Genomic DNA, 57,671 nt, shown 5'->3' on the forward strand with positions numbered 1-57,671 from the left:
GATGCCGGTCATGAAATCGGCGTGCACGGCTACAGCCATGAAAATCCTATCGCCATGACGCCGGCGCAGGAAGAGGCCATTCTGGATCGCTGTATCGATCTGGTGACGACGCTGTCGGGAAAACGGCCGACCGGTTACGTGGCGCCGTGGTGGGAGTTCAGCAACGTCACCAATGAACTGCTGCTGAAGAAGGGCATCAAGTATGACCACAGCCTGATGCACAACGACTTTCATCCCTACTATGTCCGGGTCGGCGACAGCTGGACGCGCATTGACTACAGCCAGCACCCGGACACCTGGATGAAACCGCTGGTGCGCGGCGAGGAAACCGATTTGATCGAAATCCCCGCCAACTGGTATCTCGACGATCTGCCGCCGATGATGTTCATCAAAAAATCCCCCAATAGTCATGGATTCGTCAATCCGCGCCATCTGGAAGAGATGTGGCGCGACCAGTTCGATTGGGTCTACCGCGAAAATGACTACGCCGTCTTTACCATGACCATCCACCCTGATGTGTCGGGGCGACCGCAGGTTCTGCTGATGCTGGAACGTCTGATCAAGCATATCCAGAGCCATGAGGGCGTCCGTTTTCTGACGTTCGATGAAATTGCCGACGATTTCCAGAAGCGCAAGCCGCGCGCCCTGTAATTTTCTTCCACCACTAAAAGAGTGATAGAAAAATGAGCCTGTATAAAAAAACGACGGTTAATGGCTGGCAACCCCAGCAGTTGACGAGCAAGGACGTGAAATTCGCGACCTGGATCGCTTTCTTTGCCTGGGTGTTCGCCGTCTATGATTTTATTTTGTTTGGGACGCTGCTGCCGGAAATCGGCAATCATTTTAACTGGGGTGAGGTTGAGCAGGCTGAAATTGCCACCTGGGTTGCGGTGGGCGGCGCGGTGGTGGCGCTGGCTGTCGGCCCGCTGGTGGATCGGCTTGGACGCCGGCTCGGTATTGTGATCACCGTCGGCGGCTCCGCCATCAGCTCCCTGCTGACGGCGATCGGCGGCGCATGGGGCAAAGGCGCGTTGACGGTGATCCGTTCGGTCGCCGGTCTTGGTTATGCCGAGCAGACGGTTAACGCCACCTATTTGACCGAGCTTTATGCGGCGCTGGACGATCCGAAACTGAATCGGCGTAAAGGCTTTATCTACAGTCTGGTTCAGGGCGGGTGGCCGGTAGGGGCGCTGGTGGCATCGGCCCTCACCGCGCTTTTGATGCCGCTGATCGGCTGGCAGGGCAGTTTTGTTTTCGCCGCGTTACCTTCTCTGGTGATTGCTTTTCTGGCGTTGAAACTGAAAGAAACACCGCAGTTTCAGGTTCATCAGCATATCCAGACGTTGCGCAAAGCCGGGCAGATTGATGATGCCCGTCAGGTGGCGCAGGATTATCAAATTCACTATGAGGATCATCAAAATGCCGGTCTGGCGGCGGCTTTTCGCGGCACGTCGCTGCGCGCGACGCTGGTGCTGGGCAGCGCCATCCTGCTTAACTGGTTTGCCATTCAGATCTTTAGCGTGCTCGGCACGACCGTGATTACCAAAACGCACGATGTCTCGTTCAGTAACTCGTTGCTGATTCTGGTGCTGTCGAATCTGGTCGGATACTGCGGTTATCTGGTACACGGCTGGCTGGGGGATCGCTTCGGCCGCCGCAATACCATTGCCATCGGCTGGATGCTGGGCGGCGTGGCCTTTGCCGCCATGCTCTTCTGCCCGGATGACTTCGGCACCATTGTCGCGCTCTACAGCATCGGGCTGTTTTTCCTGATTGGCCCGTATGCCGCCGCGCTGTTTTTTATCAGCGAAAGTTTCCCTACCGCCATTCGCGCCACCGCCGGATCGCTGATCGGGGCGATGGGGCCGGTGGGCGCCATTCTGGCCGGTATCGGCACCACCAGCATGTTGAGCAGCGGCGGTGACTGGCAGAGTGCGGCGCTGTGGTTTGGGGCGCTGCCATGCTTTATCTCGGGCGTGATTATTCTGCTGGCGCAGCATATCCGCGCAGACGACGTGAAATAACCCCGCGGGGAGAGCCGGCCTCTCCGCTTATTCATTGAAGGAGTTCAGCTATGGCTGAAACGTTATCTTCCGCGCCCGTGGCGATGATCAGCGGCGCCGCCAGCGGTATCGGTCTGGCGCTGGCGCAAGCCTACGCACGCAAAGGCGTGCGTGTTGTGGCGGGATATTATCCCGCCGATCCCCACGATCCCGACGCGGCGCAAGCCGCGGTGGCCGCCGCGGGGGGCGAGGCTATCTGGCTGCCGCTGGATGTGGCGTCAACCGCATCGGTGGCGGCGTTTGCCGACGCGGCCTGTCAGCACTTCGGACGGATCGACTACGTGGTGGCCAACGCGGGGGTGCTGCGCCGCTCGCCGATTGGCGAGATGAGCGACGAAAAGTGGGATGCCATGCTCAATGTTGATTTAACCGGCGTGATGCGCTGCTTTCGCGAAGCGTCCGTCCGTATGACGAGCGGCGGCAGTCTGGTGGCCATTTCCTCCATCGCCGGGGCGTTCTATGGGTGGCAGGATCACGCGCACTATGCGGCGGCGAAAGCGGGCGTGCCGGGGATTTGCCGCTCAATGGCGGTGGAACTGGCGCCGCGAGGGATTCGCTGCAATGCGGTGATCCCGGGGCTAATCGAAACGCCGCAGTCGCTGGATGCCGAGAATTCGCTGGGACCGGAGGGCTTAAAACAGGCGGCGCGCGGTATTCCGCTGGGCCGGGTAGGACGGCCGGAAGAGGTCGCCAATCTGGTCACGTTTCTGACCAGCGAAGCAAGCAGCTATATCACCGGTCAAAGTCTGATTATCGACGGCGGTTTGACCGTGCGCTGGCCTGATTAGGAGAGGAAGCATGCAATTACAAAACCGAAACGCGGTGATTACCGGCGCCGCCAGCGGCATAGGCGCTGAGATAGCGCGGCTGTTTGCCGCCAACGGCGCCCGTCTGCTGCTGGCCGACCGCGATGCCGCAGTGCTGGAGAACGTGGTGGCGGCGTGCCGCGCCCTTGGCGCCGAGTGTGAAGGCTGTGTTTGCGACGTCAGCGACGCCGCGGGAGCCAGGCAGAGCGTGGATCGCTGTCTGCGCCACTACGGCGGCATCGATATTCTGGTCAACAACGCCGGTATTCTGACCCAGGCACCCTGTGGCGAGATCTCGCTGGCGATGTGGGACGAGATGATGGCGGTGGATTTACGCAGCGTATTCCTGGCTTCACAGCGCGCCCTGCCAGCCATGGTGGCGCAGAAGTGGGGGCGGATTATCAATATCGCCTCGCAATTGGGGATCAAGGGCGGCGCGGAGCTATGCCACTACGCCGCAGCCAAAGCGGGCGTGATTGGTTTTACCAAGTCGCTGGCGCTGGAGGCGGCCCCCCACAATGTGCTGGTTAACGCCATTGCGCCGGGGCCGATTGAGACGCCGCTGGTCGATGGCATAAGCCGCGCCTGGAAACAGGCTAAAGCGGCGGAGTTGCCGCTTGGCCGCTTCGGCAGGCCGGAAGAGGTGGCGCCGGTGGCGTTACTGTTGGCAAGCGAACCGGGCGGCAACCTGTTCGTCGGTCAGACGCTGGGGCCCAATTCCGGCGATGTCATGCCCTGAGGAGAAAGCGAATGTGTGGAGTCTGTGGTTTATTGGACAGCGGCCCGCAGTGGAGCGATCCGTTGCAGCGTTCGCTTCCGCGTTATCAGCAGCGCCAGCAGCAACGGGCGGTGTTAAATCATGTGCTGGCGCCCTTTGGGATCAAACTGCATGACTTCTATAACAGTTGGACGTTGTCCGGCCCGACCGGGCAGCAGGTGATGGTCAACAGTCTCGATGAGATCTGGCAGGCGGCGGAAGGGATCATCCGGCGGCCCCTCGATCCGCTGGATGAGCATTGGCTGGCTGCGTTGGAGAGCGGGAGATAACCATGCGACGAGAAGAAAAGCTGGTGGTGCACATTCTCTGCGGTTTTCTTGGCAGCGGTAAAACCACGCTGTTACAGCACTGGCTGCGTAGTCAGGACGGGAGTGACGTGGCTGTGCTGGTCAATGAGTTCGGCGAGGTGGGCATCGATCATTTTCTGCTTCAGGCGATCGCGCCGGATACGGTATTGTTGCCCGGCGGGTGCGTATGCTGTCAGATCCGCGGCGAACTGAAGCAGGCGCTGCTGGATCTGTATGAAGGCAGAGAGCGGGGCGAGTTGCCGCCTTTCCGCCACGTGGTGATCGAAACCACCGGCCTTGCCGATCCGGCGCCTATTCTCTCCACGCTGTTGCACGACAGGCAGTTGCAGTATCACTTTGCTCAGGGCGCGGTGATCACGCTGGTGGATGCCGAGCACGCCTGGGATCAGGCGGAGCATCAGCCTGAGTGGCTGGCGCAGGTAACGGCGGCGGATACGCTGCTGCTGAGCAAATGCGATCGCGTCGACGGCGCGGCGTTGGCGCCGCTGAAGGATTATCTTGCGCGTCTCAACCCGATGGCGCAGATTGATGAGAGCGCCCGCGCGCTCCAGCATCCCGACAGATTGTTCGTCGCACGGATGACGTCGGGCGAGGACGCCTCGGCGATCAAGCATCAGGTATTTCGTTGGCTGGGGAACGCGGCGTCGGCGGCATTAATCGCCGCCCCTGCCGCCGCCCTCAAGGCTTCCCACCCGCAAACCCACACCTGTGTGATTACGCTGGAGAATGATATCAACTGGAGCGCCTTTGCCGTTTGGCTGTCGCTGTTATTGCACTGCCACGGTAAATCGGTACTGCGTATGAAAGGGATCCTGCGCGTGAATGAGAGCGCGTCGCCCATCGTGATCCACGGCGTGCAGCACAGCCTGCATCCGCCGGAGCACATGGCGGCATGGCCGGGTAAGTTGCGTGAGTCGCAACTGGTATTTATTATGCGGGGGATTGACCCGGCAACGCTCAGGCAGGCTTTTCTACGCTTTCAGCAGCCCTTTATCAGCGAAAAGGCCCCAACATAATGTCCAGCCTTTCTTCTTCGACCACCACACTGCGCGTACTCGGCACCTCGGTCACGCTGCTGGAGTTGCTGCGTAACCGGGCGGCGCAGGATCTGGGGATTAAAATCGACTATCTGGTGCATAACGTCGAAGACGCCCAGCGCATCGCGGTCATGCACCCTGAATGCTACGACCTGTACGATCAGTGGTTTCATAATATTGATTTCGTCTGGCCGGCGCGGGCGATTCAGCCGCTGGAGATCAAACGCCTGAAATACTGGGACGAAATCAATAATCTGCCCAAGTTCGGTTCGCTATTGCCCGGCGGGCACCCTGGCGACGGCAGCGTGCCGGTGGACCGGCTTTACGTCCAGCGCGATAACCACCTCAGCAGCCGCCCCGCCGATTTCATCAGCATGCTGCCGCTCACGCACAATGCCGACAGCTTTGCTTATCACGCCGACCGTCTGCCTGATTCGTTACAGGGGGAAGAGGAGAGTTGGAGTTGGCTGCTGCATCCCGCCTACGGCGGACAGGCGGCGCTGCAACACGATGCGGCGATGGGGGCGCTCGATGCGGCCTTGGCGGTGCAGGGCGCCGGTTTGGCGAACTTCGCCAGCGTGGGGAATCTGACGCTGGAAGAGATCGACACCCTGACGGATATTCTGGTCAGCCACCGCCGACACGGCCATTTTGCCGCGTTCTGGGCCACCCCGGATGAGGCCTGTGAGCTGATTGACGATCGGCAGGTGGGGATTCAGAGCCTGTGGGCGCCGACCTATTTCCGCCACCATTTTCGCCAGAACGGCTATAAGCTGGCGATGCCGCGTGAAGGTTATCGGGCCTGGTATGGCGGCCTGTCGCTGTCGCGCTGCGCGACAGGAAAGGTGAAAGATGCCGCCTATGCATACCTCAACTGGTGGCAGTCGGGCTGGCCCGGAGCGGTGATGGCCAGACAAGGATATTACATTTCCAATCCACAGCGCAGCCGGCCCTATCTGTCGGCGGCGGAGTGGGATTTCTGGTACGACGGCAAACCGGCGGCGGAGATGCTGCCCAACGCCTTCGGCGAGCCGATGATCGCCAAAGGCGAACGCCGCGACGGCGGCTGCTACGCACAGCGCATGAGCCACATAGCGGTGTGGAACTCGGTAATGGATGAACACAACTATCTGGTAAGGCGCTGGCAGGACTTTCTTCATGCCTGACGCGCCCGTTACCCCAGCGGCAGCGCCATAATGATGGCGTCCTCATGGCCTTCCGCCGTGGGGTAATAATCCCGCCGCAGCGAGACCTCGTTGAAGCCCAGACTGTTATAGAGCGCAAGCGCCCGCTGATTGGAGGCGCGAACTTCCAGCCATAGCGTCACTATGCCGCGCGTCTCCATCTCCTGAATGAGATGTTCCAGTAGTCGGCGTCCCAACCCCTGACGCTGATGATCCGGGTGGACGGCGATATTGAACAGCGTGGCTTCATCCAGCACCACCTGGGTGATGGCGTAAGCCGCCAACTGCCCGTGGCGGGTAAGCTTCAGATTGAAATAACGCTCCCCTTGATTGCTGGCAAAGGTTTGTTTCGTCCAGGGAAAAGGGTGGCTGGCTTGTTCAATCTCAAAGGCTTGCGCCAGATCGGCCGGCATCAGGGTAGATATCGTGTTCATGTTTACAGATCTGCTGCCAGAGCGCCCGTTTGGCGTCGGCGTTGTGGTAAAGCTCGGTCAGTGCCGGGCTGGTGAGTTGGACGCCTTCCAGCGCAAGCGGTTCCTCGACGCCCAAGCGCCAACTGTGGCAGCGGGCGTTTGGGGGGAGCATCACCACCTGTTGCGGCGTCAGGCTGAATGTTTGTTCGGGCGTGAGCGACAGACTGCGCAGCACATCGGCCAGCAGCGGATCGTCGCCGGCCAGCGGTTCGGCCGACACAATAACCAGACGAACCCGGGCCGGCAGAGTGACGGCGATTTCTCCCTGCAACACCGCCGGGCGCGTCAGCGTCCACTGCGTAATCCCCAGTTGTTGTAGCAGCCAGTCACGTCTTGATTCCATGCCTTATCCTGTGCGGATCGGGTTTATGCCGCTTATGCTAGCAAACCCATCGAGCATGCGCCAACATCGCTGCAACTTCAGGGATGAAGAGTATATAATCCCTGCTCAATTGTTAAGGAGCTTCAGCCTGATGTCCGCATTAACCCCAGCCAGTGAAGTCATACTGCGCCATAGCGACGAATTTATCCCCCGCCGGGTATTGTTTGCCGGTGATTTACAAGACACTTTGCCCGCGCAGTTCGACGCGGCCGATGTTCGCGTCCACGCCACGCAGTTTCACCACTGGCAACAGCTGAAACGCACGCTGGAGGATAATATTCAGTACGGCCTGCTGGCGGATGCCGCGCTGGCGGCGGATTGCGACACCCTGATCTATTACTGGCCGAAAAGCAAACAGGAAGCGGAGTTCCAACTGTCCAACCTGTTGTCGCTGCTGCCGGTTGGCGCCGAAATCTTTGTGGTGGGTGAAAATCGCAGCGGCGTGCGCAGCGCGGAAAATATGCTGTCTGATGTCGTGTCGTTGAATAAAATCGACGGCGCCCGGCGTTGTGGGCTTTACCACGGGCGCATTGAAAAACAAACCGCTTTCAATCTGGCCGACTGGTGGGATGAGTACGTGGTGGATGGCGTGACGGTGAAAGCGCTGCCCGGGGTATTCAGCCGCGACGGACTGGATCCGGGCAGCCGGCTTTTGCTGTCTACCTTTGAGCCGCATATGAAAGGCAAGGTGCTGGATATCGCCTGCGGCGCAGGCGTGCTGGCGGCGATGCTGGCGCAACAGTCGCCTAAAATCCGCCTGACGCTGAGCGATGTCAGCGCCGGGGCGCTGGCGTCGAGTAAAGCCACGCTGGCGGCGAACCAGTTGGAAGGCGAAGTGATCGCCAGCAATGTCTATTCAGAGATTACCGGCCGTTTTGATCTCATCGTATCCAATCCGCCGTTTCATGATGGTTTGCAAACCAGCCTGCAAGCGGCGGAACTGCTGATCCGCGGCGCGGTGTCCCACTTGCCGATTGGCGGGCAGTTGCGCATCGTCGCCAATGCGTTCCTGCCTTATCCGGATCTGTTGGACGCGGCGTTCGGCAGCCATGAAGTGCTGGCGCAGACCGGGCGCTTCAAGGTTTACCAGGCCACGGTGGGCCGCCCGCCGCGCACCGGCAAAGGCCGCCGTTAGTTCTCCGTATTGATCGCCGCCATGCCTTCTTTGCCGTAGCGTTCCCCCGCTGCGGCATGGAACGGAAAGATGGCGTCGATTTGCGCCAGTTCTTCCGCCGTTAGCGTGACGTCCAGCGCGGCGATATTCTCTTCCAGATAACGGCGCCGTTTGGTGCCTGGAATCGGCACAATATGCTCACCTTGCGCCAGTACCCAGGCCAACGCCAACTGTGACGGCGCAATGCCTTTCTCTTGCGCCAGTTGATTGACTTTGTCCACCAGTCGCAGGTTTTTGGTGAAGTTATCTCTGGAAAAACGCGGATTGCTGCGGCGGAAATCATCCGCATCCAAATCGTCCGGGCTGCGGATCGCGCCGGTCAGAAAACCGCGCCCCAACGGGCTGTAGGGCACGAAGCCGACGCCGAGCCGTTTACAGGCGGGCAGAATGGTTGTTTCCACGTCCCGTGTCCACAGCGAATATTCACTCTGCAACGCCGTAATGGGATGAACCCGATGCGCGCGCTCCAGCGTCGCGGCGGACGCTTCACTTAAACCGATATAGCGAATCTTACCCTCCTTGACCAAATCGGCCAGCGTACCGACGGTTTCTTCAATGGGCACCGTAGGGTCGACGCGGTGTTGATAGTAGAGGTCGATTTCTTCTACGCCCAGCCGTTGCAGGCTACCTTCAATGGCGCGACGAATATATTCCGGTTTTCCGCATACGCCGCGCTCGATGTGGTTATCCGGGTTGCGCACGATACCAAACTTGGTGGCAAGGAAAACCTGCCGCCGCTTGCCTTTAATGGCTTTGCCAACCAGTAATTCATTGGTATGCGGGCCGTACATGTCCGCGGTATCCAGCAGAGTGACGCCCAATTCCAGCGCTCTGTGCAGAGTGGCAATGGCTTCCTTTTCATCCTGTGCCGTGGAGTAGAAATCGCTCATTCCCATGCAGCCCAGTCCGAGAGCTGAAACCGCTGGGCCGTTTTTGCCTAATTGACGCTGTTGCATTGTGTCGTCCTCATACTTGGTATGGAAAGTCAGACAAGTGTGGTTGTTTATTGAATAAAGATAAATAACGCATTTTGTGCAACACTGTTCAAAAATAAACAACAATCGGTCAGGCAAGATGGATCATATTCAGGCGATGCGGGTTTTTGTACGTATTGTAGAGCTGGGGAGCTTTAGCCGTGCGGCGGAAAGGCTGGCGCTGCCGCGGGCGACGGTCAGTCATACCATCAAACAGCTTGAGGCGCGTCTGGGCGTGCGTTTACTGCAACGCACAACGCGGCAGGTACAGATCACCGATGAAGGCCGCATTTATTACCAACGCTGTACGCAGCTGCTGGCGGAAATTGAAGAGACGGATTCGCTTTTCACTCGGCACAAGCGACAGCCGGTGGGCAAGGTGCGGGTGGATATGCCGTATTCGCTGGCGCGCGAGGTGGTGATCCCGGCCCTGAGCGACTTTTATCAGCGTTATCCGCAGATTACGCTGTCGCTGAGCGCCAATGACGCGGCCATTAACGTGTTGCGAGAAGGCGTGGACTGCGTGCTGCGGGCCTGGCAGACCGAGGATGACTCGCTGGCGACCCGCCATTTACCGCCGATGTCGCAGATAACCTGCGCCTCCGCCGACTATCTTGCTAAATTCGGCACGCCGCAATCGCTGGACGATTTGGTTCATCATCAGGCCGTGGGCTATTTTTCATTGCGCACCGAGCGGCTCTATCCGCTGGAGTTTATGTCTCAGGGCGAGCGTATCACCGCAATGTTGCCTGGGAAATTGCAGGTGAACGGCGCCGATGCCTATATCGCCGGGTGTCGGGCGGGATTGGGGTTGATTCAGGCGCCGCGCCATGGGCTTCAACGCTGGCTGAACAGCGGCGAACTGGTTGAGATCCTTAAGGATACGCCGCCGCCGGATATGCCGTTATACGTGATGTATCCGCCGGGAAGATTCCTCGCGCCGCGGATCCGGGTATTCATTGAATGGCTGAATGAACTGTTTACCCGGCCCTTGCCATCCTGAGATGATGATTTTTACAGCAAACCCCGCATTTACGCGGAAATAATCATTGACCTTGACGTTAAAACCTCTAGAATTCGCCCCCGTGGTGGCATTGCGTAACGTCATGTTGCCGGATTGCGAAGGTGGCGGAATTGGTAGACGCGCTAGCTTCAGGTGTTAGTGCCTTAACGGGCGTGAGGGTTCAAGTCCCTCTCTTCGCACCAATATCACCACAATGTTTTACTGCTGTAGTCATTTGTATTGCATGGCATCCCTGCGAAGGTGGCGGAATTGGTAGACGCGCTAGCTTCAGGTGTTAGTGTCTTAACGGACGTGAGGGTTCAAGTCCCTCTCTTCGCACCATGTCGTGGTACAGATTGAGCAGTGAAAGTATATAGCGTTATCCCTGTGCGAAGGTGGCGGAATTGGTAGACGCGCTAGCTTCAGGTGTTAGTGCCTTAACGGGCGTGAGGGTTCAAGTCCCTCTCTTCGCACCACTCCTCTCAAGATCTTTCTTCTTTATTATCCCTGCGTCAAATTAAATACGACGGACAGCGCCGCCAGGCCGCCGGCCAATGCAATGCAGGACGGCAACAGCAAATAGTGGCGTAAACGCTGATGAAGCAGCATCGCCAAAGTCGCCAACAGCGCGATGGCGATAATCACTTTCAGATGCGTCAGATTCAGATCAAGCACGGCCAGCAATGGCATGACGGCGCAGGGCAATAACACTCCCCATGCGCTGGACAACCGTTTGCCCAAACGCCAACCGGCGCCCCACAATCCACAGGCAGTAATCATCGCACTCAGCATGTTATGTCCGCCTCAAAAATGATAATGATAACTAATATCATATAAGAATTTATATCAATTGCCAGCTTTTTGGCGCTGGCGGCCTCGGCGGAATGCGCAGGGGAAATCGGTCAGCTCGCCCGTAGGTGATGGCGCAGCAATTTCACCATGTTCATGATGATCGGCGAGCGTTCATGCTGGCGCCATACCATAATTATCTGGGTGCTTAGCTGGCTATCTTTGATCGCATGATAGGAAACGTTCGCCATTTTGATACAGGAGAGCGACTGGGGAATGATGGTGATGCCAAAACCTGCCGACACCATGCCGATGGTGGCGGGTAACTGAGGCGCCGGCTGGCTTAGTGTGGGTTGGTATCCGGATAAATAACAGGTGCGAAGGATCATGTCGTGCAACCCGGGGCACACTTCACGCGGGGACATGATCAACGGCTCCCGCTTCAGTTCATTCAGGTGGACGCTCTGCTTGTTATGCAGGGGATGATCGGCGGGCAGCACCAATTCCATTGATTCTTCCGCCAGTACCTCGCTATTGAATTCGCTGCCGATATTGCATGGCAGACGAAGAAAGGCGATATCAAGATTTCTGTTGTGCAGTTCAGTAAGCAGCAGCGGGGGATTTTCTTCACGCGGGCTTAATGACACGTTCGGATAGCGCTGACGGTAAGCATTCAGCAGCCGTAGTACCGCGGGATGGAAGGATGAAGAGGAAGAGAAACCGATGTTGAAGCTGCCTTCTTCCCCCCTGGCGATGCTTCTTGCTCTGTCGATGGCGGCGTCCGAGAGCTTCAGGAGCTGACAGGCATCCGTATACAACGCTTCCCCCGCTTCCGTCATTTCCACGCCGCGCGTGAGCCTTTTGAATAACGGCGTCCCTATCTCATGTTCCAGCTTCTTGATTTGCTGACTCAGCGGGGGTTGCGATATGCCCAGGTTTTCTGCCGCCCGAGTGAAATGCCGGGCAGTGGCGACGGCAACAAAATAGCGCAGGTAGCGAAGCTCCATGGGGATAACTCCATATTTTTTAGATCTTGAAATAACGATATTTGTATATTGGAACTTTGCCCGTGTCCGCGTCAATCTTTATACAAGGATTAAAAAAATTTAAGTAATAACTCGTCGGAAGAGAAGATATATGAAAGAAGACATTAACGTCGATTCCTGTGCTGAAGAGATCGCATCGTATGCGATTGCTCATCAAAAGCACCATTCTGACTGCGTTATTTATCAAACCTCACTAATGAGTGGGCTAATAAATGGCGTATACGAAGGCAGCCGGACGATGAAGGAATTATTGGAGCACGGAGATTTTGGATTAGGAACGTTTAACAACCTGGATGGAGAACTGGTGGCTTTCAACAGCCGAATTTTTCAGTTGCGTTCCGATGGCAGCGCGCGTAACGCCCTGCCGCATCAAAAGACGCCTTTCGCGGTCATGACGTTTTTCCGTCCGACAGAAGAAGTGCGCTTCGACAGCACGATTACCCGCAACGGCCTCCATCAGAAAATCGACAAGCTTATCGGTACGGATAACCTGTTTTGCGCTCTGAGAATCGATGGTCATTTTCATTACGTTGAAACTCGTACCGTGCCGCGTCAGCAGCGTCCTTATAAACCGATGCTGGAGGCGATTGCCCAGCAGCCGACGTTCCATTTTGACGATTGTCAGGGAAGCGTGATTGGTTTTCGCAGTCCGACCTATACGCAGGGCATCAACGTTGCCGGCTATCACGAGCATTTTATTACCGACGACCGCAAAGGCGGCGGACATATCCTTGATTATGAAATGGAAAGCGGGGTTTTGACATTTGGGGTCATCTCCAAACTGATTATCGATTTGCCGCAAGATCGTGATTTTCTCAGTGCCGATCTGTCACCTGACAACCTCGACAGTGCCATCCAGTCGGTGGAAAGCTGAACACAGATTAAATAAGACAGATCACGAATCATTTCTGAGGAATAAGACAATGGAAAATTCAACAGGCCGGCAGAGCTGGAACTGTGGGGCATCCCTGGTTGTAAAACATCTGGAACAGCAGGGTGTGAAATACGTATTTGGTATTCCGGGCGCGAAAATCGATCGCGTTTTTGATGCGTTGGAAGACTCGCCAATTGAAACGATCCCGGTACGGCATGAAGCCAACGGCGCTTTTATGGCGGCGGCGATCGGACGATTGACCGGAAAAGCCGGCGTGACGCTGGTGACTTCCGGGCCGGGCTGCTGCAATCTGGTTACCGGCCTGGCGACGGCGACGTCGGAAGGCGATCCGGTGGTGGCCATCGGCGGGGCGGTCAAACGATCCGAAAGCCTTAAGCTGACGCACCAGAGCCTGGACACCGTCAGCCTGTTTCAGCCGGTCACCAAGTTCAGCGCCGAAGTCAGGGCGTCATCGGCGATTTCCGAAGTGCTGGCGAATGCATTCCGGACTGCGGAGATGGGGCATCCTGGCGCATCTTTCATCAGCTTGCCCCAGGATATCATTAATGAGCCGGTGACCAGCGCCGTACTGGTGCGTCCGAATATCCCCGCGTTGAACAGTGCGCCTTATGCCGACATCGAGAAGGTCGCGCGGATGATCCAACAGGCTAAAAATCCTATTTTGCTGCTGGGGCTAATGGCCAGCCAGCCTAAAACCGCCGAGGCATTGCGCCGCTTGTTGCATAAAAGCAAGCTGCCGGTAACCAGCACCTATCAGGCCGCCGGCGCGGTCGATCAGCAGCATTTTGACCATTTCGCCGGGCGTGTCGGTCTGTTCAACAATCAGGCCGGCGATAAGCTGTTGCAACAGGCCGACCTGATCGTCACGGTCGGTTACAGTCCGGTGGAATATGATCCGGCATTGTGGAACAGCGGTAAGTCGGCGTTGGTGCATATCGATGTGCTGCCCGCCAATATCGACAGCGCCTATCTTCCCGATGTGGAGCTGGTCGGCGATATCGAGCCGACCATTGATAAGCTGACCGCCTGCATCCATGCGCCGCTAACGCTTTCGTCGCAAACGCAGGCTATTTTGCGCGACCGCTGCCAGCAACGTCACGATCTGGCGACACGCGGCATGAATATGCGCGGATTTGCCATTCATCCTCTGCGGCTGGTCAGGGCGATGCAGGATATCGTCAATAATGACGTTACGCTGTGCGTCGACATGGGCAGCTTCCATATCTGGCTGGCGCGCTATCTGTACAGCTTCCGGGCGCGGCAGGTGCTGATGACCAATGGCCAGCAAACCATGGGAGTGGCCTTGCCCTGGGCTATCGCCAGCTCGCTGATCCATCCCGGTCAGAAAGTGATTTCGGTTTCAGGCGACGGCGGTTTTATGCAGTCCAGCATGGAGCTTGAAACGGCGATACGCCTGAAGAGCAATCTGTTGCACATTATCTGGGTGGATAATGCCTATAACATGGTTGAGATGCAGGAAGAGAAAAAATATCACCGTTCTTCCGGGGTCAAATTCGGCCCGATCGATTTTAAAGCGTATGCAGAAGCGTTCGGCGCCAAAGGGTTTGCGGTCGAATCGGAAGACGAACTGGTCAGTAAGCTGCGGCAGGCGATGGATGTTCAAGGGCCGGCGGTGATCGCCATTCCGGTGGATTATTCGGACAACCAGCGTCTGATGGAGGATCTGAATATCAGTCAGCTTATCTAGCGTCTGTCTGGCGTGCTTTTGACGCCGGCGGCCCAGGCGGATCGCGATCGGGGAAGCCATCACCGCATGCGCACGGTTTGTCATTGGTGATAAACGTGGATACTATTGGCAATGGTTATCATTTCGTTTCCGGTTTATTCGGATGCCTAGCGGAATCTGCCTTATGCCGACCAAAAATATCGTCAGCACCGTTGAGCCGCCGGCGTTTTCCGGCGGCGACCGGGCGCTGGCCGCTGAGTTAAGCGACTTGCTGCGGCAGCATCGACCTCATTGCCTCGATAGCGTTAAATTCGGCGAACCTCCCCCGGCGGGCAGTATGCCCCTTGCCGAGTGGTCTCAGCCCGCGGTATTTAATCCGTTGGTTCAGCGCTATGGCGATGATCTGTATCGGGACTATCCGGATAGCCAGCGCGAGGGAAAACCGCTGCAATCGCTATGGGCGCAGTGGTACTTCGGGCTGCTGGTGCCGCCCTTGATGTTGGTATTGCTCAAACACGCTGCCGTACTGGATTGTTCGCCGAATCAGATACATGTCGGTTTTCATCACAAAGGACACCCGGCGACGTTTTATATTGCGACGCGGGCGCTGCCGTCCGCATCGGCCGGCGACTCGCCGCGAGCGCGGCTGGAGAGGCTGCTGCATCAACATATTGCCCCGGTGATTAATACGCTGGACAGCTTCGGTGAGCTGAATGCCAGACTCGCCTGGAACAATACCGGCTATCTGATGTACTGGTTTCTGGGCGAAATGAAGGCGCTGATGCCGCAAGATGAACTTACCCGCCTGAGCAACGATCTGTTCTTTTCCCGTTCACTACTGGATGGCGGCGAAAATCCCCTCTATCGCACGGTTATTCCCCGTAGCGGCATCATTCAACGCCGCAGCTGTTGCCAGCGCTACCGTATTCCAGGCGTCATGCGTTGTCAGGACTGTACGCTGAATAAGGTTTAATACCTTCCGCGGCGTGGATGGTTTACTCTTTCAGTGGTGCGGGCCGCACTGAAAACAGGCGGTAAAACGGCAAACCGACAGGGAAATTAACATGCTGATAAGATCCGTCAGGCGGATAATCAAACGTATTGCCATTATTTTGGGCGTGGTGGCGGTGACGCTGCTGGCTATCCGTATTTATGACACGCAACGTGGGCCGGCGCTGGCGCCGTGGCATACGTTTGCGCCGGATGAACTGTCGGCGGAGGAGCTTGACCGGGCTGACTGGGCAGCTTACCTGCGCACCGAAGAGACGCTTTTCCAGCAAATCAATCAGCATGTGACTCAGGAACTGGATGACGATGAACAACGGCCGATTAACCGTTATTTTTCCGGCAGCCCGGTTTATCCGGGCAGGTTTCAGCATGACTGGAACCGTTCTTATGAATTGATGCCGGACGGCGCGCCAAAAGGCGCGGTGGTGCTGTTGCATGGGCTGACGGATTCTCCTTATAGCCTGCGGCATATTGCCGAGCGCTATCGCCAGCGCGGATTTGTGGTCGTCGGCATTCGTCTGCCGGCGCACGGTACGGTGCCCGGCGCTCTGACGGACGTCCGCTGGCAGGACTGGCTGGCGGCAACCCGTCTGGCGGTGCGCGAAGCGAACCGGCATCTTACGTATACGTCAGCGGGCGCATTACCGCTGCATCTTGTGGGGTTCTCCAACGGTGGGGCGCTGGCGTTGAAATATGCGTTGGATACGCTGGACGATCCAACGCTGTCCCGCCCCGACCAACTGATACTGATTTCGCCGATGATTGGCGTCACCCGTTACGCCCGCTTTGCCGGGCTGGCGGGGTTGCCCGCGGTCTTCCCGGCGTTTGCCAAGTCGGCGTGGCTAAGCATTTTGCCGGAGTTTAACCCTTTCAAATATAACTCGTTTCCGGTTAACGGCGCCCGGCAGTCCTGGCTGTTGACCCATGAGTTGCAGCGTCAGCTAACCCGTAAAGCGCAAAACCATATGCTGGAACACTTGCCTCCGGTGCTGACGTTTCAGTCGGTGATGGATTTTACCGTCAGCACCCGGGCGGTGATTTCATCGTTTTACAATCTCTTACCCGCCAACGGCAGCCAACTGGTGCTGTTTGACGTGAACCGCACGATCAATTTTGGCCCGTTGCTGCGAGATTCGGCAAATGGCGCGCTCAGTCAGTTGCTGCCGGCGCCGCCGCGCCATTATGACACTACGGTGATCACCAATGCCGCGCCGGACAGCGCCCATGCCATTGCGCTTGATGTCAAAGCCGGGACGGGACAGGAGCAATCCCGTGAGTTGGGCATTGACTACCCGCAGGATGTTTACTCTCTCTCGCACGTCGCTTTGCCTTTCCCGGATACGGATTCTCTGTATGGTCGTTTTTCGCAGAATCCCAGCGAGTTTGGCCTGCCGCTGGGCATGATCGCGGCGCGGGGGGAACGTTCGGTGCTGGTGGTGGATCTGGATACGCTGCTGCGTTTATCGTCCAACCCGTTTTTTCCTTATCTGATGCAGCGTATCGACGGGAAAATGCCGCAGTAGCGGCGTTTCGATTGAAATAATCTAATTTTGGTGAAATTTTCGCATTAATTTTAGTAATGGGTATGGTTTTTTTTAACTGTCTAAAGTGACGGATGGTTCTATTTTTCATATCAATAATTTTATTTTTTATCCGGTTTTTATTGTGTTTGTATTGATTATTTCCAATTTATTGGTTTATTAATCTGTTTTTTATCGCGCCATAACCCAGGTGTTGAGGTGTTTCCCATATAGTTTAACTTATGACTGAAGGGATAGTTTCAACCGTGCTTCGGTGGTAAGTTCACCAGTAAGAAATCGTTTGCGTGGTGGTTATCGCCGGAACGCAATGCTCCGAATCGAGGGAAAAAATGGCAAAGCACACCCCGTTGTATCAGCAGCACCTGACAGACGGTGCCAAGATGGTTGATTTCCACGGCTGGATGATGCCGCTGCATTATGGCTCCCAGCTTGATGAGCATCACATTGTTCGTCGTGATGCCGGCATGTTCGATGTGTCTCATATGACGATTGTGGATTTACACGGCGCCCGAACCCGCGAATTTCTGCGCTATCTGCTGGCGAACGATGTGGCAAAGCTCACTCAGCCAGGCAAAGCGCTCTATAGCGGTATGCTGAATGCCTCCGGCGGCGTTATCGACGATCTGATCGTGTATTTCATGGCGGAGGATTATTTCCGGCTGGTGGTCAACTCGGCAACCCGCGACAACGATCTGGCCTGGATCGTCCGGCACGCCGAGCCTTTCACCATCGACATCCGCGAGCGTGACGATCTGGCGTTAATTGCCGTTCAGGGGCCGAACGCGCAGCAAAAGGTACGCTCTTTGCTGAAAGAACATCAGCGGCTAAGTGAGGCGCAGATTGAACAGATTGCCGCTATGAAGCCATTTTTCGGCGTGCAGGCCAATGACCTTTTTATTGCCACGACTGGCTATACTGGCGAAGCGGGCTATGAAATCGCACTGCCGCAGGAACAGGCGGTGAGCTTCTGGCAACAGCTTTTGTCCGTGGGCGTCAAGCCCTGTGGATTAGGCGCGCGCGACACGCTGCGGCTGGAAGCCGGGATGAATCTTTACGGCCAGGATATGAGTGAAGGCATTTCGCCGCTGGCCGCCAATATGGGCTGGACCATCGCCTGGCAGCCGAAGGATCGCCAGTTCATCGGCCGCGAAGCGCTGGAACGTCAGCGTGAAAAGGGGACTGAGCAACTGGTCGGGCTGGTGATGACGGAAAAAGGGGTATTGCGCAATGATTTGCCGGTACGCTTTACTGATAACGAGGGTGTGATGCGGGAAGGTGTCATTACCAGCGGATCGTTTTCGCCTACGCTTGGCCTGAGCATTGCGCTGGCGCGCGTTCCGGCGGGTATCGGTGAACAGGCGATCGTCCAGATCCGCAACCGTGAACTCCCCGTGCATGTCACCAAACCCGGTTTTGTTCGTGCCGGAAAACCTATTGTTCAGTATTAATGACCCATTCGGTTTTAACCGTATTGTGAAAGGAGAAGGTGGCAATGAGCGATGTCCCAGCAGAGTTAAAATATACCGCTTCGCATGAGTGGGTGCTATTTGAAGGCGACGGGATTTATAGCGTGGGTATTACCGAACACGCGCAGGAATTATTGGGCGACATGGTGTTTATCGATTTGCCGGAGGTGGGCACTATCGTCTCCGCCGGCGATGACTGCGCCGTGGCCGAGTCGGTCAAGGCGGCTTCCGATATTTATGCGCCGATCAGCGGCGAAATTATCGAAGTCAATGAAGAGTTGGAAAACGCCCCTGAACTGGTTAACAGCGCGCCCTATACCGATGGCTGGCTGTTCCGTATCCGTTCGTCCGACGAATCCGACTTGAATGAGCTGCTTGATGCCGAGGGATATCAGGCCACGCTGGAAGAAGACGAATAATGACCGCGCCCTGGACTCTGCTGAGCCGGGGCGTTTTATTTTGTTCCTCGCTCTGTGTCGGACAGTCACTGCGTTATGCAGCCTGTGCTATGCGGAGAATGTCTGATGCAGGAAATTTTCGTAATGACCCAGACTCTCAGTCAACTTGAACATAACGGCGCTTTCGTTGAACGTCATATCGGCCCCTCCGCCGGCCAGCAGCGGCACATGCTGTCGGTGGTCGGCGCGGATTCTCTCGATGCGTTGATCCAGCAGATTGTGCCGGCTGATATTCAGTTACCCGGCCCGCCGGCGGTTGGTGAAGCGACGACGGAACATCAGGCGTTGGCTGAGTTGAAAGCCATTGCCAGCCATAATCAGCGCTACAAAAGCTACATCGGCATGGGCTATAGCGCGGTGCTGACGCCGCCGGTGATTTTACGCAACGTGCTGGAAAATCCGGGTTGGTACACGGCCTATACGCCGTATCAGCCGGAAGTTTCTCAGGGACGTCTGGAAGCATTACTCAATTTTCAGCAGGTGACGCAGGACTTAACCGGTTTGGAACTGGCCTCCGCCTCGTTGCTGGATGAAGCAACCGCCGCCGCCGAAGCGATGGCGATGGCGAAACGCATCAGCAAGCTGAAACAGGCCGATCGTTTTCTGGTCGCGGAGGATGTTCACCCGCAAACGCTGGATGTGGTGCGCACCCGGGCGCAGACGTTCGGTTTTGAGGTGGTGGTCGGCAACGCGCAAGCCGCGCTGACGGACGACAGCATATTCGGCGTGCTGTTGCAACAGACCGGAACGACCGGTGAGCTGCATGACTACGGCGCGCTGATGGCCGAATTGAAACAACGTAAGGTCATAAGCTGTGTGGCCGCCGATATCATGGCGCTGGTGCTGTTGACCGCGCCGGGCAAACAGGGCGCGGATATCGTCTTCGGCTCCGCGCAGCGCTTTGGGGTGCCGATGGGCTACGGCGGGCCGCATGCGGCGTTCTTCGCCTGTCGCGACGAACACAAACGCGCCATGCCGGGGCGGATTATCGGCGTGTCGCGCGATGCGGCGGGCAATACCGCGCTGCGTATGGCGATGCAAACCCGCGAGCAGCATATCCGCCGTGAAAAGGCCAACTCCAATATCTGTACCTCACAGGTGCTATTGGCCAATATCGCCAGCCTGTATGCGGTGTTCCACGGCCCGGAAGGGTTGAAACGCATTGCCGGGCGTATCCACCGTTTGACGGATATTCTGGCGCTCGGCTTACGTCAGGGCGGGTTGACGTTGCGCCATCAGGCGTGGTTTGACACGTTAACCGTCGAGGTGGAAGACAAGGCCGCGGTGCTGAGCCGGGCATTGAGCTTTGGCATCAACCTTCGCGGCGATCTTGACGGCGCGGTCGGGGTGACGCTGGATGAGGCCACCACTCGGGAAGACGTACTGACCTTGTTTACGGTACTGCTGGGCTATGCCAACGGTCTGGATATCGATACGCTGGATGCGGCGGTCAACCAGCAGGCCGCGTCCATTCCCGCCGCGTTGCAACGTGATGACGCCATTCTTTCCCATCCGGTGTTCAACCGCTATCACAGCGAAACCGAGATGATGCGCTATCTGCATCGTCTGGAGCGCAAGGATCTGGCGCTCAATCAGGCGATGATCCCGCTGGGCTCCTGCACCATGAAGCTCAACGCCGCCGCTGAAATGTTGCCGATTACCTGGCCGGAATTTGCCGAACTGCATCCGTTCTGCCCGCCTGAGCAGGCGCTTGGCTATCGGCAGATGATCGAGCAGCTTGCCGGCTGGCTGGTACAACTGACCGGTTATGATGCGGTGTGCATGCAGCCGAACTCCGGCGCCCAGGGCGAGTACGCCGGACTGCTGGCGATCCGCCGCTATCATGCAAGCCGTAACGAAGCCCGCGATATCTGCCTGATCCCCAGTTCCGCGCACGGCACCAACCCGGCGTCGGCGCAGATGGCGGGAATGAGCGTGGTGGTGGTGGCCTGCGACAAGCATGGCAATATCGATCTGCACGATCTGCGGGAAAAAGCGCAGTCGGCGGGAGAACGCCTGGCCTGCATCATGGTGACTTATCCGTCAACTCACGGGGTATATGAAGAAACCATCCGTGAAGTGTGCCAGATCGTGCATCAGTTCGGCGGCCAGGTGTATCTGGACGGCGCCAACATGAACGCGCAGGTCGGGATCACCACGCCGGGGTATATCGGCGCGGATGTTTCCCATCTCAATTTGCATAAAACCTTCTGTATTCCGCACGGCGGCGGCGGCCCGGGCATGGGGCCGATTGGCGTGAAAGCGCATCTGGCGCCGTTTGTCCCGGGACACAAGGTGGTGAAAATCGACGAGATGTTGACGGAGCAGGGGGCGGTGTCCGCCGCGCCGTTCGGCAGCGCCTCCATTTTGCCGATTAGCTGGATGTATATCCGCATGATGGGCGCGGAGGGGCTGAAGCAGGCAAGCCAGATGGCGATCCTGAATGCCAACTATATTGCCGCACGGCTGCAATCGGCTTATCCGGTGCTGTATACCGGGCGGGGCGGTCGCGTCGCGCATGAATGTATTCTGGATATTCGCCCGCTGAAAGAGCGCAGCGGCATCAGCGAAATGGATATCGCCAAGCGTTTGATTGACTACGGTTTCCATGCCCCTACGATGTCGTTCCCGGTGGCCGGCACCTTGATGGTGGAACCGACTGAATCAGAAAGTCAGGCGGAGCTGGATCGGTTTATTGACGCCATGCTGTCGATTCGGGCCGAAATCGATCGCGTGGCGAGCGGCGAATGGCCGCTGGCGGACAATCCGCTGGTCAATGCTCCCCATACGCAGGCGGAACTGGTCGGCGAGTGGTCGCATCCCTACAGCCGTGAGCTGGCGGTGTTTCCGGCGGGCAGCGAAAATAAATTCTGGCCGACGGTAAAACGCCTCGATGATGTCTACGGCGACCGCAATCTGTTCTGTTCCTGCGTACCGCTGGCGGATTATCAGTAATCCTTTTCCCTGAGCATCGGCCCGTCGGTTATCCGGCGGGCCGATCGCCATACTGGCCGTATTAACATTATTCAAACTTTCTGCAAGTCTGGGCCTCTGTAGCTCTGAACCGTTGTCATACGCCATGATTGGAAAGATTGATGGAACCGTATAAGGGTTTTAGACCACTTAACTCATGGTCTGGGTCTGATCGCTGAGCTTTATCCTGAAAACGCCATGATGTGATTGGTCCGCGGATTTTTCATCGCATCCTGAATATGACGCGAGCGTCAGCGCCTGCCTCGTCGCTGATAGGTCGTATGAATGATCGCGTTTATCTTTCGCATTAATAAACAGGGAGCGTATAGCGTGAATGGAATAAGGAATCGACAAGCGCCTGACTTTTCCACCTACGTCCAGAGAGTGGGTAAAGCGCCGGAGAAAAAAGAGATTGGGATAAGAACATTGGACGAAGCGCGAACGTATGTTGCCGCACAGCGGTTTACGGATAAAACCCGTGCGCAAAAATATCTGGAAAAATTAGACGTAGCGAGCGATCTAAAAATAGAGAAACAGGCTCTCAGCCTTTTGAAATCGGCAATCCAGAATGAAATTAAAACGCTACCTGAGAGATCGGAGAAGGCCGAGGCCCTGGTTAAACAACGACTTACCATTAAGCCGAATAATCGTCTTTCTCCCGAACGGTTTGCCGTAACGCAGAACGACATGCAGGGGAAGGGTAAGCGCGCGCCGATTCTGCCGATGACGCTCGGTACTTTCGCTGTAATACGCGGCTTATGTTCATCACAGCCCCGGGTCGATGAACATAATAGCTATTCTTTTGGGGGGAGCGCGGCTTGGTCATCTTACCGAGCGGCGGCTTTTGACCAGAGCGAAGCGCTGGATCGTGTAGAAGATGGGCATCCCGGCGCTTGCGTTATCTATAGCGCGCAGTGGTTAAAACAGATTGCCGCTCATCCCTCAAATGATGCGTCTTCACGGATGGATTTTCTTGATAACGCCACCCCTGATGTGATTGCGCAGCAACAGGATTATGCGGATAGAGTCCATGCCGCCAATCAAAGTTCCTACGCCGTTGAGGATCCGTTTTTTCAAACGATTAGAGCCATAGGCATCAATCCCGGCTCTGGCGATAACCGTGTAATTGATATAACAGAAGATGAAGAAAGCGCAATGAGCGAGCTTGCCGAAGCGCTGAGTCGCCAAGGCAGTTCAAATTTTATTTGGTTGGATCGGCCAGACGACTGTTCCGCCAGCAAACATGTGGTCGCTACGCATGCGCATGGTAATAGGATCGCATTGTTTGATCCTAATATCGGCGAATTCAGGGTCAGAAGATCTGAAATACCCACCGTGATGCGGGCTATTATTGGCGATAACTCGATGAATTTTCCTATTCCCGACGTTACGGTGGTTCCCGTTCACCCCTAGATTACTGCCGTTCGGCCATTTCTCCAGCGCGTCCGACAAGATTGCGTGAGCGCTGGGGACGGATAACGGATACGGCCGAAGTCAGTACGGATGTGTTAGCAGCCTAGGTACTAAAGCAGCCAGCCTTTGTCCTGCGCGGCTTCCAGATGTTGTTTCAGATGTTGCCACAGCTCGGGATGAACGCCGGCGATAAACTCGGTGCGGCCTAATACCTGATCCAGCCGAATGCCGTTTTCCACCCAGCTTTGACCCTGATTGTGTAAATTCATCAGCACCGGCATGATGCGGTCGATCATCAGAGCAAAGCGGGCATTGGCGGTTTCGCCCGCTTCATATTCCAGCCACAGATCGTGAAATTTCTGCCGTTGCGGTTCGGGTAACAAACCGAAAATACGCGCCGCGGCGGCCACTTCTTGGACGTGCACCGCCAGTCGGGCGGAGAGATCGTAAACCATCACGTCGCCGGCATCGATCTCGACGATATCGTGAACCAGCGCCATTTGAATCACGCGATTAATATCGACCTCTTTTCCGGCATAGGGCGCCAGGCTCATGGCGGCGACGGCAAAATGCCAGCTATGCTCGGCGGAGTCCTCATGGCGCGGGCTGCCAATAATTTTTGAGCGGCGCTGTACGCTTTTCAACTTGTCGATTTCCATCAGAAAATCGACCACCTCAGTCAATGAACCGAAATCCAGAACAGGTGAAGCAAACGACATCAGAACAACCTCTTGGTAGTGAAAAGCCAGCCATCATCAAAGCCTGATAACCGGTAAAGAAGGATGGCATCGCGAAAACGTGCGTACAGCGTACATCGAAGCCGATAATTGTAGGGGAAGCGATCGGAAATTTATACGCTTGATTACGTTAAAAATTGCGTAGGAGGGTAATAATAATTATTTTAGCTTACACGTGTACACTGAAACTATTCTCAGTTAATCTGCTCAAAGGTTATACCAATGCGTTCGTTAACCGTCGGCTTATTGCGCTTCGATAGCCTGCGCTACTGCTCATTAAGGTAAACATGTCAAAGAATTTGTGGGAATCAGGGTATTCACTGGCGGAGGAAATCGCCAACAGCATCAGTCATGGAATCGGCCTGGTTTTCGGTATTGTCGGTCTGGTTCTGCTGTTGGTGCAGGCGGTGAACAATGGCGCGGATAGCGTCGCCATCACCAGCTATAGCCTGTACGGCGGAAGCATTATTCTGTTGTTTCTGGCTTCAACGTTGTATCACGCGATTCCTTCGCCGCGCGCCAAACCCTGGCTGAAGAAGTTTGATCACTGTGCGATTTACGTGCTGATTGCCGGTACTTATACGCCTTTCCTGCTGGTGGGGCTTGATTCGCCGCTGGCCCGCGGGCTGATGGTGGTGATCTGGAGTATGGCGCTGGCGGGGGTGATCTTTAAACTGGCGTTCGCGCATCGGTTTGAAGTGCTGTCGCTGATTACCTATCTGGCGATGGGCTGGCTGTCGTTAGTGGTGATTTATCAACTGGTTATGACGCTGTCCATCGGCGGCGTGACGCTGCTGGCGATAGGCGGCGTCATTTATACGTTGGGGGTGATTTTTTATGCCAGCCAGCGCATTCCCTACAACCACGCCATCTGGCACGGTTTTGTGCTGGGCGGCAGCGTTTGCCATTTTTTGGCAATTTACCTGTACGTGTAGCGCGGAAATAGCGATGCCTGCGGCAGCAGGCATCCGAGGCTACGTTCAGTCGGTTATTGCGTAAGGCAGGGGTTGGATCGCCAGTTGACTGTCGGCGTCATCCCGCACGCGTAACAGGCTGTCGGCGTCCAGATCGTTGTTCAGCACCGCCTGTACCCATACGCTTTCATCCTGTAAGCGGCAGGCCGCCAGTACGCTGCCGGTGCGCCGCCAGTTTTCTCCCAGTTGTAATTCAAGATCTTCTCCCGCTTCGGGAACCCGGCTTGCCTGGCCGGCCAGCCAGTAAAGCGCGCGTTTATTGGCCCCCCGGTATTTGGCCCGGGCAACCATTTCCTGCCCGGCATAACAGCCTTTACTGAAGCTAATCCCGTTTAATGCCTGTAAATTAGCCGCTTGCGGGATGAACTGCGCACTGTTTGCGCTGTCAATGATCGGCAGACCGGATTCAATATCCAAAGCCAGCCATTGGCGGCTATCATTTAACCCGGTTTTGTCCGCCAGCCGTTCCAGCAGCGCAGCGCTCTGCTCTGCGTTCAGCACCAGCAGGAAACGCTCCGCCGGATGAGAAAAATGCAGCAGGGTGGCGCCTTGATATTGAACCACCGGATGCTCGGCGTCCGGCAGGATATCGAAAATCGGGCCCAGCAGTTCACGGATTTGCGCGCCGGCCGCGCCCAGCAGAATGACATCGTCGTCTGCGGCAATCGTGGTTTTAGAAAAAACGGCGTATTTTTTCAGCTCGTTGAGTTGGGTGTCGCGCAGGTTGCGCCGTTCGATAAAGGCGAAACCTTCCCCACGCTGGAATAAACGCAGATCGCTCCACATTTTCCCTTTGGCGTCACAGTGGGCACAGAGTATATGCTGGTCGGCCGGTAGCGCGGCCACATCGGCGGTGACCTGCCCCTGAAGGTACTTGACGGTGTCGGGGCCGCTTAATGTGACCAATGCCCAGTCGTCAAGCGAGATCAGGGTCGCGGGTAAATGAGCCGAGACAAACGGGGGTTGTGAAGTAAAAGACGGTTGATTAGCCATAGTACAATCCTGCGCGCGATACGATAAGCGAATGGCCTAATGGTAAAAGAGCGGCCGGGGTTTGCAAGGGGTTATTGTGCGGTCAGGTCTGCGATGCGGCGCGCAATGCGACGCTAAAATATGTCAAAGTGTTACTATTTGTTGAATACCTGTTGCTGAAATCAGGTTACACTGATAGTCAGCATCGATAACAAGGTGGTATAAGCATGGAAATCGATAACAAATCACGGATTCATTGGGCATGTCGACGCGGTATGCGAGAGTTGGATATTTCTATCATGCCTTTTTTTGAGCATGACTATGATGCATTAAGCGATGATGACAAGCGAACATTCGTCCGCCTGTTGCAGTGTGACGATCCGGATCTGTTTAACTGGCTGATGAATCACGGTGAACCGCAAGATCAGGATCTGAAACGTATGATCTCCCTTATCCAGACGCGAAACAAAGACCGTGGCCCAGTGGCAATGTGACCTTCGCGTTTCCTGGCGCATGCAGCTTTTCTCGTTGGTTGTGCACGGACTGCTGGTTTTACTGATACTGCTGGCTCCCTGGCCGGACAGCTATACCGTGCTGTGGCTGGGGCTGGTCACGCTGGTGGTGTTCGGTTTTATCCGCAGCCAGCGCAATATCAAATCCCGCCAGGGGGAAATTTCATTACTCGGCGACATGCTCCTGCGTTGGCAGCGGCGGGAATGGCTGATTATCAAACGTCCGTGGATGTTGAAGCATGGCATTTTGCTGTCGCTGAAATCGACGGAGGGTAAAGGGCGGCAGCGCCTGTGGCTGGCGTCGGACAGCATGGACGAAGAAGAGTGGCGGCACCTGCGCCAGTTGCTGTTGCAGCATAAAAAATAACGGCAGTGATTTACCTCGATTAGCGCAGCAGGTATCTTACGCGGCATTGAATAAGAGAGAAGCCGATGACAACGCCCGCTGATAAACATGCCGTGCAAAAAAATGTGCTGCACCCGCGTAACCGCCACCGCGGTCGATATGACTTTCCCGCGCTAAAACAAATCCACCCGGCGCTGATCCCCTTTGTGAAGGTGAATGCCTACGGCGACGAATCGGTTGATTTTTCCGATCCGCAGGCCGTTAAGGTGCTCAATCAGGCGCTATTGCACCATTTCTATCAGATTGAACACTGGATTATTCCCGATGGTTTTCTCTGCCCGCCGGTGCCCGGCCGGGCGGATTACGTTCACCATCTGGCCGATCTGCTGGCGGAAGACAATCAATCCGTGGTGCCGCGTGAGGCGTCGGTGCTGGATGTCGGTTGCGGCGCCAACTGTATTTATCCGCTGATTGGTTATCGGGAATATGGCTGGCGTTTTACCGGCAGCGAAATTAATCCGCAGGCGATGCAGGCCGCCAATGCCACCATTGAGGCGAATCCCGGCCTGAATCGGGCTATTCGGTTACGTCGTCAGAAAAACAGCAAAGCGATTCTTGCCGGCATCATTCATAAGAACGAAATCTTTGACGCAGTGCTGTGTAACCCGCCGTTCCACGCTTCCGCCGCCGATGCGCGGCAAGGATCGCAGCGCAAACTGCATAATCTTGGTCTGGATAAAAACTCGCCGCTCAACTTCGGCGGTCAACAGGATGAGTTGTGGTGCGACGGCGGGGAAACCGCGTTTATCAGTCAGATGATCGGCGAGAGCGCCAGCTTTGCCCGCCAGTGCCTGTGGTTCACCTCGCTGGTATCGCGCAAAGAAAACCTGCCCGACCTTTATCGTGCGCTGGAAAGCGCCGGGGCAGAGAAAGTCAGAACCATCAATATGGCGCAGGGGCAGAAACAGAGCCGCTTCGTGGCCTGGAGTTTTTTTGATACGCCTGCGCGCGCAAGATGGTGGCTACAGAAGCAGAAGCGGTGATGGCGTTTACAGCAGCGGTTCCATTTCCAGCAGAATCTGCTCGCACCATTGCGCGATTCGCTCGTCGCTGAGATCGTACTGATTGACTTCATCCAGCGCCAGCCCGACAAACTGCTTGCCATCGGCGGTCAGCGGTTTCGGGCTGGTGAAGTCATAACCTGCCACCGGCCAATAGCCGATAAACTTCACCCCCAGCGGCAGTAACTGGTCGTGCAACATCCCTAACGCATCAAGAAACCACTCGCCGTACCCTAACTGGTCGCCCATGCCATACAACGCCACGATCTTGCCGCTCAGCCTGAGGGTGGGTAACTGTGGCCAGATAGCCTCCCAATCTTCCTGAAGTTCGCCAAAATCCCAGGTCGGAATGCCGAGGATCAGCATGTCGTACTCTTCCATACGTTGCGGATCGACATCTTTAACGTTATGCAGATCCACCAGATCTTCACCCAGCGTGTCGCGGATTTTTTCTGCTGCCATTTCGGTATAGCAGGTGCTTGAGCCGTAAAACAGACCGATTTTCATAGGCGGTAGGGACGTCGTTCCTGGTCGAAGTAAATGAGGGAGTCAGAAGCGGATATTCTAAAATGATGGGCGGAGGAAAGAAAGACGCAGTGAAGGCCGTCGCCTTCACTGCCGTCAGATCGATTTAGCCAAGCGATTGATGGCGGGTTTCTTTGCTCAATAGCAAGGCGATCAGCGTCAGCGACGCCATGGCCGCCAGATAAATCCCCACATAGAACAGGCCGTAAGTCACCGTCAGCCAGGTGGCGATATAGGGAGCGATGGAGGCGCCGAGAATGGACGACACGTTATAGGAGAACGATGCCCCGGTATAACGCACTTCCGTTGGGAACAACTCCGGCAGCAGCGCGCCCATCGGGCCGAACGTCAACCCCATCATGCCCATGCCGCAGATCAGGAAAGCCATCACCATGGCCTGATTGCCGGAACCCAGCATTGACGGGAAAAGCATGGCGAACACCAGCATCAGGCAGGTAACGGTAATCATGGTTTTACGCCGTCCGAAGATGTCGGCCAGATACCCCGACAAAGGGATGATGACGGCGAAGGCGATGACGGCGATCATCAGCATCCACAGGAAGGTGTTGCGCGAGAACCCCAGCCCTCTTGGCGACGGCGTGGTGCCGTAGGTCATGGAGTAAACGGTCATGATGTAGAACAGCGTGTAGGTCGCCAGCATGATGAAAGTGCCAAGAATGGTGGCTTTCATATGTTTACTGAACAGCGTTCCAATGGGGATCCGCACTTGCTTGCCCGCTTTGGCGACTTTGGCGAAGACCGGCGTTTCGTGCAGGGAGACGCGCACGTACAGACCGATTAACACCAGCACGGCGGAGAAAATGAACGGCACGCGCCAGCCCCACTGCATGAATTGCTCGTCGGTCAATAGCCAGGAGAGCAGCAGGAAGGTGCCGTTGGCGAAGAAGAAGCCGATCGGGGCGCCAAGCTGAGGGAATGAACCGTACAATGCCCGCTTGTGGGCCGGCGCGTTTTCGGTCGCCAGCAGCGCCGCGCCGCCCCATTCGCCTCCCAGACCCAGGCCCTGCCCGAAACGCGCCAGCGCCAGCAGGATGGGAGCAAGGATGCCAATGGTTTCATAGCTGGGCAACAGACCGATCAGTACGGTTGAAATACCCATGGTCAGCAACGACGCCACCAGCGTAACCTTACGGCCCGCGCGGTCGCCGAAATGACCGAATAGCGCTGAGCCAATCGGCCGGGCGATAAAGGCAATCGCAAACGTCGCCAGAGACTGTAGCGTGGCCGCCGCCGGATCGCCCTGCGGAAAAAAGATATGGGGAAACACCAGCACGGCGGCGGTGGCGTAGATATAGAAATCAAAAAATTCAATAGCTGTACCCACCAGAGAGGCGATAACAACTTTACTTCTGGAGTTTACCGGCGAAGCGTCGGCCTCTGCGTCGATAGTGGGGGTGATGGTGGCTTGCATGGTGATTCATCTTTTTTAACAACACGAACGCTTATTCTATGCATGGAAAAAAGTGCTTTTCAACGGGGATTTCGCAGGGGTATCGTCCGGAGAAAAGCCGCGTCTGGAGCCTATTCCGACATATACGGCATGTGTAAGATATAATCTCAGCACATGATGTTTTTACCGGAGAATGTTATGACGATGTGAGATATCACGGGATATGTGAGATCCGACAATCTTTGCGATTATCTCTTTCGTGTTCGAGTCGAAAGTCTGTTGGCCGCCTTTATATCACGATGATTAGCCCCTTAACGGATTGCTCAGGCATAATGGAGGCCGATGAGTTAGAGAGGATACTGCGATGCACGCGCAGGATCAGACATTTATTGAACAATTTCTTGATGCGCTGTGGCTGGAGCGCAATCTGGCGGAAAATACGCTGGCCTCTTACCGTTTGGATCTCCGGTCGCTGGCTGAGTGGCTGGCGCACCACGATAACGATTTGCTGCGGGCGCAGGCGATTGATCTGCAATCGTTTCTGGCTGAACGCATCGAAGGCGGGTATAAAGCGACCAGCTCGGCGCGTTTACTGAGCGCCATGCGTCGGCTGTTCCAGTACCTTTACCGGGAAAAAATCCGCAGCGACGATCCCAGCGCCGTATTGTCATCCCCGAAGCTGCCGCAGCGGTTGCCGAAAGATTTGAGCGAGGCCCAGGTCGAAGCGCTGCTCAGCGCCCCCAGCGTTGATCAACCGCTGGAATTGCGCGATAAGGCCATGCTTGAGGTATTGTATGCCACCGGGCTGCGAGTCTCGGAACTGGTGGGGCTGACCATCGGCGATGTCAGCCTGCGTCAGGGCGTGGTGCGGGTCATCGGCAAGGGGAATAAAGAACGGCTGGTGCCGTTGGGTGAAGAGGCGGTGTACTGGATTGAACAGTATCTGGAATATGGACGGCCGTGGTTGCTCAACGGGCGGACGCTGGATGTGATGTTTCCCAGTAACCGCGCGCGGCAGATGACGCGTCAGACGTTCTGGCATCGTATCAAGCACTATGCGATTCTGGCCTCCATCGATAGCGCAAAACTTTCGCCGCATGTGCTGCGTCATGCGTTTGCCACCCATTTGCTGAACCACGGCGCGGACTTACGGGTGGTACAGATGTTGCTGGGGCACAGCGATCTTTCAACGACGCAGATTTATACCCATGTTGCGACGGAGCGTCTGAAACAGCTCCATCAGCGGCATCATCCGCGAGCGTGATGGCTGTTGCCGGATTGTTGGTTATCAGCGTATCGCTTCGGCGTAGTTACCGAAACAGGATTGATGAAATGAAAAAAGGGTTACGACTACTTTCTCTATTATTGGCGGCAACGGCTGCCGGGTTTGCTCACGCCGACGATGCGGCGATCAAACAGACCATGACCCGCCTGGGGATGCCGGATGCGCAGATCCAGAGCGCGCCGGTTTCGGGCATGAAAACCGTGCTGACCGACAGCGGCGTGTTTTATATCAGCGAGGATGGCAAGCATCTTATTCAGGGGCCGTTGTACGACGTGAGCGGCAACGCGCCGCTGAACGTGACCAGTCAGATTTTAAAAGCAAAAATGGATGCGTTGCAGGATCAGATGATCGTCTATAAAGCGGCGCAGGAAAAACATGTGATAACCGTATTTACCGACATCACCTGCGGCTACTGTCACAAACTGCATGAGCAGATGAAAGAGTACAACGCGCTGGGCATTACCGTGCGCTATCTGGCTTTCCCGCGTCAAGGGCCAAATTCTCAGGCGGAGAAAGATATGCAGTCCATCTGGTGTGTGGCTAATCGCAACAAGGCGTTCGATGACGCGCTGAAAGGCGAAGAGATTTCCCCGGCGACCTGCAAGACCAATATCGCCGCGCACTATCAGCTCGGCGTTCAGTTTGGCGTGCAGGGTACCCCGGCCATTGTGCTGGAAGACGGTATGATCGTGCCCGGTTATCAAGGGCCGCAAGAGATGTTGGCGATGCTGGATGCGCACAAGGCATCGAAGAAAACCGGTGGTTGAGGCTAAGTGGAAATGATTACCCAACTCCGCCGGCGTCCGCTGGCGGAGGACATTGATTTACCCGACACCGTTCCGCCATTGCTGCGCCGCCTGTATGCGCAGCGCGGCGTTAAGGGCGCGCAGGAACTGGAACGTAGCCTGAGCGGCTTGCACAATTACCGTTTGTTAAGCGGAATTGAGCAAGCGGTCGATCTTCTGCAACGGGCACTGGCGGAGAAACGCCGCATGGTGATCGTCGGCGACTTTGACGCCGACGGCGCCACCAGCACCGCGCTCGCCGTGCTGGCGCTGCGCGGTATGGGCGGCGTGAACGTGAAATATCTGGTGCCGAACCGCTTTGAAGATGGCTACGGGCTAAGCCCGGAGGTCGTCGCGCAGGCAGCCGGGTTGGGCGCAGAGATCATTGTCACCGTGGATAACGGGATTTCCTCCCATGCGGGGGTCGAGGAAGCGCATCGACGCGGCATCGCCGTGCTGGTGACCGACCACCATCTGCCGGGGGAAACGCTGCCTGACGCCGATGCGATGATTAACCCCAACCTTCCCGATTGTCTGTTTCCCTCCAAAGCGCTGGCAGGCGTGGGGGTGACGTTTTATCTGATGATGGCGCTGTTTGTGCGCCTGCGTGAGAGCGGCTGGTTTACGCAACAAGGATTGCCAAAGCCGAATCTCACCGAGCTGCTGGATTTGGTGGCGTTGGGCACGGTGGCCGACGTGGTGCCGCTGGATGCCAATAACCGTATTCTGGTCGCGCAAGGGTTGAACCGCATTCGCGCCGGCGAGTGTCGTCCGGGCATTCGGGCGCTGCTGGAAGTGGCGAACCGCGATGCCGGTCAACTGGTGGCCAGCGATTTGGGGTTTGCGCTTGGGCCGCGTCTGAACGCGGCCGGACGGCTTGACGATATGACGGTAGGGGTGGAGTTGTTACTGAGTGACGACATCACTCAGGCGCGCATGCTGGCCAGCGATCTGGACGCGCTGAATCAGGATCGCCGTGAAATCGAGCAAAGCATGCAGGTGGAAGCGCTGCACCTGTGCGAGTCGCTGGAGCGTACTCGCGCCGCGCTGCCTTACGGACTGGCGATATACCACCCGGAATGGCATCAGGGCGTGGTCGGGATTCTGGCGTCGCGCATTAAAGAGCGTTTTCATCGTCCGGTGATTGCCTTTGCGCCCGCCGGCGATGGCATGCTGAAAGGGTCGGGACGTTCCATTGCCGGTCTGCATCTGCGTGATGCGCTGGAACGGCTGGACACGTTGTATCCCGGCATGATGCAGAAATTCGGCGGACATGCCATGGCGGCGGGGCTTTCGCTGCATGAAGATCGGTTCGAGGATTTCCGGCAGCGTTTCGGCGCACTGGTCGGCGAGTGGCTCGATCCTTCTCAACTCGAAGGCGTCGTCTGGTCTGATGGCGAGTTGGCGCTGCCGGAACTGAATCTGTTATCAACGGCGGAGATGCTGCGTTACGCCGGCCCCTGGGGACAAGCGTTTCCTGAACCGACGTTCGATGGCCGATTCCGTATTCTGCAACCCCGTCTGTTAAAAGCGCGCCATTTGAAAGCGATGTTTGAACCGCTTGACGGCAAAGGGCAGGTGCCTTTGTTGGATGGCATCGCGTTTAATGTTGATACGTCCGTATGGCCGGATCCGAGCATTAAAGAAGTGGAAATGGTATACCGGCTGGATATTAACGAGTTTCGCGGTAAACGCTCGGTACAGTTGCTGATTCAGCATCTGTGGCCGCGCTGAGGCGGTGAACGAAATACGGCGGGCGGAAAGGCGATACCCGTCATCTTTCAAGTTGCAGCCCGTGCGCCTGCAACTCGACATCTATTGGGTATATAAACTGAGCATGTTATCCGTTAGAATGTCCGGTTTATGCCCGTAGGGCCATACCATTCCGTTGTCGACGACTTAACGTAAGAATATAAAAAATCATGTTTGAAATTAATCCGGTAAAAAACCGCATTCAGGATCTGTCGGAACGTACCGCCGTTCTTAGGGGGTATCTTTGACTATGATGCCAAGAAAGAACGCCTCGAAGAAGTAAACGCCGAACTCGAACAGCCTGACGTCTGGAATGAACCCGAACGCGCGCAGGCGCTGGGTAAAGAGCGTTCCTCGCTGGAAGCTATCGTCGATACCATCGATCAGATGACCCAGGGGCTGGAAGATGTGGCCGGCTTGCTTGAGCTGGCGGTGGAAGAAGACGACGAAGACACCTTCAATGAAACCAGCGCCGAGCTGGACGCGCTGGAAAATAAATTAAGCCAGTTGGAATTCCGGCGCATGTTCTCCGGCGAATATGACAGCGCCGACTGCTACCTGGATATTCAGGCGGGCTCCGGCGGCACGGAGGCGCAGGACTGGGCCAGCATGCTGGTGCGGATGTATCTGCGCTGGGCGGAAGCCAAAGGCTTCAAAACCGAAATTATTGAAGAGTCCGATGGTGAAGTGGCCGGCACGAAATCCGCCACCATCAAAATCATCGGCGATTATGCCTTTGGCTGGCTGCGTACTGAAACCGGCGTACATCGTCTGGTGCGTAAAAGCCCATTCGACTCCGGCGGCCGCCGACATACCTCGTTCAGTTCCGCTTTCGTTTATCCCGAAGTGGATGACGACATTGATATCGAAATCAACCCCGCCGATCTGCGCATTGACGTTTACCGCGCTTCCGGCGCGGGCGGTCAGCACGTAAACCGTACGGAATCCGCGGTACGTATTACCCATATCCCCACCAATATCGTGACGCAGTGCCAGAACGACCGTTCCCAGCATAAAAACAAAGATCAGGCGATGAAACAGCTGAAAGCCAAGCTGTACGAGTTTGAAATGCAAAAGAAAAATGCTGAGAAACAGGCAATGGAGGATAACAAGTCCGATATCGGCTGGGGCAGCCAGATCCGTTCCTATGTACTGGATGATTCGCGCATCAAAGATTTGCGTACCGGAGTAGAGACGCGTAATACCCAGGCGGTGCTGGATGGCGATCTGGATAAATTTATTGAAGCAAGTTTAAAAGCGGGGCTATAAGGAATCACATGTCTGAATCACAATCACAGGGTGCCGATCAGGCGCAGGATCTTAATAACGAACTGAAAGCGCGGCGTGAAAAATTGGCGGCGCTGCGTGAAAACGGCATTGCGTTTCCGAATGATTTCCGCCGTGACAGCACCTCAGACCTGCTGCACGCCGACTATGACGACAAAGAAAACGAAGAGCTGGAAGCGCTGAACCTTGAAGTGACCGTCGCCGGCCGGATGATGACGCGTCGTATCATGGGGAAAGCCTCCTTTGTGACGTTACAGGATGTGGGCGGACGTATTCAACTGTACGTTTCCCGCGACGATCTGGCGGCGGGCGTTTATAACGAACAGTTCAAAAAATGGGATTTGGGCGATATCCTCGGCGCGCGCGGCAAACTGTTTAAAACCAAAACCGGCGAGCTTTCCGTTCACTGTACCGAACTGCGTTTGCTGACCAAAGCCCTGCGCCCGCTGCCGGATAAATTCCACGGTCTGGCCGATCAGGAAACCCGCTACCGTCAGCGTTATCTGGATCTGATCGCCAACGATGAATCGCGCAATACTTTCCGTATTCGTTCAAAAGTGATGGCGGCGATCCGCAGCTTTATGGTCGATAATGGCTTTATGGAAGTGGAAACGCCGATGATGCAGGTGATCCCCGGCGGCGCGGCGGCGCGTCCGTTTATCACCCATCATAACGCGCTGGACATCGATATGTACCTGCGCATTGCGCCGGAACTGTATTTGAAGCGTCTGGTGGTCGGCGGCTTTGAACGCGTGTTCGAAATCAACCGCAACTTCCGTAACGAAGGGGTTTCCCCGCGCCATAACCCTGAGTTCACCATGATGGAACTTTATATGGCGTATGCCGATTATAAAGACCTGATTGTACTGACGGAAAACCTGTTCCGCACGCTGACGCAGCAGGTATTAGGTTCCACGACGGTCGAATACGGCGATCAGAGTTTCGATTTTGGGAAACCATTTGAGAAACTGACCATGCGCGAAGCGATCTGCAAATACCGCCCGCAAACCAACGTTGCCGATCTGGACGATTTTGATAAAGCGTCTGACATTGCCCGGTCTTTAGGCATTAAAATCGAGAAAAGCTGGGGGCTGGGTCGCATCGTTACCGAGATCTTTGAAGAAACCGCGGAAAGCAGCCTGATCCAACCGACGTTTATTACCGAATACCCGGCAGAAGTGTCGCCGCTGGCGCGCCGTAACGATCAGAACCCGGCAATCACCGATCGTTTCGAATTCTTCATCGGCGGACGTGAAATTGGCAACGGTTTCTCCGAGTTGAACGACGCCGAAGATCAGGCCGAACGCTTTGCCCAGCAGGTCAGCGCCAAAGACGCGGGTGATGATGAAGCCATGTTCTACGACGAAGACTACGTGACCGCGCTGGAGCACGGTATGCCGCCGACCGCCGGTCTGGGGATCGGCATCGACCGGATGGTGATGTTGTTTACCAACAGCCACACTATCCGCGACGTGATCCTGTTCCCGGCGATGCGTCCGCAGAAGTAATACTCCCTGCTGACGAATAGGATGTCGCCAAACGGCGCTTAATCGCGCCGTTTGCGTTTTATAACGCTTTTTTCCCCGCACTTGCCTCGCCAAACGTGTAACCGGTCAAAAGCTAAACAGTTTTGCCGGGTTTTTTGCTTGCCCGGCAACGGGATAGCGCTATAATGCCAAGCGCTGTCCCGTTGCGAGTGTAGTTCAATGGTAGAACGAGAGCTTCCCAAGCTCTATACGAGGGTTCGATTCCCTTCACTCGCTCCAATTACAGTTTCTCAACCTCTGCTAAGTCCATCCATCCTGTCTCTACAAGGCTTAAAGTCGAGTTGCGTTTGCTCAGGGAAAATCGACGTCTAGCAAAATCTGTATAGTTATGTGTATAGGCGTTGGTTATACGCGAAATTCTATACCCATGCCGCTTACAGTGCTTGAGATAGGTCGCGCCGCAAGAGAAGATTAGACGCCCGGCATCGATATAATTGAATGCCCAGTTAAATAGCAGAATTTAAACCGGTAATCCCTCAATTAATAATTTCACAGAGAATCATTATTCCATATTCACTTATCACTCTCTCTTTTGTTTAGGAATAATCTTACATTATTATAATAATTTCCTCTCATACTTTATCTTATTAGTGACATTGAAATTAAAAAAGACGGGGGTGGAGATGCCTTATTCATCGAAAGAACAACTTCCTGATAATGTAAAAAACGTACTGCCTTCCCACGCGCAGGAAATATATAAAGAAGCGTTCAATAGCGCTTGGGATCAATATAAAGATGCTGACGACAGGCGGGGCGATGACAGTAGGGAAGAAACCGCTCATAAGGTGGCATGGAGCGCGGTGAAAAACCAGTATGAAAAAAAAGATGATAACAAGTGGCACAAGAAAAAATAACTCCCTACCATGGTAGCCGATGGCAATAAAAATATTATTGCTCGGTCGACCATTTGTCAGTGTCAGACTCTCGGTAATCTATAAATATTCAAGACCTTATTATTCCATAGGCTGAAACCCTGATTTAACCCATCGCGTTTTCCCACACCGGGGACATTTTTCCTTGTTGCTTCCAGGCTGGTTTTGCGCTTCATGATATTGTGTATGACTACAGTGACAACATGAATAATAACCTTTATCGTCTATTTCCTCTTTAATCGCTAACAGATATAAAGGTAACGTGGTCAAGCCAGGTTTAATGTCCTTTTTTTCATGCTCAAATACGCTGATATTTCCATCTATTTCAAGAAAGGCTAATTTAATCTGTCCAAGCTGTTCAATGCTTTTCTGCCGCAGCTCCATCATCACTTCATCCATTGAGAAACTTTGCTTTTGCAGGCTATGCCATTTCAATACGCCATCCTCAATAATCAAAAGCGGTTTTCCATCAAATTTTTCCTGGAAATAATCACTTTTCTTCAATGCATATGCAAACATCTTGTACAGCAAAATAACCACAACAAACACCACCAGTACTGGAAGCAGGGGCGTATCGTCATATAAAGCCACATCCCCGGCCGCCGATCCCAGAGATAAAACGATCACTAACTCTAACGGCGTCATTTGCTTAATTCCACGCCGGCCGATCAGTTTGATAAAAGTTAAAACGAAAAAGAATGAGATGATCGAGCGTACGGCGACCTCTCCTAAGTAGCTGATGGGGAAATTATTAATAGCCATCCGACTCACATCAAAAACGACCATATATCACTCTTCCGATAAAGTAGCGTAATAATGAGGGTAGGCTATATATGCGCTTGCGTCGCTCTCTAACGCTCATCGTCTTTATCATTAGGATGGCAGGATAAATATCGCTTGATGACAAGTATGGCAATCATCGCCCACATCCGAGCGGTATCTTTGTCAGGAATGCCTGTCCGCGGTTACCTATAAACCCCCATAAGAAATACTGCCTATTCGTTCTTTACGCAAAGACGTTTTTATATAATTAATTGTTTTTAATAAATAAATTAGACATCCCCATTGATGTATTCATCATTACGATCCTCTTTTCACGCCACACATTATGGAGGAAATGTGAGGTTTTTCCCGACATATATACAATGATAATCATTATTATTATCATTAGTCTTTGCTTGCAATTATGTACATAAATGGGGATAAATATAATGAATGTAACAACTAATTACATTAAGCGACCATTGGCCGTACTGCTGGCTGGAATTTTGAGCGGTAACGTCTACGCAGCAGAAGAAACACAAGAAGATGTCATGGTAGTGCAGGCGACGGCGGAGGAAGCGCTGAAACAGCAGCCAGGGGTTTCCATCATTACCGCCGAGGATATTCAGAAATCGCCGCCGGTTAATGACCTGTCGGATCTTATTCGTAAAATGCCCGGCGTTAATCTGACCGGCAACAGCGCCACTGGCGCTCGCGGCAATAATCGCCAGATCGATATCCGCGGCATGGGGCCGGAGAACACGCTGATTCTAATCGACGGCAAACCGGTTTCCTCGCGTAATGCCATCCGCTATAGCCGGACAGGTGAACGTGACACCCGCGGCGATACCAACTGGGTGCCGGTGGAGATGGTCGAGCGGGTCGAAGTATTGCGCGGTCCGGCCGCCGCACGCTATGGTTCCGGCGCGGCGGGCGGTGTGGTGAATATTATTACCAAACGCCCCACCAACGACTGGCATGGCTCATTCACTGTGTATACCAATCAGCCGGAAGATAATAAAGAAGGCGCCACCAACCGGGCTAACTTTAGCCTTAACGGCCCGTTGATCGACGATACGCTGACCATGCGGGTGTATGGCAATATCAATAAGACTGACGCCGACGCCGCCGATATCAATAGTTCCATCGCCGATACCACTGCCGCCGGGCGCGAAGGGGTGCGCAACAGAGATATCAACACGCTGTTGTCGTGGAAGATCAATCCCCAGCAGATCATGGATTTCGAATACGCTTACAGCCGTCAGGGCAATATCTACGCCGGGGATGTTCAGTACAGTAACCATGACTCGCTGCCCGCCGGTCAGACCGATATTGTGGAAAATATGTACGGCCAGGAAACCAACCGTTTGTACCGGCAGACCTACGGCGTAACCCATAACGGCATCTGGGACTGGGGCCAGACGAGAACCGGTTTTTATTATGAAAAAACCAACAATACCCGCTTGGGCGAAGGCTATGCCGGACGAACGGAAGGCGCGCCCAACAGCACCGAATATGACACTAGCAGACTGGACAGCTACCGAGCCAATTTTGAAGCTAACGTTCCGTTCCACTGGCTGGCGGATCAGACTGCTACCTTAGGCGCCGAATGGAACCGCGACAAGCTTAACGATCCGGCCGCAACCGGCTATAGCGCCACAGATACGGATATCGGCGGCATATCGGGCAACCCGGATGGACGCAGCAGCAAAAACAGCGCGACGCTGAGCGCCCTTTATTTCGAGGATAATATCGAAGCTGCGCCGGGCACCAATATCATCCCCGGCCTGCGCCTCGATTATCACAACGAGTTCGGCGCCAACTGGAGTCCGAGCCTGAACGCCTCTCAGGAACTGGGCGACTACTTCACACTGAAAGCGGGGATCGCCAGGGCATTCAAGGCCCCCAACCTGTACCAGTCCAGTGAAGGTTACCTGATGACCAGCAACGGCAATGGTTGCCCGATCGGTACCAACGTCGCTTGCTATCTGATTGGTAATGACAATCTGGATCCGGAAATCAGCGTCAATAAAGAGGTTGGGCTGGAGTTCACCTACGAGGGTTATGACGCCGGGATTACCTGGTTCCGCAACGACTACAAGAACAAAATCATCTCCGGTCTCGACTCTCTGGGCACCACGTCTTCCGGTCGTAATATCTATCAATGGGAAAACGGCGGCAAAGCGGTGGTGGAAGGGCTGGAAGCCAATCTGGTGGTGCCGGTGGTGCCTGATACGCTGAACTGGCGTACCAATGCGACCTATATGATCACTTCCGAGAATAAAGATACCGGTAATCCGCTGTCTGTCATTCCCAAATACACCATCAATACCATACTGGATTGGCAGGTAACCGAACAGTTATCGGCGAATGTGGCCTGGACGATGTATGGACGTCAGAAACCGCGCCAGAATGCGGAAAACCGCACTGAATTCAGCAGCGGCATGTCTAATAAGGAAGTCGCGTCTTATTCCGTTGTGGGACTTGGCGTGAATTACGACATCACGAAAAACGTGCGGGTTAATGCGGGCGTCAACAACCTGTTCGACAAACGCGTCTATCGTGAAAACGACGGGGCATCAACCTATAACGAGCCGGGCCGCGCCTATCATGCCAGCTTGACTTACAACTTCTGATCGCCATATTTCACTAGCTATACCCGGGGAAACCCGGGTATAGCTGATAGCATCAACGTGCGCACACCCGCCTATGACGGCAATCACGCCAGATAGCGGTTAAACCAGTTGATGGTGCGATCCCAGGCCAGCTCGGCGGCGGCTTTATCGTAGCGCGGCGTCGAATCGTTATGAAAACCGTGATTAACGCCTGGATAAATGTAGGCCTCATAGGTTTTGTCCGCGGCTTTCAGCGCTTCTTCATAGGCGGGCCAACCTTCGTTGATGCGGGTATCCAGTTCTGCGTAGTGGATCAGTAGCGGGGCTTTGATTTTGGGCACGTCCTGCGGATTCGCCTGACGTCCGTAAAAAGGAACGGCTGCCGCCAGTTCGGGAAAAGCGACCGCTGCCGCATTTGACACACCGCCGCCATAGCAGAAACCGGTGATCCCTACCTTACCGGTGGTGTCCGGGTGATGCATCATAAAGTCGATCGCCGCGAAGAAGTCATTCATCAATTTGGTCGGATCGATCTGCTGTTGCAGCTCGCGTCCTTGATCATCATTACCGGGATAGCCGCCCACCGAGCTTAGTCCATCAGGCGCCAGAGCAATGAAACCGGCTTTAGCGACCCGACGAGCCACGTCTTCTATATAGGGATTCAGTCCCCGGTTCTCATGCACCACCACGACCGCCGGAACTTTGCCGGTCGCCGCCGCTGGACGCACAAAATACCCCCGCACCTCGCCATGCCCTGAGGGTGAGGGATAACGGATATATTCGGGAATGATCGCGGGATCGGTGAATTCAACCTGTTGCGCCAGCGCATAATTGGGGCTCAGCATACTGAGCAGCGTCAGGCCGGTCATCCCGCCGATGGCGAATTTTGCCGCCATAGAGACGAATTCACGTTTGGTGATTTTTCCATGCGCATAGTAATCATACAGTTCAAGCAATTCCGGCGAGAAATCTTTTGCAGTCATACGTGCCATAACCGAATCCTCTACACTTGAGTTAATCAGATGTTAGCGGTAGGTAACATGCAGGTGGTGCTGCTAGCAAGATAGCACGGGTTATTTATCTCGACCAGAGAGGGGAGGCCGGCATTGCGCATTGCTCGAATAATTTTACAATGAATTACCTACGCTTTTTCGATAATTTCTCTGCGCCGTTGGCACCGAAAGACCGACTGATCGACTACGTTTTTAAGGGAGGTGGCTGTTTTATTAAAGGTGTATGATCGATATCGGACACTGAAGAGAATAGGTAACCTATCTGACAGATAAATGTTTCTACCGCACAACCCATTGAATTGAGGGTATTATCGCATGGAGTTTAAAGATTACTATGCTGCGTTGGAAGTAGACCCGTCCGCCGATCTGAAAACGATCAAAACGGCCTACCGCAGGCTGGCGCGTAAATATCACCCCGATGTCAGCTCTGAGCAGGATGCAGAAAGCAAGTTTAAAGAGGTCGCCGAAGCGTATGAGGTGCTGAAAGACAGCGAGCGCCGCGCTGAATACGACGAGCTAAGAGTACACCGAAACGATCCCCGCTTTTCCGAACCGCCGCCGAACTATGGTGGCCGCGAGCAGACCTGGCATAGTTCGGAAGGCAGCCCGCACGATTTTTCTGATTTTTTTGAATCCATTTTTGGCCGTCAGGCGGCGGGGCGGCGAGCGTCCGATCATACTTCACCCAGCGGCCGCGGTCAGGATTTCGAGATGGAGGTGCCCCTGTTTTTAGAGGAAACCTTAGCTGAGCAAACCCGACCTATTTCTTACCATCTACCGGTTTATGATGAACTGGGTCGCCAGGTAAAAGAAATCACCAAAACGCTGAATGTGAAAATCCCGGCGGGCGTCGGGGATGGCGAGCGTATTCGTTTAAAAGGACAGGGGAGCGCGGGATTTGGCGGCGGCCCGAACGGTGATTTATTCCTGATTATCCGTATGGCGCCGCATCCGTTGTTTGATATTGATGGCCAAGATCTGCACATCGTGGTGCCATTGGCTCCCTGGGAAGCGGCGTTAGGGGCCAGTATTGAAGTACCGACCTTAACCGGCAAGATTTCCCTGACGATCCCGGCCGGCAGCCAGAGCGGGAAGCGGTTGCGCATTAAGGGGAAAGGGTTGGTCGGTAAGAAAGGGACGGGTGATATGTATGCCATTCTGAAGGTGGTGATGCCCCCGAAACCGGATGAAAAGATCAGTGCCCTGTGGAAACAGTTGGCCGAACAGGCTGCGTTTAATCCTCGGGTTGAATGGGAGTAAATACGATGGCTGAAGAAATGACATTTACTATGGTGGAACTGTGTCAGTCAGTAAATATTTCTCAGGATGAGTTGCTTGAAGTGGTTGGACTGGGTGTTATTGTTCCGTTGGATACCGATAAATCGAGCTGGGTTTTTGATTACCATGCGGTAAGTTGCCTCAGGCGCGCGCAGCGGTTGCAGGCAGAGTTGGATTTAGACTGGTCAGGGATTGCAATGACGCTGACATTGCTGGATAAGATTGATGAACTCAAGAGAGAGAATGACCAACTGCACAGGCAGCTCAATCGCTTTTTAATGACGTCATAAAGATCGACCGGGGCTGAAATCATAATTGTTCAGCCCCGGCAGGCAGTCCGTTTTCTTGACAGACGTCAATTGATTATGTCGAAAGAACATTTAAATGTTCGGCTGACCTAATGAAATTGAGATGATTTTATATCAATAGACGTGATAAGGCCTCTGCTTGAATTGGCGAAGGCGCAGGGAAGCTTTTTCTTCACATCATTTTGGTTGTGTCAGGCACGTGTTTTTTTTAATGCTATCAAGGTGATTTTGGAGCGGGTGAATACCTAATGCCTTGTGACAATGAATATGCTTACGTCGGCAATACCGATAACTTATCGAACAGGTATGTTGGGTATATGTGTCCTTGCATGCCATCTACCCCACACTGTTTTAAATACTCATATTCTGAATAATCCTGTACGCCTTCAACAATAATGCCATTACAGAATTTTTTCATATTTTTAATCAATGACGGGAAAATATGTTCCTGTCTGCTTTTCATCATCGCCGAATAGAATTTTTTATCTAACTTAATATAGCTGAACATAGATTGGAGCACGGCATAGAGGTTCGCATCCCCTCTGCCTAAATCATCCAGCCAGAGCGGGTGACGCTCATACAGTTTTGCGAGTAGCGGATTATGTATCCCATCATTGAGATTTGGAAATATTTCATTTATTTTCAAATGGATAAATGGTAAGTTGTCCAGCAAGTAACCGGCGTACCGATCCTGTAATAGGAATACCGCCATGACGAAATCAATGTCTACGGTTACCAGCATGTCGTGATCGACAAAGTATGACTGCTTCTGTGAAATACACTCCAATTGCTCGATAAGCAGGGTTTGTTTTTCTGATGGCGTCATTTGTTGAATGCGTTTTTCGCTGTTTACCCCCTTGTTCTTATACCGGGCAAGCAGTTCCACTGCGAACATTTGGTTCTGACAATTATAGATTGGCTGCGCCACATAGTATCTTCTGTCATCTACGTCTAATATTGAATCTACCATCATCACCGCTCCCTGTTTGCAAAGGTAAACGGTATTATTGATCGATCAGTAAAACTGATCAATATGCCTGTATCAATTGATTAAATTGATTGAAATGATTAATTTGCCGATCGATTAAGCCTGTTTGATAGGCTAAACCGTTTGGAGTGATTAAAAAAGAAATGAGCGGTGAAAGATACAAGGTGTGAATAATTTAAAGAGGATATTATTTATCGATATGCGATTACCAAAACCGAATATTTATATACTGACATACGGATATTTCTGCCGCAACAGTTTACGATTAGGGGGCGCGATTCTTCGAAAAATAAATAATTCGCTTGCTAAGTTTACTGTCGTTTAGCGCATTTATCCGGAGCGGTATTTTATGATGGTTCATCAATAGCGTGCATTGAGTCAGGTTATCTTTTTTCAAATAACCATTTTCAAACAACCCTGATGTTACTCTTTGGCGTGAGCGTCCTGATTCTTTTCCAGAATTGAAATGGCGGTCATCATACCTTCTATGTCTTCTCTTTTTCCCATGTCGTTGAGTTGTACATACATCAGATCAAGTAATGTCCGTGTGTTTATCGGCCTGCCTTGCTCACAAACCAATACTACGGCTTGACCGATAATGGCTTCAACACGTGAGCGCTGTGCCGGGTACCAGGTTAGATTATGAATATTCATTGATTATCTCCGGCTTTTTTGGTGCATCATTATATCACCTTTTGCCTTAAGGCAGGGGAAATGATGTTGAAAGAGGCTGGATGAAAAAACAGGCTATTCAGGAATAAAGTTATATTTATCATCCCTATGCGTATTTTTCCTGGTTTTATGCGGGGAGGTAAATGTTTCTGGTCTGGGGCAGAGCCTGTTTTCATTACCGGCGACAGTAATACTTTGGATGCGTTGAAAGAAAAGCTTGCTATAAAAATTCGTTCGTGCGTTAATAGCTTCATCGGCCTGGAATACAGACCCTATTTATGAAAGACATTGTAATTAAGTAGTTCCTAGTTCAAGCGATGTACCCAATCTCTTATCCGACGAATTTCCTTCTTATAAGTGCCCATAAGTAATCACTGTAACAGACCTTACTCCGCCCTATAGTGGCTATCTAAATATATAAAGGAAATTCTCTATGTCTAATAAAATGACTGGATTGGTAAAATGGTTTGACGCTGGTAAAGGTTTTGGTTTCATCACCCCGACTGACGGCAGCAAAGACGTATTCGTTCACTTCTCTGCCATCCAAGGCCAGGGTAACGATTACAAAAGTCTGGACGAAGGCCAGAAGGTAGAATTCAGCGTTGAAAGCGGCCAGAAAGGCCCGTCAGCAGTGAATGTTACCGTAATCTAATGGTCTTCCGCTGATGAATACCGACCTGGCATTACAGGTTTCGGTTTCATCGCTGAAAACACCTGATTATGTATTAAGCCCCTCAGAAATTCTGAGGGGCTTAATTATTTCTATAATCACTACTCCTACCCTTATTCTTAATCGAGTATGATATCCAGCGCTGCTGCCGACTGGCCGGTTGGACCCGAGTACTCCCCAGTGACACCTCCCGCCTGGTCTTTCAGCGTCTTTGTTAATCTTACTAATCGTGACGGTTAGATTGAATTTAATACAGTATGGAAACTATTATACGCTAAGTAATGTCACAGTAGATGTAGCGCGACAGGAGGAACGATTTTCTTTTATGCGGTACGCACTTTGACCACTTAAAGATGAGTCTAATGAAGATTAAACAAAAATTTACCCTGGCTTTGCTTCATCCTCGCTACTGGGCCACCTGGTTCGGTCTCGGCATTCTGTTTTTATTGGTGCAACTGCCTTACCCGCTGCTGATGAGAATTGGCAGTAGCGCCGGTCGCTTCTCCCGTCTTTTTCTCAAGCGCAGGGTGTCTATTGCCCGGCGTAATCTTGAACTCTGTTTTCCGGCGATTTCCGTTGCCGAGCGTGAAGCGATGATTATCAGCAATTTCGCCTCGCTGGGAATGGCGCTGGTGGAAACCGGTATGGCCTGGTTCTGGTCGGATCGCCGCGTTCGCCATTGGTTTGACGTCTCCGGACTTGAGCATTTACAACATGCCTGCGGTAAAGGTCGCGGGGTGATGGTGATTGGCATCCATTTTATGTCGCTTGAGTTGGGCGGCAGGGCAATGGGGCTGTGTCAGCCGATGATGGCAATGTATCGCCCTCACAACAATAAAGTAATGGAGTTGGTGCAAACCTGGGGGCGTTCCCGTTCCAATAAGGCGATGATCGACAGAAAGGATTTGCGCGGTATGGTGCAGGCTCTGAAGCGCGGCGAGGCCGTGTGGTTTGCTCCGGATCAGGATTACGGCCCGAAAGGCAGCGTTTTTGCGCCGTTCTTCGCCGTAAAGAAGGCCGCCACCACCAGCGGTACGTTTACCATTGGCCGTTTAGCCAAGCCCGCAATGATTACCACGGTGCTAATCCGTAAGCCGGATGCGTCCGGGTATAAGCTGGTGATCCAGCCTGAATTACAGGATTATCCGTATCATGACGAGCAAGAAGCGGCATGTTATATGAATAAAGTGATAGAGACGGAAATCATGCGCGCGCCAGAGCAATATCTTTGGCTGCATCGTCGTTTCAAAACTCGTCCGGCCGGGGAAGTTTCGCTGTATACCCGAGTGTTACAGCGTTCTGAACTGAAGCGATAAACGTCGGGCCGAATGGAACATTTCGCCTGACTTTCAACCTGAAAGTCAGGCGGGCAGAGAGTGAACAGCCGTTAATCCTTCTTCAGCATCATGCCGTGCATTGAGATGGCCGGTACATTCGCCGCGCGTTCATGGCGCGCCAGATAGCGATAACAGCCGGCGCCAAGAAATGCGCCAATAAACCAGCTAAAGTTCGCCACCGCATGCCATCCCGGCGTGAAGCTGATGATCAAACCAATCGCCACCGACGGAAGCAGCGCCAGCACTGCCTTGGGGTTAAATCCGTTGCGATACCAATAGCGCCCTTTGGGCGTATCGTCGAACAAATCGTCCACATGCACTTTTGCCCCTTTGATCAGGTAGAAATCGGTCAGCAGGATGCCGAACAGCGGGCCGATAAAGGCGCCCAGCACATCCAGCGTGTAATGGATCAGTTCCGGGGAGTTAAACAGGTTCCACGGCGTGAGCAGCACAGAACCCACGGCGGCGATCATCCCGCCGGTGCGGAAGCTGATGCGCTGGGGCGAGCAGTTGGAGAAATCAAACGCCGGAGAAACAAAGTTCGCCACGATATTGATACCAATGGTCGCCACAATCATGGTCAGTAAGCCCAGCGCGACGGCAACGCTGTTACCCACGCGGCTGACGGTTTCTATCGGATCGGTAATCATTTGACCAAACAACGATTGCGTGCCGGAGACAATCACCACCGTCACAATGGAAAACAGCAGGAAGTTAAACGGTAGTCCCCAGCGGTTGCCGCGGCGGATTTCCTGCATACTTTTCCCATAGCGGGAGAAATCGCCAAAGTTGAGCAACGGGCCTGAAAAATAAGAAACCACCAGCGCCGTTGCCGTAATCATCTGCCACGTTTGCTCGCCGACGGTAAGTTGTTTGCTGCTCAGGGTAAACGAGATATTTTCCAGCCCGGTTTTATAAACAATCCATCCGGCCAGCGCCAACATCACAACATAGACTGCCGGCCCGGCAATATCAATAAAGCGCTTGATGGCGCTCATGCCGTGCCAGAACACCATGGCTTGCAACAGCCACATCACGCCAAAGCAGATCCACCCCAGCGCGGACAGGCCGAGCCAGTGACTTTGTGTGAGCGGCTGAAGCGAGGGAGTGAACTTAAGCAGCACCAGCATTAGCGCGTGGGCGGCCAGATAGGTCTGAATGCCATACCAGGCGAAGGCGATCAGCCCGCGAATAACCGCCGGAATATTGGCGCCAAAGACGCCGAAGGCTTGACGGCAAATCACCGCGTAGGGCACGCCGCTCATCTGGCTGGGTTTCGCCACCAGATTGGCGCATAGCTGCACGATACAAATTCCCACCAACAGGCACAGCAGCACCTGCCAGCTCGCCAACCCCAGCGTAAAGAAACTGGCGGCGACGACGTAGCCTCCCATGCTGTGGACATCAGACATCCAGAACGAAAAGATGTTGTACCAGGACCAGGTTTGAACGCGGGTGGGGGCCAGATCCTCATTGCATAATCTGGGGCTGTAATGTGCCTGAGCGTCATTGTCTAACGTATTATTTTCTGGCATGGAATCTGCTCCTTTTGACTACGACCGAGAAATTAACCAAATCGATGTATGCAAAAGGAATTGCATTAATTAGGCCAAAATTGTTTTTTTGTATACAAAAAATAGATTAATCAGTATACGATTTAGCAATAATGTGATGACGGGATAAACCGATGAATTATACCTATGGACTTGAGCAAGCTCCGTTTTTTGAACAAAAAGATGAAGTTATCTATCACGCCTTGCTGAATGCGATCGTTGAGCATCAGCTATTGCCGGGAACAAAATTGCCTGAGGAAGCGCTGGCGGAGGTATTTGACGTCAGCCGCACCGGGATCAGAAAAGTGCTGCAACGCCTTGCCACGGTGCAAATGATCACCTTAACGCCCAAACGAGGTGCGCATGTCGCCACGCCGTCGGTAGAAGAAGCGCAAGAGATTTTCCAAACCCGCAGCATACTGGAGTGCGCCAACCTGCCGCAGGTGGTGGCGCACTGCCAGTCCCCCCATCTGGTTGCGCTGGAAAACCTGTTACAGGCGGAACAGCAGGCTCACCGCGATCAAAACGGGCCGGAAGCGATCCGTCTGTCCGCCGCTTTTCATATTCAGATACAGGCAATCTCCGGCAATACCGTGCTGACTGGCATGGTGTCGCAGTTAACTCTGCGATCGTCGTTGGTTATCGCGGCCTATGGCGCGCCGTGGCAGCAGGGATGCCGTGGTCACGATCACCACGATCTTTTCACGCTGTTGCGTGAGAAAAAGGCCGACGCGCTATCGACCGCAATGCAGCACCACTTTGCCGATATCGTCGCCAGCCTGCGTTTTGATCGCGACAAAGAGATCGCGCCTGATTTTTCTCGCCTGTTTGGTCACCTTAAGGGGCGCAAAGCATGAGTTCATGTGTGATACAGGTCATCAACCCGAATACCAGTCTTGCCATGACCGAGACTATCGGCGACGCGGCCCGTCGCGTTGCGGCGCCGGGAACGGAAATTATCGCCGTCAGCCCATCGCACGGCGTGCCGTCGATTGAAGGCCACTTTGATGAGGCGATTGCCGCGATTGGCGTGCTGGAGCAGGTGAGGAAAGGGAAGGAGCAGGGCGTTCAGGGGCATGTTATCGCCTGTTTCGGCGACCCGGGGTTGCTGGCGGCCCGTGAGCTGGCTAGCGCGCCGGTGGTGGGGATTGCCGAAGCCGCCATGCATATGGCGACGCTGGTGGCGACGCGCTTTTCGATCGTCACGACGTTGCCGCGCACGCTGATTATCGCCCGTCATTTATTGCAACGTTATGGCTTTGAACATCATTGTGCCGGGCTGCATGCCATCGACCTGCCGGTGCTGGCGCTGGAAGAGGATGCGGGCGTGGCGCAACAGAAGGTGCGGGAATTGTGTATACAATCCAGCCGTCAGGATGATACCGGCGCGATCGTGCTGGGCTGCGGCGGCATGGCCGATCTGGCGTTGGCGCTCACGCAGGAATTAGGGATCCCGGTTATTGATGGCGTCAGTTCGGCGGTCAAGTTGATCGAGTCATTGGCGTCGCTGGGGCTGACTACCAGCAAGCGTGGCGATCTCGATTATCCAATCGCCAAACCGCTGACCGGAATATTCAGCCAGTTACGTGAAACACAGTCGTTAAGGAAGGCAGTATGAAAAGACAACCGGGAATAGCGCTGGAGGAGATTGATAGCCGCTATCCGCGCGATCTGATCGGTTATGCCGGCAAGCCGCCGCACGCCAACTGGCCGGGGCAGGCGCGAATTGCCGTACAGTTTGTGCTGAACTATGAGGAAGGATCGGAAAACCATGTGCTGCATGGCGATGCCGGTTCGGAACAGTTTCTTTCCGATATCATCGGCGCGGCCAGCTATCCCGATCGCCATATGTCGATGGATTCGTTGTATGAGTACGGTTCCCGGGCCGGATTCTGGCGTATTCATCAGGAGTTTCAGCGTCGCGGATTGCCGTTAACGGTGTTTGGCGTCGCCATGGCGCTGGCTCGCAATCCGGCGGTGGTGGAAGCCATTACGTCCGCTGGTTACGATGTGGTCAGCCACGGCTGGCGTTGGATCCACTATCAGAATATGGATATCGATACCGAGCGGCTGCATATGCAAAAAGCGGTGGAGGTGTTGACCGCATTGTTCGGTCAACCGCCGGCGGGCTGGTACACCGGACGCGATAGCCCCAATACGCGTCAGTTGGTGGTCGATCACGGCGGCTTTCTGTATGACAGCGACTATTATGGTGACGATCTGCCGTTCTGGATGCCGGTAACGCGTTCTGACGGAGAGATCCGGCCGCATCTGGTTGTGCCCTACACGCTGGAAGCCAATGATATGCGTTTTGCTTCGCCGCAGGGTTTTAACAGCGGCGATCAGTTTTTTACCTACCTGAAAGACAGCTTTGATGTGTTGTATGCCGAAGGCGAGACGTCGCCGAAAATGCTGTCGATCGGTATGCACTGCCGTTTGCTTGGGCGACCAGGGCGCTTTCGGGCGTTGCAGCGCTTTCTCGACTATATCCAGCAGCACGATCGCGTATGGATCTGTCGTCGTCAGGATATTGCCGATCACTGGATCCGGCATCATCCTTACCCGACATCGTGGTGATTGCAGCGCGGCGAAAAAAGCGCTGTACCGATGAAAACAAAAATGGCCGCCCGATGGCAGCCATTTAAATTTTTGTCATCACACTTGATGCGATTAACGGAAGATGGCGTGGGAGTTGAAACCGTGATAGTTTTTGCCCAACGCTTTTAGCAATTGATTGATTTTACGGACAACTCTCATCTTTATTCTTCTCACTTTTGCTGATCTTACAGGTTGAATGTGCCGAAGTTTACGTTGATGTTTTCAAACGCAACGATGATTTTTTTTACCAGTTTCATTTCAGCTTCCTCGTAGATTAATCCAATTCTGTGATGCTCTTCACGTTTTAAAGCATACTCGCGTCGATATGGTGGGTCAATTTTTTTGTGACGCAAATCACAAAAAAATGATTATGCAGTTTGTTTGAAATAAACCGTCGTTTTGATTGTTTGGTTTTCGCTGACGATCCTCTGTTTTCCCACCAGGCGGTTCGACGACGATCGCGTTGGCGTCAGTGGGACGGCCGGTGGGGTATTACGCGGCAACTATTGGTAAATAGTCTTGAATAGCAGTTGAAATAGACGTCGGGGAAGCAGGATAATCGTTTGCTTCAATTGACCCGGCGAAATTTTGAGGTTTTGCATTCAGCGAGTTAATCGTTTGCGTGCACGGCCTGATGGTTCTTTGTGGATGGGCGTTTGCCGACCATACCCGGTGCAAGGCTGGGTGAACCGCTTACGATTTACCTTAATAATGATGACATCTCAGGGGATACCACCATGTCAAATACCACTCGTCAGGCTGATAGTGCGGCCCGTTCGCACGGCGCGCTTGATGCATTTTTTAATATTACCCAGCGTGGCAGCAACGTGCGTCAGGAAGTGTTGGCAGGGCTAACCACCTTTCTGGCCATGGTTTACTCGGTTATCGTTGTTCCGGGTATGCTGGGTAAAGCCGGCTTTCCGCCGACGGCGGTGTTTGTCGCCACCTGTCTGGTTGCCGGTTTTGGTTCATTACTGATGGGCTTATGGGCCAATCTGCCGATGGCGATTGGCTGCGCCATTTCTCTGACCGCGTTTACCGCGTTCAGTCTGGTATTGGGCCAGCAGATCAGCGTGCCGGTCGCGTTGGGCGCGATTTTCCTGATGGGGGTATTGTTCACCATTATCTCCGCCACCGGGATCCGCACCTGGATTTTGCGTAACCTGCCGCTCGGGGTGGCTCACGGAACCGGCATCGGTATCGGCCTGTTTCTGTTGATTATTGCCGCCAACGGGATCGGTCTGGTGATTAAAAACCCGCTTGACGGCTTGCCGGTTGCGCTGGGCGATTTTACTTCTTTCCCGGTTATTATGGCGCTGCTCGGGTTGGCGGCCACCATCGGTCTGGAAAAACGTCGCGTACCGGGCGGTATTTTGCTGGTGATCATCGTGATTTCCGTCCTCGGTCTGATTTTCGATCCGAATGTGAAATATCAGGGCTGGTTTGCGTGGCCCAGTCTGACGGGGGCGGACGGCACGTCGCTGATCTTCAGCCTGGATATCATGGGCGCGTTGCAGCCGGTGATTTTGCCAAGCGTACTGGCGCTGGTGATGACGGCGGTCTTTGACGCCACCGGCACCATTCGTGCGGTGGCGGGGCAGGCCAACCTGCTGGATAAAGACGGACAAATCATCAACGGCGGCAAAGCCTTGACCTCCGACTCCGTCAGCAGCATTTTCTCCAGTCTGGTGGGTACGGCGCCGGCGGCGGTCTATATTGAATCCGCCGCCGGTACGGCTGCCGGCGGTAAAACCGGTCTGACCGCTACGGTCGTCGGCGTATTGTTCCTGCTGATTTTGTTCCTGTCGCCGCTGTCTTATCTGGTTCCCGGCTATGCGACCGCGCCGGCGCTAATGTATGTCGGTTTGTTGATGCTGGGCAACGTGTCCAAACTGAACTTTGACGACTTCGTTGATGCCATGTCCGGTCTGGTGTGCGCCGTATTTATCGTGCTGACCTGCAATATCGTTACCGGCATTATGCTGGGCTTCGGTTCACTGGTGCTGGGGCGTATTTTCTCCGGCGAATGGCGCAAGCTGAATATCGGCACCGTCCTGATCGCCATCGCGCTGGTGGTGTTCTACGCCGGCGGTTGGGCGCTGTAATCCGCCGGGGCTTTCTGTGTCGGGGGACGTTGTCCCCCTTCAACTGTCCGCTTATCCTTTTTTCCGCCGTTTGATTTCCGCTTTTTCCGCTATTCTTAACATGGATTTGCAGGCGTCGGAGGGCCTATTCCCGTCCGGCGAAAAATATTAATTTCTTCACGTAAAAACCGATGTTAATGCCAGAATAAATGCGTTAAATATTAGGTAGCACGTCATTAAGCCTGGCTGGCGGATAACTCACTTTTTAATGCAGCGGGAGATCGTCTAAGGAAAGCATGGAAATCTTTTTTACTATTCTTATTTTGACCCTGATGGTTTCTCTGTCAGGGGTGGTTACACGAATTTTACCTTTTCAGATACCTCTGCCGTTAATGCAAATTGCCGTCGGCGCCATACTTGCCTGGCCCCAGTTCGGTTTGCACGTCGATTTCAATCCCGAGCTGTTTATGGTGCTGTTTATTCCGCCGCTGCTGTTTGCCGACGGCTGGAAGACGCCGACCCGTGAATTTCTCAAGCATGGGCGTGAGATCATCGGTCTGGCGCTGGTTTTGGTGTTGATTACCGTGGCCGGCGTCGGATACTTCATCTACTGGATGGTGCCCGGCATGCCGCTGATTGCGGCTTTCGCCCTGGCTGCCGTGCTGTCTCCGACCGACGCCGTGGCGCTTTCCGGCATCGTGGGCGAAGATCGCATCCCGAAAAAGCTGATGGGGATCCTTCAGGGCGAAGCATTAATGAATGATGCGTCCGGTCTGGTGTCGCTGAAATTCGCCGTCGCCATCGCCATGGGCACCATGGTGTTCAGCGTGTCGGGCGCCACGCTGGCGTTTATCAAAGTGGCGATCGGCGGGTTGCTGGCCGGTGTGGCCGTCACCTGGCTGTACAGTAAATCCCTGCGCATCATCAGCCGCTGGAGCGGCAATGACGCGGCAACGCAAATTGTGTTACTGCTGTTGTTGCCTTTTGCGGCGTATCTGATTGCTGAACATATCGGGGTTTCAGGCATTCTGGCGGCGGTCGCCTCCGGGATGACCATCGGCCAGTCCGGGATTATCCGTAATGCGCCGCTGACCATGCGGCTACGGGCGAATAGCGTCTGGTCGATGCTGGAGTTCGTGTTTAACGGCATGGTGTTCATCATGCTGGGGCTGCAATTGCCGGGTATTTTGGAAACCTCGGTGACGCAGGCGGAGCTGGATCCCACCGTTGAAACCTGGATGCTGTTTACCGATATCGCCATCATTTACGCCGCGCTGCTGCTGCTGCGTTTCGGCTGGCTGTGGATGATGAAAAAATACAGCACTCACATCCAGAAAAAGAAGCCGATGGTATTCAGCGAATTCACCACGCGCGAGCTGTGGATCGCGTCTTTTGCCGGCGTGCGCGGGGCCATTACGCTGGCCGGCGTGCTCTCCATTCCGCTGTTGCTGACGGATGGCACCGCTTTCCCGTCACGTTACCAACTGGTGTTTATCGCCACGGGCGTGATCCTGTTTTCCCTATTGTGCGGCGTGCTGGCGTTGCCTTTTCTGCTGCGGGGGATCGTGGTGGCGGATAAAGCGGCTTACGCCAAAGAGGAGCGGATGGCGCGGGTTGCCGCCGCGGAAGTGGCCATCGATAGCCTGCATAAAATGGAGGAGCGATTGGCCGCCGATCGGGAAGAAAATATTGACGCCCAGGTGCTGAAAGAGGTCAGCGCCCGGGTGATCGGTAATTTGCGCCGGCGGGTGGTGGGCAACGACGATCTGGAAAACAGTTTGCTGGTGGAGGATTTGGAGCGGCGTTTTCGCCTGACGGCGTTGAATTCGGAGCGGGCGGAGCTGTATCACCTGCGCGCCACGCAGCAAATCAGCAATGAGACGTTGCAGAAAATGCTGCGAGAACTGGACTTACTCGAAGCGGTGTTGATCGAAGCAGTATGATTTTCGCCGGATGATATTGGTATCGTCTTGATTTCTTTCCTTTCACGTTAATCTCCACTGCTCGGGCAGTGGAGATCCTACTCTTGTTCTTATCGGCAGACGCCGTAAATGACTTGTCACTAAATGATAATGATTGTTATTATCCGACTAATAATTCTCAGATGATGTTTGCTCATCCCTCACCGCTGCGTGTGGGATGAGCGCTGCCTATGATGGCGGTCTGAAATAATAAATTAGCGTTAACCATAAATTAAATGGGTTTTTGGTAGGGGAAAATTATGCGCGTACTCGTGGTCGATGATGATTCTGTACTGTGCCATTGGTTAGGCTCTAAATTACACTCACACGGTCATTCCTGTCGTATGGTTCACGATGGCGCACATGCATTAAAAGCCATAAAGGATGAGGTTTATGATGTGGTGCTGCTGGATAGAATGCTGCCGATTATGGACGGATTTACGGTATTGCGTGAATTACAGGGGCTGCGTCACCCGCCGATTATGTTGTTATCCGCATTAGACCGAGATGTCGATCGGGTGATGGGATTGGAACTCGGCGCGGAAGATTATCTTGGCAAACCGTTTAATTTTAATGAACTCAGACTGCGTCTGGATATTATGGCGCGGCGCGGTAAACGTCATGCCGATAATTCCTCCATCCTGACGTTTGAAGATCTGCAACTCGACCGTCTGCAACGGGTCGCCTGGCGTGGCGGCAAGCGTATCGATCTGACGGATAAAGAAATTAAGTTGTTGATTATACTTATGGAAAATCCAGGTCAGGCGATTACGCGCACCATGCTGCTGGAGCGGGTATGGGGCTATAATTTCGATCCGCAGACCAATTTAATTGATGTTCATATGTCGAAACTGCGGGCGAAAATCGATAAAGGTTTCCCGCATCCGTTAATCAAAACATTAAGAGCGATGGGCTATGCGTTAGGTTCTGTTGACAAGGATAAAACGGATGTTGGCAGCTACGCTGAATAAAATAAAAATAAAGAAACTGGGCCGTCTGTGGCAGATAAAAATAAAACACTGGCAATTAATAGGGGCAAGTCAATACCCGGACTTTTTATGCACCTCTAATTTCAGGCAGGCGATCACCATTGTTTTTTTATTTTTACTGATGATGCTGATGTGTATTATCGGCTTCAGTTTATTAAGCGAGACGCTGATCAGAACGCATGTCCGTGAAGTTATTCTGGGTAATATTTATGATTACTCCATGCAGTCGCGTTTAACCGATGCGAATAGCCTGATGACCCAGTTGCGTCAGGATAATCTGGCTAAAAACGATGAATTGCCGCTATTCCTGATAATGGATAACCGCGGTGACATTGTGTATCACAATCACCCGTTGAAAAATTTGCAGCGCACCGACTGTCTGATGGACGTCGCCTGCCTGAAAGCGCTTCTCTCCAGCAAAAACGATCCTAATCTGATTGGTTTATCCGTCATGCTTGATGACGGCGGCGTATTTTTTACCGCCTACAATATTCGGCCGATGCTGGAGCGGGTACGGACGATTCCGTTGGTGGCGGGGGCCGGGCTGTTTATCGTGTTGCTGTTTTGCCTGTTTGTCAGCCGTCATTTCAGCTTGCGCAATTTGCGCCGCGTCGAGCAAATCCGCACCGCGCTACACCGTTACAGCACCGGTGAACAACAGGTCAGAATGCCGTTATCACGCTACGGTGACGATTTCGACAGCCTGAGTGCGGATATTAATCAGAATCTGGAACGCATCGAACGCCTGATGGAGCAGGTGCGCAGCACCTCCAGCCATGTCGCCCATGAGCTGCGCACGCCATTGACGCACCTGCAAAACCGGTTATTCAACCTGACGGAACGCATCGGCCCGGACGGCGCGCTGCGCGATGAGTTGAATCTGGCGGTGGACGAGGTGCATAAAATTCTGGGGCTGTTTCGCACGGTAATGCGTATCGGCGAGATTGAAAGCGGGCGCTGCATTCATCAGTTTGAGCACATCGAGGCCCGACTCATCCTGGAAGAGATTGTCGAATATTATCAGCCGCTGGCAGAGCAGCGCGGCTGTCATCTGCTCATTGAGGTTAAGGCGGGCATTCAGTTGTTTGGCGATCGCGCGTTGCTGTTTCAGGCATTGGCCAATCTGGTCGAAAATGCCCTGAAATATGCCGCGCACGGCAAATATATCACCCTGGGCGTCAAATTATACCGGGGTTGGATGGCGCTGAGCGTCGCCGATCGCGGGCCGGGGATCCCGAGCGTCCAGCATGATAAAGCGCTTCAGCGTTTTCAGCGCCTGGATCCCGGGCAGCAGCCGGGTTATGGACTGGGCCTGTCAT

General features: G+C 54.2%; 53 protein-coding genes and 4 tRNA genes (2 of these 57 cut by a window edge). 43 read left to right on the forward strand and 14 right to left on the reverse strand.

All coding sequences use genetic code 11. From position 1 onward, the window contains the following. The 7 genes in view from JG725_RS12235 to JG725_RS12265 are tightly spaced (at most 50 nt apart) and all read left to right on the forward strand, a layout consistent with a single transcriptional unit that may run on beyond the window. Positions 1-651: the 3' portion of a polysaccharide deacetylase gene (locus JG725_RS12235; protein ID WP_172290134.1), read on the forward strand. The gene continues 231 nt to the left of window position 1, outside the view; the window shows 651 of its 882 coding nt (coding positions 232-882); its start codon lies beyond the left edge, outside the window; the stop codon is at positions 649-651. A gap of 32 nt (positions 652-683) precedes the next feature. Further along, complete coding sequence (locus JG725_RS12240) at positions 684-2,024, forward strand: MFS transporter (protein WP_199378191.1); 1,341 nt, start codon at positions 684-686, stop codon at positions 2,022-2,024. A gap of 50 nt (positions 2,025-2,074) precedes the next feature. After that, a complete protein-coding gene (locus JG725_RS12245) occupies positions 2,075-2,851 on the forward strand; it encodes an SDR family NAD(P)-dependent oxidoreductase (protein WP_199378193.1) in 777 nt (258 codons plus the stop codon). 10 nt (positions 2,852-2,861) lie between these two features. After that, positions 2,862-3,608, forward strand: coding sequence for an SDR family NAD(P)-dependent oxidoreductase (locus JG725_RS12250; RefSeq protein ID WP_199378195.1), 747 nt, complete (start codon positions 2,862-2,864; stop codon positions 3,606-3,608). 11 nt (positions 3,609-3,619) lie between these two features. Continuing rightward, positions 3,620-3,916, forward strand: coding sequence for a hypothetical protein (locus JG725_RS12255; RefSeq protein WP_199378197.1), 297 nt, complete (start codon positions 3,620-3,622; stop codon positions 3,914-3,916). Between the two features lie 2 nt (positions 3,917-3,918). Then, positions 3,919-4,971, forward strand: a complete 1,053-nt coding sequence (locus JG725_RS12260; RefSeq protein ID WP_172290129.1) for a GTP-binding protein — start codon at positions 3,919-3,921, stop codon at positions 4,969-4,971. Next, on the forward strand, positions 4,971-6,158 hold the full coding sequence (locus JG725_RS12265) for a PotD/PotF family extracellular solute-binding protein (RefSeq protein WP_172290128.1): 1,188 nt from the start codon (positions 4,971-4,973) through the stop codon (positions 6,156-6,158). The genes JG725_RS12260 and JG725_RS12265 overlap by 1 nt, the downstream gene beginning before the upstream one ends. Before the next feature lie 8 nt (positions 6,159-6,166). On the opposite strand, the gene rimI is transcribed toward JG725_RS12265, so the two are convergent. Together rimI and JG725_RS12275 are read right to left on the reverse strand one after the other, a co-directional pair. Further along, complete coding sequence (rimI, locus tag JG725_RS12270; RefSeq protein WP_199378199.1) at positions 6,167-6,610, reverse strand: ribosomal protein S18-alanine N-acetyltransferase; 444 nt, start codon at positions 6,608-6,610, stop codon at positions 6,167-6,169. After that, positions 6,561-6,992: a DNA polymerase III subunit psi gene (locus JG725_RS12275; RefSeq protein ID WP_172290126.1), complete on the reverse strand. Its 432-nt coding sequence runs from the start codon at positions 6,990-6,992 to the stop codon at positions 6,561-6,563. The genes rimI and JG725_RS12275 overlap by 50 nt, the downstream gene beginning before the upstream one ends. Positions 6,993-7,122: 130 nt before the next feature. Here JG725_RS12275 and rsmC point away from each other — a divergent pair, with 130 nt between their 5' ends. Beyond that, positions 7,123-8,166 carry a 16S rRNA (guanine(1207)-N(2))-methyltransferase RsmC gene (rsmC, locus tag JG725_RS12280; RefSeq protein WP_199378201.1) on the forward strand — a complete coding sequence of 348 codons (1,044 nt, stop codon included), beginning with the start codon at positions 7,123-7,125 and terminating at the stop codon, positions 8,164-8,166. Here rsmC and JG725_RS12285 read toward each other — a convergent pair. Beyond that, on the reverse strand, positions 8,163-9,161 hold the full coding sequence (locus tag JG725_RS12285) for an aldo/keto reductase (protein WP_199378203.1): 999 nt from the start codon (positions 9,159-9,161) through the stop codon (positions 8,163-8,165). The two genes, rsmC and JG725_RS12285, sit on opposite strands and share 4 nt — an antisense overlap. A 118-nt stretch (positions 9,162-9,279) precedes the next feature. Between JG725_RS12285 and JG725_RS12290 the strand changes: the two genes are divergently transcribed. From JG725_RS12290 to JG725_RS12305, 4 genes are all read left to right on the forward strand, one after another. After that, positions 9,280-10,182 carry a LysR family transcriptional regulator gene (locus JG725_RS12290; RefSeq protein ID WP_199378205.1) on the forward strand — a complete coding sequence of 301 codons (903 nt, stop codon included), beginning with the start codon at positions 9,280-9,282 and terminating at the stop codon, positions 10,180-10,182. A gap of 116 nt (positions 10,183-10,298) precedes the next feature. Beyond that, positions 10,299-10,385 (forward strand) — tRNA-Leu (locus JG725_RS12295). Positions 10,386-10,437: 52 nt separating this feature from the next. Beyond that, positions 10,438-10,524, forward strand: a tRNA-Leu gene (locus JG725_RS12300). 47 nt (positions 10,525-10,571) lie between these two features. Beyond that, positions 10,572-10,658 (forward strand) — tRNA-Leu (locus tag JG725_RS12305). 25 nt (positions 10,659-10,683) lie between these two features. Here JG725_RS12305 and JG725_RS12310 read toward each other — a convergent pair. Together JG725_RS12310 and JG725_RS12315 are read right to left on the reverse strand one after the other, a co-directional pair. Next, the gene (locus JG725_RS12310) at positions 10,684-10,974 is read right to left on the reverse strand and encodes a DUF1435 domain-containing protein (protein ID WP_199378207.1); all 291 of its coding nucleotides are present in this window, start codon (positions 10,972-10,974) and stop codon (positions 10,684-10,686) included. Between the two features lie 110 nt (positions 10,975-11,084). After that, positions 11,085-11,978, reverse strand: coding sequence for a LysR family transcriptional regulator (locus JG725_RS12315; RefSeq protein ID WP_172290121.1), 894 nt, complete (start codon positions 11,976-11,978; stop codon positions 11,085-11,087). A gap of 130 nt (positions 11,979-12,108) precedes the next feature. Between JG725_RS12315 and budA the strand changes: the two genes are divergently transcribed. The 8 genes from budA (at position 12,109) to JG725_RS12355 (ending at position 23,458) form a co-directional block, all read left to right on the forward strand. Continuing rightward, on the forward strand, positions 12,109-12,891 hold the full coding sequence (gene budA, locus JG725_RS12320) for an acetolactate decarboxylase (protein WP_199378209.1): 783 nt from the start codon (positions 12,109-12,111) through the stop codon (positions 12,889-12,891). A gap of 49 nt (positions 12,892-12,940) precedes the next feature. Then, entirely contained in the window at positions 12,941-14,620 is a 1,680-nt protein-coding gene (gene alsS, locus JG725_RS12325; RefSeq protein ID WP_172290119.1) for an acetolactate synthase AlsS, read from the forward strand. A gap of 163 nt (positions 14,621-14,783) precedes the next feature. Continuing rightward, positions 14,784-15,572 (forward strand): siderophore-iron reductase FhuF, encoded by a 789-nt coding sequence (gene fhuF, locus JG725_RS12330; protein WP_172290118.1) that lies wholly within the window; start codon positions 14,784-14,786, stop codon positions 15,570-15,572. Positions 15,573-15,663: 91 nt separating this feature from the next. Further along, positions 15,664-17,130, forward strand: coding sequence for a carboxylesterase (locus tag JG725_RS12335; protein WP_199378211.1), 1,467 nt, complete (start codon positions 15,664-15,666; stop codon positions 17,128-17,130). Positions 17,131-17,477: 347 nt separating this feature from the next. Beyond that, positions 17,478-18,596 carry a glycine cleavage system aminomethyltransferase GcvT gene (gcvT, locus tag JG725_RS12340; RefSeq protein ID WP_199378213.1) on the forward strand — a complete coding sequence of 373 codons (1,119 nt, stop codon included), beginning with the start codon at positions 17,478-17,480 and terminating at the stop codon, positions 18,594-18,596. A 44-nt stretch (positions 18,597-18,640) separates the two neighbouring features. Continuing rightward, a complete protein-coding gene (gene gcvH, locus JG725_RS12345) occupies positions 18,641-19,033 on the forward strand; it encodes a glycine cleavage system protein GcvH (RefSeq protein ID WP_172290115.1) in 393 nt (130 codons plus the stop codon). A gap of 123 nt (positions 19,034-19,156) precedes the next feature. Beyond that, positions 19,157-22,027: an aminomethyl-transferring glycine dehydrogenase gene (gene gcvP, locus JG725_RS12350; protein ID WP_199378215.1), complete on the forward strand. Its 2,871-nt coding sequence runs from the start codon at positions 19,157-19,159 to the stop codon at positions 22,025-22,027. Between the two features lie 303 nt (positions 22,028-22,330). Beyond that, positions 22,331-23,458 (forward strand): YopT-type cysteine protease domain-containing protein, encoded by a 1,128-nt coding sequence (locus JG725_RS12355; RefSeq protein ID WP_199378217.1) that lies wholly within the window; start codon positions 22,331-22,333, stop codon positions 23,456-23,458. Between the two features lie 110 nt (positions 23,459-23,568). Here the strand turns inward: JG725_RS12355 and JG725_RS12360 are convergent, their stop codons facing one another. Beyond that, positions 23,569-24,177: an HD family hydrolase gene (locus JG725_RS12360; protein WP_172290112.1), complete on the reverse strand. Its 609-nt coding sequence runs from the start codon at positions 24,175-24,177 to the stop codon at positions 23,569-23,571. A 305-nt stretch (positions 24,178-24,482) separates the two neighbouring features. On the opposite strand from JG725_RS12360, the gene JG725_RS12365 reads away from it, so the two are divergent. Then, entirely contained in the window at positions 24,483-25,130 is a 648-nt protein-coding gene (locus JG725_RS12365; protein ID WP_172290111.1) for a hemolysin III family protein, read from the forward strand. A gap of 45 nt (positions 25,131-25,175) precedes the next feature. On the opposite strand, the gene ygfZ is transcribed toward JG725_RS12365, so the two are convergent. Then, positions 25,176-26,162, reverse strand: coding sequence for a tRNA-modifying protein YgfZ (ygfZ, locus tag JG725_RS12370; protein ID WP_199378219.1), 987 nt, complete (start codon positions 26,160-26,162; stop codon positions 25,176-25,178). Between the two features lie 206 nt (positions 26,163-26,368). Between ygfZ and sdhE the strand changes: the two genes are divergently transcribed. The 3 genes from sdhE to rlmF all read left to right on the forward strand — a co-directional run bounded on the left by sdhE (position 26,369) and on the right by rlmF (position 28,042). After that, positions 26,369-26,635, forward strand: a complete 267-nt coding sequence (gene sdhE, locus JG725_RS12375) for an FAD assembly factor SdhE (protein WP_172290109.1) — start codon at positions 26,369-26,371, stop codon at positions 26,633-26,635. After that, on the forward strand, positions 26,616-27,020 hold the full coding sequence (locus JG725_RS12380) for a protein YgfX (RefSeq protein WP_199378221.1): 405 nt from the start codon (positions 26,616-26,618) through the stop codon (positions 27,018-27,020). The genes sdhE and JG725_RS12380 overlap by 20 nt, the downstream gene beginning before the upstream one ends. A 65-nt stretch (positions 27,021-27,085) precedes the next feature. Continuing rightward, positions 27,086-28,042 carry a 23S rRNA (adenine(1618)-N(6))-methyltransferase RlmF gene (gene rlmF, locus JG725_RS12385; RefSeq protein ID WP_172290107.1) on the forward strand — a complete coding sequence of 319 codons (957 nt, stop codon included), beginning with the start codon at positions 27,086-27,088 and terminating at the stop codon, positions 28,040-28,042. Positions 28,043-28,048: 6 nt separating this feature from the next. Here the strand turns inward: rlmF and fldB are convergent, their stop codons facing one another. Further along, complete coding sequence (gene fldB, locus JG725_RS12390; RefSeq protein WP_172290106.1) at positions 28,049-28,567, reverse strand: flavodoxin FldB; 519 nt, start codon at positions 28,565-28,567, stop codon at positions 28,049-28,051. Between the two features lie 124 nt (positions 28,568-28,691). After that, on the reverse strand, positions 28,692-30,017 hold the full coding sequence (locus JG725_RS12395) for an MFS transporter (RefSeq protein WP_172290105.1): 1,326 nt from the start codon (positions 30,015-30,017) through the stop codon (positions 28,692-28,694). Positions 30,018-30,360: 343 nt separating this feature from the next. On the opposite strand from JG725_RS12395, the gene xerD reads away from it, so the two are divergent. The 7 genes from xerD (at position 30,361) to chaB (ending at position 37,506) form a co-directional block, all read left to right on the forward strand. After that, positions 30,361-31,260: a site-specific tyrosine recombinase XerD gene (gene xerD / locus JG725_RS12400; protein WP_172290104.1), complete on the forward strand. Its 900-nt coding sequence runs from the start codon at positions 30,361-30,363 to the stop codon at positions 31,258-31,260. A 68-nt stretch (positions 31,261-31,328) separates the two neighbouring features. Then, entirely contained in the window at positions 31,329-32,048 is a 720-nt protein-coding gene (dsbC, locus tag JG725_RS12405) for a bifunctional protein-disulfide isomerase/oxidoreductase DsbC (protein WP_199378223.1), read from the forward strand. Between the two features lie 6 nt (positions 32,049-32,054). Then, entirely contained in the window at positions 32,055-33,800 is a 1,746-nt protein-coding gene (gene recJ / locus JG725_RS12410) for a single-stranded-DNA-specific exonuclease RecJ (RefSeq protein WP_199378224.1), read from the forward strand. A gap of 188 nt (positions 33,801-33,988) precedes the next feature. After that, positions 33,989-35,087, forward strand: a protein-coding gene (prfB, locus tag JG725_RS12415; RefSeq protein ID WP_172290101.1) for a peptide chain release factor 2 whose coding sequence is annotated in 2 segments (ribosomal slippage) — positions 33,989-34,063 and positions 34,065-35,087 — 1,098 coding nt in all. Because the reading frame shifts where the segments join, the coding sequence is not laid out codon by codon here. An 8-nt stretch (positions 35,088-35,095) separates the two neighbouring features. Continuing rightward, on the forward strand, positions 35,096-36,613 hold the full coding sequence (lysS, locus tag JG725_RS12420) for a lysine--tRNA ligase (protein ID WP_172290100.1): 1,518 nt from the start codon (positions 35,096-35,098) through the stop codon (positions 36,611-36,613). Between the two features lie 184 nt (positions 36,614-36,797). After that, positions 36,798-36,871 (forward strand) — tRNA-Gly (locus tag JG725_RS12425). 404 nt (positions 36,872-37,275) lie between these two features. Next, positions 37,276-37,506, forward strand: a complete 231-nt coding sequence (chaB, locus tag JG725_RS12430) for a putative cation transport regulator ChaB (protein ID WP_172290099.1) — start codon at positions 37,276-37,278, stop codon at positions 37,504-37,506. Between the two features lie 99 nt (positions 37,507-37,605). On the opposite strand, the gene JG725_RS12435 is transcribed toward chaB, so the two are convergent. Continuing rightward, positions 37,606-38,310 (reverse strand): DUF421 domain-containing protein, encoded by a 705-nt coding sequence (locus tag JG725_RS12435; RefSeq protein WP_172290098.1) that lies wholly within the window; start codon positions 38,308-38,310, stop codon positions 37,606-37,608. Positions 38,311-38,735: 425 nt separating this feature from the next. Between JG725_RS12435 and JG725_RS12440 the strand changes: the two genes are divergently transcribed. After that, positions 38,736-40,922 carry a TonB-dependent siderophore receptor gene (locus tag JG725_RS12440; RefSeq protein ID WP_199378226.1) on the forward strand — a complete coding sequence of 729 codons (2,187 nt, stop codon included), beginning with the start codon at positions 38,736-38,738 and terminating at the stop codon, positions 40,920-40,922. An 83-nt stretch (positions 40,923-41,005) separates the two neighbouring features. Here JG725_RS12440 and yghX read toward each other — a convergent pair whose 3' ends face one another. After that, positions 41,006-41,893: a YghX family hydrolase gene (gene yghX / locus JG725_RS12445; protein WP_199378228.1), complete on the reverse strand. Its 888-nt coding sequence runs from the start codon at positions 41,891-41,893 to the stop codon at positions 41,006-41,008. Positions 41,894-42,229: 336 nt separating this feature from the next. On the opposite strand from yghX, the gene cbpA reads away from it, so the two are divergent. Both cbpA and JG725_RS12455 read left to right on the forward strand, forming a co-directional pair. Further along, positions 42,230-43,174, forward strand: a complete 945-nt coding sequence (cbpA, locus tag JG725_RS12450) for a curved DNA-binding protein (RefSeq protein WP_172290095.1) — start codon at positions 42,230-42,232, stop codon at positions 43,172-43,174. Between the two features lie 5 nt (positions 43,175-43,179). Further along, complete coding sequence (locus JG725_RS12455; protein WP_172290094.1) at positions 43,180-43,482, forward strand: chaperone modulator CbpM; 303 nt, start codon at positions 43,180-43,182, stop codon at positions 43,480-43,482. Positions 43,483-43,771: 289 nt separating this feature from the next. Here the strand turns inward: JG725_RS12455 and JG725_RS12460 are convergent, their stop codons facing one another. Further along, positions 43,772-44,473 (reverse strand): EAL domain-containing protein, encoded by a 702-nt coding sequence (locus JG725_RS12460; RefSeq protein ID WP_233356415.1) that lies wholly within the window; start codon positions 44,471-44,473, stop codon positions 43,772-43,774. 438 nt (positions 44,474-44,911) lie between these two features. Then, positions 44,912-45,142 (reverse strand): hypothetical protein, encoded by a 231-nt coding sequence (locus JG725_RS12465; protein ID WP_172290093.1) that lies wholly within the window; start codon positions 45,140-45,142, stop codon positions 44,912-44,914. A 451-nt stretch (positions 45,143-45,593) separates the two neighbouring features. Between JG725_RS12465 and cspA the strand changes: the two genes are divergently transcribed. Together cspA and lpxP are read left to right on the forward strand one after the other, a co-directional pair. Next, positions 45,594-45,812, forward strand: coding sequence for an RNA chaperone/antiterminator CspA (gene cspA, locus JG725_RS12470; RefSeq protein WP_172290092.1), 219 nt, complete (start codon positions 45,594-45,596; stop codon positions 45,810-45,812). Positions 45,813-46,192: 380 nt separating this feature from the next. Beyond that, positions 46,193-47,146 carry a kdo(2)-lipid IV(A) palmitoleoyltransferase gene (gene lpxP / locus JG725_RS12475; RefSeq protein ID WP_172290091.1) on the forward strand — a complete coding sequence of 318 codons (954 nt, stop codon included), beginning with the start codon at positions 46,193-46,195 and terminating at the stop codon, positions 47,144-47,146. A gap of 71 nt (positions 47,147-47,217) precedes the next feature. Here the strand turns inward: lpxP and JG725_RS12480 are convergent, their stop codons facing one another. Next, positions 47,218-48,702: an NCS1 family nucleobase:cation symporter-1 gene (locus JG725_RS12480; protein WP_199378230.1), complete on the reverse strand. Its 1,485-nt coding sequence runs from the start codon at positions 48,700-48,702 to the stop codon at positions 47,218-47,220. Between the two features lie 152 nt (positions 48,703-48,854). Between JG725_RS12480 and JG725_RS12485 the strand changes: the two genes are divergently transcribed. The 7 genes from JG725_RS12485 to JG725_RS12515 all read left to right on the forward strand — a co-directional run. Then, positions 48,855-49,577: a GntR family transcriptional regulator gene (locus JG725_RS12485; protein WP_199378232.1), complete on the forward strand. Its 723-nt coding sequence runs from the start codon at positions 48,855-48,857 to the stop codon at positions 49,575-49,577. Further along, a complete protein-coding gene (locus JG725_RS12490) occupies positions 49,574-50,338 on the forward strand; it encodes an aspartate/glutamate racemase family protein (protein WP_172290088.1) in 765 nt (254 codons plus the stop codon). Before JG725_RS12485 ends, JG725_RS12490 begins: the two co-directional genes overlap by 4 nt. Then, the gene (gene puuE / locus JG725_RS12495) at positions 50,335-51,297 is read left to right on the forward strand and encodes an allantoinase PuuE (protein ID WP_172290087.1); all 963 of its coding nucleotides are present in this window, start codon (positions 50,335-50,337) and stop codon (positions 51,295-51,297) included. Before JG725_RS12490 ends, puuE begins: the two co-directional genes overlap by 4 nt. Before the next feature lie 758 nt (positions 51,298-52,055). After that, a complete protein-coding gene (locus JG725_RS12500; RefSeq protein WP_199378234.1) occupies positions 52,056-53,423 on the forward strand; it encodes an NCS2 family permease in 1,368 nt (455 codons plus the stop codon). Between the two features lie 275 nt (positions 53,424-53,698). Continuing rightward, positions 53,699-55,345, forward strand: a complete 1,647-nt coding sequence (locus tag JG725_RS12505; RefSeq protein WP_172290085.1) for a Na+/H+ antiporter — start codon at positions 53,699-53,701, stop codon at positions 55,343-55,345. Positions 55,346-55,623: 278 nt separating this feature from the next. After that, positions 55,624-56,334, forward strand: a complete 711-nt coding sequence (locus JG725_RS12510) for a response regulator transcription factor (protein ID WP_172290084.1) — start codon at positions 55,624-55,626, stop codon at positions 56,332-56,334. Next, positions 56,312-57,671, forward strand: partial view of a HAMP domain-containing sensor histidine kinase gene (locus JG725_RS12515; protein ID WP_199378236.1) — the 5' portion only. Its footprint extends 95 nt past the window's final position; 1,360 of the gene's 1,455 nt are visible here — the first part of the coding sequence; its start codon is at positions 56,312-56,314; the stop codon falls past the right edge of the window. The genes JG725_RS12510 and JG725_RS12515 overlap by 23 nt, the downstream gene beginning before the upstream one ends.

This window comes from Brenneria sp. L3-3C-1 (assembly GCF_016456245.1).
In the GTDB taxonomy this organism is placed as follows: Bacteria; Pseudomonadota; Gammaproteobacteria; order Enterobacterales; family Enterobacteriaceae; genus Brenneria.

What these genes read in the sequence shown, in the direction of transcription:
- JG725_RS12275 (WP_172290126.1), bottom strand. Translation starts at nt 6,992, where the DNA reads ATGGAATCAAGACGTGACTGGCTGCTACAACAACTGGGGATTACGCAG.
- JG725_RS12315 (WP_172290121.1), bottom strand. Translation starts at nt 11,978, where the DNA reads ATGGAGCTTCGCTACCTGCGCTATTTTGTTGCCGTCGCCACTGCCCGG.
- chaB (WP_172290099.1), top strand. Translation starts at nt 37,276, where the DNA reads ATGCCTTATTCATCGAAAGAACAACTTCCTGATAATGTAAAAAACGTA.
- JG725_RS12480 (WP_199378230.1), bottom strand. Translation starts at nt 48,702, where the DNA reads ATGCCAGAAAATAATACGTTAGACAATGACGCTCAGGCACATTACAGC.
- JG725_RS12455 (WP_172290094.1), top strand. Translation starts at nt 43,180, where the DNA reads ATGGCTGAAGAAATGACATTTACTATGGTGGAACTGTGTCAGTCAGTA.
- JG725_RS12465 (WP_172290093.1), bottom strand. Translation starts at nt 45,142, where the DNA reads ATGAATATTCATAATCTAACCTGGTACCCGGCACAGCGCTCACGTGTT.
- sdhE (WP_172290109.1), top strand. Translation starts at nt 26,369, where the DNA reads ATGGAAATCGATAACAAATCACGGATTCATTGGGCATGTCGACGCGGT.
- JG725_RS12500 (WP_199378234.1), top strand. Translation starts at nt 52,056, where the DNA reads ATGTCAAATACCACTCGTCAGGCTGATAGTGCGGCCCGTTCGCACGGC.
- rsmC (WP_199378201.1), top strand. Translation starts at nt 7,123, where the DNA reads ATGTCCGCATTAACCCCAGCCAGTGAAGTCATACTGCGCCATAGCGAC.
- JG725_RS12360 (WP_172290112.1), bottom strand. Translation starts at nt 24,177, where the DNA reads ATGTCGTTTGCTTCACCTGTTCTGGATTTCGGTTCATTGACTGAGGTG.
- JG725_RS12310 (WP_199378207.1), bottom strand. Translation starts at nt 10,974, where the DNA reads ATGCTGAGTGCGATGATTACTGCCTGTGGATTGTGGGGCGCCGGTTGG.
- cspA (WP_172290092.1), top strand. Translation starts at nt 45,594, where the DNA reads ATGTCTAATAAAATGACTGGATTGGTAAAATGGTTTGACGCTGGTAAA.
- JG725_RS12245 (WP_199378193.1), top strand. Translation starts at nt 2,075, where the DNA reads ATGGCTGAAACGTTATCTTCCGCGCCCGTGGCGATGATCAGCGGCGCC.
- JG725_RS12505 (WP_172290085.1), top strand. Translation starts at nt 53,699, where the DNA reads ATGGAAATCTTTTTTACTATTCTTATTTTGACCCTGATGGTTTCTCTG.
- JG725_RS12335 (WP_199378211.1), top strand. Translation starts at nt 15,664, where the DNA reads ATGCTGATAAGATCCGTCAGGCGGATAATCAAACGTATTGCCATTATT.
- JG725_RS12395 (WP_172290105.1), bottom strand. Translation starts at nt 30,017, where the DNA reads ATGCAAGCCACCATCACCCCCACTATCGACGCAGAGGCCGACGCTTCG.
- JG725_RS12440 (WP_199378226.1), top strand. Translation starts at nt 38,736, where the DNA reads ATGAATGTAACAACTAATTACATTAAGCGACCATTGGCCGTACTGCTG.
- JG725_RS12260 (WP_172290129.1), top strand. Translation starts at nt 3,919, where the DNA reads ATGCGACGAGAAGAAAAGCTGGTGGTGCACATTCTCTGCGGTTTTCTT.
- JG725_RS12490 (WP_172290088.1), top strand. Translation starts at nt 49,574, where the DNA reads ATGAGTTCATGTGTGATACAGGTCATCAACCCGAATACCAGTCTTGCC.
- JG725_RS12290 (WP_199378205.1), top strand. Translation starts at nt 9,280, where the DNA reads ATGGATCATATTCAGGCGATGCGGGTTTTTGTACGTATTGTAGAGCTG.
- alsS (WP_172290119.1), top strand. Translation starts at nt 12,941, where the DNA reads ATGGAAAATTCAACAGGCCGGCAGAGCTGGAACTGTGGGGCATCCCTG.
- JG725_RS12435 (WP_172290098.1), bottom strand. Translation starts at nt 38,310, where the DNA reads ATGGTCGTTTTTGATGTGAGTCGGATGGCTATTAATAATTTCCCCATC.
- gcvH (WP_172290115.1), top strand. Translation starts at nt 18,641, where the DNA reads ATGAGCGATGTCCCAGCAGAGTTAAAATATACCGCTTCGCATGAGTGG.
- JG725_RS12255 (WP_199378197.1), top strand. Translation starts at nt 3,620, where the DNA reads ATGTGTGGAGTCTGTGGTTTATTGGACAGCGGCCCGCAGTGGAGCGAT.
- lysS (WP_172290100.1), top strand. Translation starts at nt 35,096, where the DNA reads ATGTCTGAATCACAATCACAGGGTGCCGATCAGGCGCAGGATCTTAAT.
- ygfZ (WP_199378219.1), bottom strand. Translation starts at nt 26,162, where the DNA reads ATGGCTAATCAACCGTCTTTTACTTCACAACCCCCGTTTGTCTCGGCT.
- JG725_RS12250 (WP_199378195.1), top strand. Translation starts at nt 2,862, where the DNA reads ATGCAATTACAAAACCGAAACGCGGTGATTACCGGCGCCGCCAGCGGC.
- JG725_RS12460 (WP_233356415.1), bottom strand. Translation starts at nt 44,473, where the DNA reads ATGATGGTAGATTCAATATTAGACGTAGATGACAGAAGATACTATGTG.
- cbpA (WP_172290095.1), top strand. Translation starts at nt 42,230, where the DNA reads ATGGAGTTTAAAGATTACTATGCTGCGTTGGAAGTAGACCCGTCCGCC.
- JG725_RS12355 (WP_199378217.1), top strand. Translation starts at nt 22,331, where the DNA reads ATGATCGCGTTTATCTTTCGCATTAATAAACAGGGAGCGTATAGCGTG.
- JG725_RS12510 (WP_172290084.1), top strand. Translation starts at nt 55,624, where the DNA reads ATGCGCGTACTCGTGGTCGATGATGATTCTGTACTGTGCCATTGGTTA.
- rlmF (WP_172290107.1), top strand. Translation starts at nt 27,086, where the DNA reads ATGACAACGCCCGCTGATAAACATGCCGTGCAAAAAAATGTGCTGCAC.
- rimI (WP_199378199.1), bottom strand. Translation starts at nt 6,610, where the DNA reads ATGAACACGATATCTACCCTGATGCCGGCCGATCTGGCGCAAGCCTTT.
- JG725_RS12285 (WP_199378203.1), bottom strand. Translation starts at nt 9,161, where the DNA reads ATGCAACAGCGTCAATTAGGCAAAAACGGCCCAGCGGTTTCAGCTCTC.
- JG725_RS12365 (WP_172290111.1), top strand. Translation starts at nt 24,483, where the DNA reads ATGTCAAAGAATTTGTGGGAATCAGGGTATTCACTGGCGGAGGAAATC.
- budA (WP_199378209.1), top strand. Translation starts at nt 12,109, where the DNA reads ATGAAAGAAGACATTAACGTCGATTCCTGTGCTGAAGAGATCGCATCG.
- fhuF (WP_172290118.1), top strand. Translation starts at nt 14,784, where the DNA reads ATGCCGACCAAAAATATCGTCAGCACCGTTGAGCCGCCGGCGTTTTCC.
- JG725_RS12265 (WP_172290128.1), top strand. Translation starts at nt 4,971, where the DNA reads ATGTCCAGCCTTTCTTCTTCGACCACCACACTGCGCGTACTCGGCACC.
- yghX (WP_199378228.1), bottom strand. Translation starts at nt 41,893, where the DNA reads ATGGCACGTATGACTGCAAAAGATTTCTCGCCGGAATTGCTTGAACTG.
- gcvP (WP_199378215.1), top strand. Translation starts at nt 19,157, where the DNA reads ATGACCCAGACTCTCAGTCAACTTGAACATAACGGCGCTTTCGTTGAA.
- JG725_RS12485 (WP_199378232.1), top strand. Translation starts at nt 48,855, where the DNA reads ATGAATTATACCTATGGACTTGAGCAAGCTCCGTTTTTTGAACAAAAA.
- dsbC (WP_199378223.1), top strand. Translation starts at nt 31,329, where the DNA reads ATGAAAAAAGGGTTACGACTACTTTCTCTATTATTGGCGGCAACGGCT.
- fldB (WP_172290106.1), bottom strand. Translation starts at nt 28,567, where the DNA reads ATGAAAATCGGTCTGTTTTACGGCTCAAGCACCTGCTATACCGAAATG.
- xerD (WP_172290104.1), top strand. Translation starts at nt 30,361, where the DNA reads ATGCACGCGCAGGATCAGACATTTATTGAACAATTTCTTGATGCGCTG.
- lpxP (WP_172290091.1), top strand. Translation starts at nt 46,193, where the DNA reads ATGAAGATTAAACAAAAATTTACCCTGGCTTTGCTTCATCCTCGCTAC.
- JG725_RS12240 (WP_199378191.1), top strand. Translation starts at nt 684, where the DNA reads ATGAGCCTGTATAAAAAAACGACGGTTAATGGCTGGCAACCCCAGCAG.
- puuE (WP_172290087.1), top strand. Translation starts at nt 50,335, where the DNA reads ATGAAAAGACAACCGGGAATAGCGCTGGAGGAGATTGATAGCCGCTAT.
- gcvT (WP_199378213.1), top strand. Translation starts at nt 17,478, where the DNA reads ATGGCAAAGCACACCCCGTTGTATCAGCAGCACCTGACAGACGGTGCC.